63 protein-coding genes (2 of these 63 running past the window's edge) are annotated in these 54,317 nt (G+C 69.3%); 11 read left to right on the top strand and 52 right to left on the bottom strand.

The features are described from left to right. The 7 genes from guaA to KNO15_RS20865 form a co-directional block, all read right to left on the bottom strand. Window positions 1–1,028 carry the 5' portion of a glutamine-hydrolyzing GMP synthase gene (gene guaA / locus KNO15_RS20895; protein ID WP_241705963.1) on the bottom strand. Its footprint begins 574 nt before the window's first position, so only the first 1,028 of its 1,602 coding nucleotides appear in the window; the start codon lies at window positions 1,026–1,028; its stop codon lies beyond the left edge, outside the window. Window positions 1,029–1,050: 22 nt separating this feature from the next. After that, window positions 1,051–1,500 (bottom strand): DUF3817 domain-containing protein, encoded by a 450-nt coding sequence (locus tag KNO15_RS20890; RefSeq protein ID WP_241705811.1) that lies wholly within the window; start codon window positions 1,498–1,500, stop codon window positions 1,051–1,053. A gap of 4 nt (window positions 1,501–1,504) precedes the next feature. Further along, the gene (locus tag KNO15_RS20885) at window positions 1,505–2,341 is read right to left on the bottom strand and encodes an SURF1 family cytochrome oxidase biogenesis protein (protein WP_241705809.1); all 837 of its coding nucleotides are present in this window, start codon (window positions 2,339–2,341) and stop codon (window positions 1,505–1,507) included. A gap of 72 nt (window positions 2,342–2,413) precedes the next feature. Continuing rightward, window positions 2,414–3,781 (bottom strand): cation:proton antiporter, encoded by a 1,368-nt coding sequence (locus tag KNO15_RS20880; RefSeq protein WP_241705807.1) that lies wholly within the window; start codon window positions 3,779–3,781, stop codon window positions 2,414–2,416. A gap of 3 nt (window positions 3,782–3,784) precedes the next feature. Beyond that, complete coding sequence (locus KNO15_RS20875) at window positions 3,785–4,315, bottom strand: cation:proton antiporter regulatory subunit (RefSeq protein WP_208041315.1); 531 nt, start codon at window positions 4,313–4,315, stop codon at window positions 3,785–3,787. A gap of 175 nt (window positions 4,316–4,490) precedes the next feature. After that, a complete protein-coding gene (locus tag KNO15_RS20870) occupies window positions 4,491–6,377 on the bottom strand; it encodes a glycerol-3-phosphate dehydrogenase/oxidase (RefSeq protein WP_241705805.1) in 1,887 nt (628 codons plus the stop codon). Between the two features lie 36 nt (window positions 6,378–6,413). Continuing rightward, on the bottom strand, window positions 6,414–7,532 hold the full coding sequence (locus tag KNO15_RS20865) for a GuaB3 family IMP dehydrogenase-related protein (RefSeq protein ID WP_241705962.1): 1,119 nt from the start codon (window positions 7,530–7,532) through the stop codon (window positions 6,414–6,416). A 45-nt stretch (window positions 7,533–7,577) separates the two neighbouring features. Between KNO15_RS20865 and KNO15_RS20860 the strand changes: the two genes are divergently transcribed. Both KNO15_RS20860 and KNO15_RS20855 read left to right on the top strand, forming a co-directional pair. Continuing rightward, window positions 7,578–8,729 (top strand): MalY/PatB family protein, encoded by a 1,152-nt coding sequence (locus KNO15_RS20860; RefSeq protein WP_241705803.1) that lies wholly within the window; start codon window positions 7,578–7,580, stop codon window positions 8,727–8,729. A gap of 298 nt (window positions 8,730–9,027) precedes the next feature. Next, entirely contained in the window at window positions 9,028–9,615 is a 588-nt protein-coding gene (locus KNO15_RS20855; protein ID WP_241705801.1) for a hypothetical protein, read from the top strand. Window positions 9,616–9,638: 23 nt separating this feature from the next. Here the strand turns inward: KNO15_RS20855 and KNO15_RS20850 are convergent, their stop codons facing one another. The 15 genes from KNO15_RS20850 to groES form a co-directional block, all read right to left on the bottom strand. Next, window positions 9,639–9,965 (bottom strand): hypothetical protein, encoded by a 327-nt coding sequence (locus KNO15_RS20850; protein WP_241705799.1) that lies wholly within the window; start codon window positions 9,963–9,965, stop codon window positions 9,639–9,641. After that, window positions 9,962–11,650 carry an ABC-F family ATP-binding cassette domain-containing protein gene (locus tag KNO15_RS20845; protein ID WP_241705797.1) on the bottom strand — a complete coding sequence of 563 codons (1,689 nt, stop codon included), beginning with the start codon at window positions 11,648–11,650 and terminating at the stop codon, window positions 9,962–9,964. The genes KNO15_RS20850 and KNO15_RS20845 overlap by 4 nt, the downstream gene beginning before the upstream one ends. A gap of 80 nt (window positions 11,651–11,730) precedes the next feature. Next, window positions 11,731–12,168, bottom strand: a complete 438-nt coding sequence (locus tag KNO15_RS20840; protein ID WP_241705795.1) for an SRPBCC family protein — start codon at window positions 12,166–12,168, stop codon at window positions 11,731–11,733. Then, window positions 12,165–12,650, bottom strand: a complete 486-nt coding sequence (locus tag KNO15_RS20835; protein WP_241705793.1) for a MarR family winged helix-turn-helix transcriptional regulator — start codon at window positions 12,648–12,650, stop codon at window positions 12,165–12,167. Before KNO15_RS20835 ends, KNO15_RS20840 begins: the two co-directional genes overlap by 4 nt. Further along, complete coding sequence (locus KNO15_RS20830) at window positions 12,637–13,521, bottom strand: MBL fold metallo-hydrolase (RefSeq protein ID WP_241705791.1); 885 nt, start codon at window positions 13,519–13,521, stop codon at window positions 12,637–12,639. Before KNO15_RS20830 ends, KNO15_RS20835 begins: the two co-directional genes overlap by 14 nt. Window positions 13,522–13,680: 159 nt before the next feature. Then, complete coding sequence (gene guaB, locus KNO15_RS20825; RefSeq protein WP_241705788.1) at window positions 13,681–15,183, bottom strand: IMP dehydrogenase; 1,503 nt, start codon at window positions 15,181–15,183, stop codon at window positions 13,681–13,683. A gap of 98 nt (window positions 15,184–15,281) precedes the next feature. After that, window positions 15,282–16,046 (bottom strand): amino acid ABC transporter ATP-binding protein, encoded by a 765-nt coding sequence (locus KNO15_RS20820; RefSeq protein ID WP_241705787.1) that lies wholly within the window; start codon window positions 16,044–16,046, stop codon window positions 15,282–15,284. Further along, window positions 16,043–17,005: an amino acid ABC transporter permease gene (locus KNO15_RS20815; RefSeq protein ID WP_241705785.1), complete on the bottom strand. Its 963-nt coding sequence runs from the start codon at window positions 17,003–17,005 to the stop codon at window positions 16,043–16,045. The genes KNO15_RS20820 and KNO15_RS20815 overlap by 4 nt, the downstream gene beginning before the upstream one ends. A gap of 10 nt (window positions 17,006–17,015) precedes the next feature. Further along, entirely contained in the window at window positions 17,016–17,915 is a 900-nt protein-coding gene (locus KNO15_RS20810) for a transporter substrate-binding domain-containing protein (RefSeq protein ID WP_241705783.1), read from the bottom strand. Beyond that, window positions 17,912–18,391, bottom strand: a complete 480-nt coding sequence (locus KNO15_RS20805) for a DUF3830 family protein (protein WP_241705781.1) — start codon at window positions 18,389–18,391, stop codon at window positions 17,912–17,914. Before KNO15_RS20805 ends, KNO15_RS20810 begins: the two co-directional genes overlap by 4 nt. Next, window positions 18,388–19,116, bottom strand: coding sequence for a gamma-glutamyl-gamma-aminobutyrate hydrolase family protein (locus tag KNO15_RS20800; protein WP_241705779.1), 729 nt, complete (start codon window positions 19,114–19,116; stop codon window positions 18,388–18,390). The genes KNO15_RS20805 and KNO15_RS20800 overlap by 4 nt, the downstream gene beginning before the upstream one ends. Then, complete coding sequence (locus KNO15_RS20795) at window positions 19,113–20,603, bottom strand: aldehyde dehydrogenase family protein (protein ID WP_241705777.1); 1,491 nt, start codon at window positions 20,601–20,603, stop codon at window positions 19,113–19,115. The genes KNO15_RS20800 and KNO15_RS20795 overlap by 4 nt, the downstream gene beginning before the upstream one ends. Before the next feature lie 97 nt (window positions 20,604–20,700). Next, the gene (locus KNO15_RS20790) at window positions 20,701–21,696 is read right to left on the bottom strand and encodes an Lrp/AsnC family transcriptional regulator (protein WP_241705774.1); all 996 of its coding nucleotides are present in this window, start codon (window positions 21,694–21,696) and stop codon (window positions 20,701–20,703) included. 4 nt (window positions 21,697–21,700) lie between these two features. Continuing rightward, entirely contained in the window at window positions 21,701–22,627 is a 927-nt protein-coding gene (gene rarD, locus KNO15_RS20785) for an EamA family transporter RarD (RefSeq protein ID WP_241705772.1), read from the bottom strand. Between the two features lie 80 nt (window positions 22,628–22,707). After that, window positions 22,708–23,004, bottom strand: coding sequence for a co-chaperone GroES (gene groES / locus KNO15_RS20780; RefSeq protein WP_022889766.1), 297 nt, complete (start codon window positions 23,002–23,004; stop codon window positions 22,708–22,710). Between the two features lie 151 nt (window positions 23,005–23,155). Between groES and KNO15_RS20775 the strand changes: the two genes are divergently transcribed. Beyond that, a complete protein-coding gene (locus KNO15_RS20775) occupies window positions 23,156–24,343 on the top strand; it encodes a class I SAM-dependent methyltransferase (RefSeq protein WP_241705770.1) in 1,188 nt (395 codons plus the stop codon). Window positions 24,344–24,370: 27 nt separating this feature from the next. Here the strand turns inward: KNO15_RS20775 and KNO15_RS20770 are convergent, their stop codons facing one another. The 9 genes from KNO15_RS20770 to glmS form a co-directional block, all read right to left on the bottom strand. Continuing rightward, entirely contained in the window at window positions 24,371–25,030 is a 660-nt protein-coding gene (locus KNO15_RS20770; protein WP_241705768.1) for a DUF4190 domain-containing protein, read from the bottom strand. A gap of 122 nt (window positions 25,031–25,152) precedes the next feature. Next, window positions 25,153–26,268, bottom strand: coding sequence for a tRNA (adenosine(37)-N6)-threonylcarbamoyltransferase complex transferase subunit TsaD (tsaD, locus tag KNO15_RS20765; RefSeq protein ID WP_241705766.1), 1,116 nt, complete (start codon window positions 26,266–26,268; stop codon window positions 25,153–25,155). Then, a complete protein-coding gene (gene rimI, locus KNO15_RS20760; protein WP_241705961.1) occupies window positions 26,265–26,699 on the bottom strand; it encodes a ribosomal protein S18-alanine N-acetyltransferase in 435 nt (144 codons plus the stop codon). The genes tsaD and rimI overlap by 4 nt, the downstream gene beginning before the upstream one ends. Window positions 26,700–26,776: 77 nt before the next feature. Further along, entirely contained in the window at window positions 26,777–27,397 is a 621-nt protein-coding gene (tsaB, locus tag KNO15_RS20755; protein WP_241705764.1) for a tRNA (adenosine(37)-N6)-threonylcarbamoyltransferase complex dimerization subunit type 1 TsaB, read from the bottom strand. A 41-nt stretch (window positions 27,398–27,438) separates the two neighbouring features. After that, entirely contained in the window at window positions 27,439–28,302 is an 864-nt protein-coding gene (locus tag KNO15_RS20750; protein ID WP_241705761.1) for a phosphotransferase family protein, read from the bottom strand. A gap of 58 nt (window positions 28,303–28,360) precedes the next feature. Further along, a complete protein-coding gene (gene tsaE / locus KNO15_RS20745) occupies window positions 28,361–28,813 on the bottom strand; it encodes a tRNA (adenosine(37)-N6)-threonylcarbamoyltransferase complex ATPase subunit type 1 TsaE (RefSeq protein ID WP_241705960.1) in 453 nt (150 codons plus the stop codon). A gap of 44 nt (window positions 28,814–28,857) precedes the next feature. After that, entirely contained in the window at window positions 28,858–29,979 is a 1,122-nt protein-coding gene (alr, locus tag KNO15_RS20740) for an alanine racemase (protein ID WP_241705759.1), read from the bottom strand. Beyond that, the gene (locus KNO15_RS20735; RefSeq protein WP_241705757.1) at window positions 29,976–30,329 is read right to left on the bottom strand and encodes a holo-ACP synthase; all 354 of its coding nucleotides are present in this window, start codon (window positions 30,327–30,329) and stop codon (window positions 29,976–29,978) included. The genes alr and KNO15_RS20735 overlap by 4 nt, the downstream gene beginning before the upstream one ends. A gap of 7 nt (window positions 30,330–30,336) precedes the next feature. Continuing rightward, on the bottom strand, window positions 30,337–32,187 hold the full coding sequence (gene glmS / locus KNO15_RS20730; protein WP_241705756.1) for a glutamine--fructose-6-phosphate transaminase (isomerizing): 1,851 nt from the start codon (window positions 32,185–32,187) through the stop codon (window positions 30,337–30,339). Window positions 32,188–32,228: 41 nt separating this feature from the next. On the opposite strand from glmS, the gene coaA reads away from it, so the two are divergent. The 4 genes from coaA (at window position 32,229) to KNO15_RS20710 (ending at window position 34,409) form a co-directional block, all read left to right on the top strand. Further along, a complete protein-coding gene (coaA, locus tag KNO15_RS20725; RefSeq protein ID WP_241705754.1) occupies window positions 32,229–33,197 on the top strand; it encodes a type I pantothenate kinase in 969 nt (322 codons plus the stop codon). A gap of 97 nt (window positions 33,198–33,294) precedes the next feature. Further along, the gene (locus KNO15_RS20720; protein ID WP_241705752.1) at window positions 33,295–33,600 is read left to right on the top strand and encodes a helix-turn-helix domain-containing protein; all 306 of its coding nucleotides are present in this window, start codon (window positions 33,295–33,297) and stop codon (window positions 33,598–33,600) included. A gap of 167 nt (window positions 33,601–33,767) precedes the next feature. Beyond that, complete coding sequence (locus KNO15_RS20715) at window positions 33,768–34,088, top strand: helix-turn-helix domain-containing protein (RefSeq protein ID WP_241705750.1); 321 nt, start codon at window positions 33,768–33,770, stop codon at window positions 34,086–34,088. A 3-nt stretch (window positions 34,089–34,091) separates the two neighbouring features. Beyond that, complete coding sequence (locus tag KNO15_RS20710; protein ID WP_241705748.1) at window positions 34,092–34,409, top strand: helix-turn-helix domain-containing protein; 318 nt, start codon at window positions 34,092–34,094, stop codon at window positions 34,407–34,409. 79 nt (window positions 34,410–34,488) lie between these two features. On the opposite strand, the gene glmM is transcribed toward KNO15_RS20710, so the two are convergent. From glmM to rplM, 3 genes are read right to left on the bottom strand one after another with little or no spacing between them, the layout of a single operon-like run. Next, window positions 34,489–35,850 carry a phosphoglucosamine mutase gene (glmM, locus tag KNO15_RS20705; RefSeq protein ID WP_241705746.1) on the bottom strand — a complete coding sequence of 454 codons (1,362 nt, stop codon included), beginning with the start codon at window positions 35,848–35,850 and terminating at the stop codon, window positions 34,489–34,491. A gap of 27 nt (window positions 35,851–35,877) precedes the next feature. Then, window positions 35,878–36,375: a 30S ribosomal protein S9 gene (gene rpsI / locus KNO15_RS20700; RefSeq protein WP_241705745.1), complete on the bottom strand. Its 498-nt coding sequence runs from the start codon at window positions 36,373–36,375 to the stop codon at window positions 35,878–35,880. A gap of 49 nt (window positions 36,376–36,424) precedes the next feature. Next, window positions 36,425–36,871 carry a 50S ribosomal protein L13 gene (gene rplM / locus KNO15_RS20695; protein ID WP_055914016.1) on the bottom strand — a complete coding sequence of 149 codons (447 nt, stop codon included), beginning with the start codon at window positions 36,869–36,871 and terminating at the stop codon, window positions 36,425–36,427. Window positions 36,872–37,142: 271 nt separating this feature from the next. Here rplM and KNO15_RS20690 point away from each other — a divergent pair, with 271 nt between their 5' ends. Together KNO15_RS20690 and KNO15_RS20685 are read left to right on the top strand one after the other, a co-directional pair. Beyond that, window positions 37,143–38,324, top strand: coding sequence for a sensor histidine kinase (locus KNO15_RS20690; protein WP_241705743.1), 1,182 nt, complete (start codon window positions 37,143–37,145; stop codon window positions 38,322–38,324). Further along, window positions 38,321–38,965 carry a response regulator transcription factor gene (locus tag KNO15_RS20685; RefSeq protein WP_308220465.1) on the top strand — a complete coding sequence of 215 codons (645 nt, stop codon included), beginning with the start codon at window positions 38,321–38,323 and terminating at the stop codon, window positions 38,963–38,965. The genes KNO15_RS20690 and KNO15_RS20685 overlap by 4 nt, the downstream gene beginning before the upstream one ends. A 28-nt stretch (window positions 38,966–38,993) precedes the next feature. Here the strand turns inward: KNO15_RS20685 and truA are convergent, their stop codons facing one another. The 4 genes from truA to KNO15_RS20665 are packed head-to-tail and all read right to left on the bottom strand — an operon-like array spanning window position 38,994 to window position 42,951. After that, window positions 38,994–39,860: a tRNA pseudouridine(38-40) synthase TruA gene (truA, locus tag KNO15_RS20680; RefSeq protein WP_241705741.1), complete on the bottom strand. Its 867-nt coding sequence runs from the start codon at window positions 39,858–39,860 to the stop codon at window positions 38,994–38,996. A gap of 22 nt (window positions 39,861–39,882) precedes the next feature. Beyond that, window positions 39,883–40,923: a GNAT family N-acetyltransferase gene (locus tag KNO15_RS20675; protein WP_241705738.1), complete on the bottom strand. Its 1,041-nt coding sequence runs from the start codon at window positions 40,921–40,923 to the stop codon at window positions 39,883–39,885. Window positions 40,924–40,932: 9 nt separating this feature from the next. Next, a complete protein-coding gene (locus KNO15_RS20670) occupies window positions 40,933–42,252 on the bottom strand; it encodes an MFS transporter (protein WP_241705736.1) in 1,320 nt (439 codons plus the stop codon). Between the two features lie 57 nt (window positions 42,253–42,309). Beyond that, on the bottom strand, window positions 42,310–42,951 hold the full coding sequence (locus tag KNO15_RS20665; protein ID WP_241705734.1) for a TetR/AcrR family transcriptional regulator: 642 nt from the start codon (window positions 42,949–42,951) through the stop codon (window positions 42,310–42,312). Window positions 42,952–43,044: 93 nt separating this feature from the next. Here KNO15_RS20665 and KNO15_RS20660 point away from each other — a divergent pair, with 93 nt between their 5' ends. Both KNO15_RS20660 and KNO15_RS20655 read left to right on the top strand, forming a co-directional pair. Further along, window positions 43,045–43,941 carry a shikimate dehydrogenase gene (locus KNO15_RS20660; protein ID WP_241705732.1) on the top strand — a complete coding sequence of 299 codons (897 nt, stop codon included), beginning with the start codon at window positions 43,045–43,047 and terminating at the stop codon, window positions 43,939–43,941. Beyond that, complete coding sequence (locus tag KNO15_RS20655; protein WP_241705730.1) at window positions 43,941–45,746, top strand: bifunctional sugar phosphate isomerase/epimerase/4-hydroxyphenylpyruvate dioxygenase family protein; 1,806 nt, start codon at window positions 43,941–43,943, stop codon at window positions 45,744–45,746. Before KNO15_RS20660 ends, KNO15_RS20655 begins: the two co-directional genes overlap by 1 nt. A gap of 79 nt (window positions 45,747–45,825) precedes the next feature. On the opposite strand, the gene rplQ is transcribed toward KNO15_RS20655, so the two are convergent. The 14 genes from rplQ to rplF form a co-directional block, all read right to left on the bottom strand. Further along, window positions 45,826–46,404, bottom strand: a complete 579-nt coding sequence (gene rplQ, locus KNO15_RS20650) for a 50S ribosomal protein L17 (RefSeq protein ID WP_241705728.1) — start codon at window positions 46,402–46,404, stop codon at window positions 45,826–45,828. A 49-nt stretch (window positions 46,405–46,453) separates the two neighbouring features. Then, window positions 46,454–47,449: a DNA-directed RNA polymerase subunit alpha gene (locus tag KNO15_RS20645; protein ID WP_021755754.1), complete on the bottom strand. Its 996-nt coding sequence runs from the start codon at window positions 47,447–47,449 to the stop codon at window positions 46,454–46,456. Window positions 47,450–47,568: 119 nt separating this feature from the next. Continuing rightward, complete coding sequence (rpsK, locus tag KNO15_RS20640; RefSeq protein WP_018191944.1) at window positions 47,569–47,967, bottom strand: 30S ribosomal protein S11; 399 nt, start codon at window positions 47,965–47,967, stop codon at window positions 47,569–47,571. A 29-nt stretch (window positions 47,968–47,996) separates the two neighbouring features. After that, the gene (rpsM, locus tag KNO15_RS20635) at window positions 47,997–48,371 is read right to left on the bottom strand and encodes a 30S ribosomal protein S13 (RefSeq protein WP_179605016.1); all 375 of its coding nucleotides are present in this window, start codon (window positions 48,369–48,371) and stop codon (window positions 47,997–47,999) included. Between the two features lie 140 nt (window positions 48,372–48,511). Continuing rightward, window positions 48,512–48,625, bottom strand: a complete 114-nt coding sequence (rpmJ, locus tag KNO15_RS20630) for a 50S ribosomal protein L36 (RefSeq protein WP_241705724.1) — start codon at window positions 48,623–48,625, stop codon at window positions 48,512–48,514. A gap of 79 nt (window positions 48,626–48,704) precedes the next feature. Then, on the bottom strand, window positions 48,705–48,926 hold the full coding sequence (gene infA / locus KNO15_RS20625) for a translation initiation factor IF-1 (protein ID WP_011186713.1): 222 nt from the start codon (window positions 48,924–48,926) through the stop codon (window positions 48,705–48,707). 184 nt (window positions 48,927–49,110) lie between these two features. Beyond that, window positions 49,111–49,956: a type I methionyl aminopeptidase gene (map, locus tag KNO15_RS20620; protein WP_241705721.1), complete on the bottom strand. Its 846-nt coding sequence runs from the start codon at window positions 49,954–49,956 to the stop codon at window positions 49,111–49,113. Window positions 49,957–49,961: 5 nt separating this feature from the next. After that, entirely contained in the window at window positions 49,962–50,570 is a 609-nt protein-coding gene (locus KNO15_RS20615) for an adenylate kinase (protein WP_241705719.1), read from the bottom strand. Beyond that, window positions 50,567–51,889 carry a preprotein translocase subunit SecY gene (gene secY / locus KNO15_RS20610; RefSeq protein ID WP_241705717.1) on the bottom strand — a complete coding sequence of 441 codons (1,323 nt, stop codon included), beginning with the start codon at window positions 51,887–51,889 and terminating at the stop codon, window positions 50,567–50,569. Before secY ends, KNO15_RS20615 begins: the two co-directional genes overlap by 4 nt. 78 nt (window positions 51,890–51,967) lie before the next feature. Beyond that, the gene (rplO, locus tag KNO15_RS20605) at window positions 51,968–52,657 is read right to left on the bottom strand and encodes a 50S ribosomal protein L15 (protein ID WP_241705715.1); all 690 of its coding nucleotides are present in this window, start codon (window positions 52,655–52,657) and stop codon (window positions 51,968–51,970) included. Then, window positions 52,657–52,842 (bottom strand): 50S ribosomal protein L30, encoded by a 186-nt coding sequence (gene rpmD, locus KNO15_RS20600; RefSeq protein ID WP_055913994.1) that lies wholly within the window; start codon window positions 52,840–52,842, stop codon window positions 52,657–52,659. Before rpmD ends, rplO begins: the two co-directional genes overlap by 1 nt. Beyond that, on the bottom strand, window positions 52,842–53,561 hold the full coding sequence (rpsE, locus tag KNO15_RS20595; protein ID WP_308220464.1) for a 30S ribosomal protein S5: 720 nt from the start codon (window positions 53,559–53,561) through the stop codon (window positions 52,842–52,844). The genes rpmD and rpsE overlap by 1 nt, the downstream gene beginning before the upstream one ends. After that, window positions 53,558–53,929 (bottom strand): 50S ribosomal protein L18, encoded by a 372-nt coding sequence (rplR, locus tag KNO15_RS20590; protein ID WP_208041278.1) that lies wholly within the window; start codon window positions 53,927–53,929, stop codon window positions 53,558–53,560. The genes rpsE and rplR overlap by 4 nt, the downstream gene beginning before the upstream one ends. A gap of 2 nt (window positions 53,930–53,931) precedes the next feature. Then, window positions 53,932–54,317, bottom strand: the 3' portion of a protein-coding gene (gene rplF / locus KNO15_RS20585; RefSeq protein ID WP_241705713.1) for a 50S ribosomal protein L6. The gene runs 151 nt beyond the window's last position; the window shows 386 of its 537 coding nt (coding positions 152–537); the start codon falls outside the window, past its right edge — the gene reads right to left on this strand; its stop codon occupies window positions 53,932–53,934.

The following is a 54,317-nucleotide window of genomic DNA, read 5'->3' as shown; positions in this document are numbered from 1 at the left end:
TGCACCAGGAAGCGGATCGGGTCGCCGTCGTTCGCGGCCTCCGCGATCAGGTCGGCCTGGGCCTTCTCGAACACGCGGATGAACTCGCGGCCGATGATCTTGCGCTTGGTCTCGGGGTCGGAGACGCCCGCGAGCGCGGACAGGAACTGCTCCTGCGCGTTCACGGTGACCAGCCGAACACCGGTGGCCGCGACGTAGTCCTCCTCGACCTGGCGCGCTTCGTCCTTGCGGAGCAGGCCGTGGTCGACGAAGACGCAGACGAGCTGGTCGCCGACCGCCTTGTGCACGAGCGCGGCCGCGACGGCGGAGTCGACGCCGCCGGACAGGGCGCACAGCACGCGTCCGCTGCCGACCTGGGCGCGGATCGCCGCCACCTGATCGGCGATCACGTTGCCGCTGTTCCAGTCGCCCGGGATACCCGCTGCGCGGTGCAGGAAGTTTTCGAGGACCGCCTGCCCGTACTGCGAGTGCTTGACCTCGGGGTGCCACTGCACGCCGTAGAGCTTGCGCTCCTCGTTGGCGAAGGCGGCGACCGGGGTGTCGTCGGTGGTGGCGAGCACCTCGAAGCCCTCCGGTGCGCGCGAGACAGAGTCGCCGTGGCTCATCCATGCGGTCTGCTGCTCGGGCTGACCGTCGAGGAGGCTGCCCGCCCCGCCGATAGCCGCGTCCGAGACGCGCACGGCGGTGGAGCCGTACTCGCGGCGACCGGTCTTGGCGACCTCGCCGCCGAGGGCGGTGGCCATGACCTGGAAGCCGTAGCAGATGCCGAGGACCGGCACGCCGAGCTCGAAGATCGCCTCGTCGAGCTGGGGTGCACCGTCTTCGTACACGCTCGACGGCCCTCCCGAGAGCACGATGCCCGCGGGGTGCTTGGCGGCCACCTCGGCCGCTGTGACCGTGTGCGGCACGATCTCGGAGTACACGTTCGCCTCGCGCACGCGGCGTGCGATCAGCTGGGCGTACTGGGCGCCGAAGTCGACGACGAGGACGGGACCGGACGGTGCGGCCGAGTCGGCCCCTCCGAGGATGTCCGAGAACGCTGCGTCGGTGCTAATTTGTCGCCTCCACGAATGTCGCTGCCTCGGCCTCGCGGCCGGCCAGATAGGTCTTGACCTGCTTGGTGATCCTGGCCTCCACGAAGAACGAGAGGAACGGCACGACGCCACCGAGGGCGATCAGCACGAACTTCGTGAACGGCCAGCGCATCAGACTCCACAGGCGGAAGTCCGAGAAAAGGTACACGACGTAGAGCCAGCCGTGAGCGATCAGGATGCCGGTGCTCAGGTCGACCCCGGTCGGGGCGACCGCGGTCTTGACCGGCACGAGGGTGAGGGCGCCGTAGTTGCTGAACGCGAAGACCTGGTAGCCGAGACCGTACTTCACGACCATCTCCACGCAGAGCAGCAGGAGCATGATGCCGGTGACGTAGGCGAACACCTGGTAGAACTTCAGCGCCCCACGGATCTTCGGGAAGTCTTCGAGCTTGGGAGCGAGGGGCATAGGGCTATTCTACTTTCCCGGCGCGCGCGCCGGCGCCGTCCACGGGACCGCCCGCCGAGCCGCCGTCGGCGGCGGCCGCGGCGGTCGCCTCCAGTTCGCGCTCCTCGTCCTCGCGCTGCTTGGCGTCGCGCACGAGCCGGTACCAGAGGAAGATCGCGAAGCCGGCGAAGATGATCCACTCGGCGGCGTAGAAGACGTTGAGCCAGTTGAGCTCGGTCTGCTGGATCGGCGGGGGCGAGTCGATCTTCACCAGCCCGGCCGGGGGCGTCTGCTCGACGGCATACGCGTTGTACACGTCCATTCCGTCCACGCCCGTCCAGAGGTTGTAGAGCTGGCCGACGCCGAGGCTCTTCATTGCCGTCGGGTTGCTCTTGTCATCGGGCACCTGGGGCTGCTCGTCCGGGAGGATGCGCCCGACCATGCGCTGTGGCGCCTCGGGCTCGGACGCGAGCCGCGCCACCGCGGCCTTGGCCTCCCCCTCGCTCGGCGCCCAGCCCCGGGCGACCGCGAGCGCTATCGTGCGGCCGTCCCCGGCGTCCACGTTCACGTGCGAGACGACCCACCATCCCGTCTTGCCGTCGTTGAGCCGGTCGTAGAGCAGCTGGTCGTCGCCCGCGATCACCGTCCCGGTGAACTCGACAAGCTGGCCGACCGCCTTGTCTGTGAGCGGACCGCCCGGTTGCGCCACCTGCGCGAGCGGCAGCACCGTCTCGGTCGGGGCCTCCACCGCCTTGCCCGACTCGATCGCACGCTCGAGCTGCCACTGGCCGAGGGCCGCGAACCCGGCGGCGAGCGCCAGTGCGAAGATCAGCGCTCCGATCCAGCGCGGGCGCAGCATCATCTGGAGCATCGTGGTGCCGTCCGTCTGCGCCGGGGTACCGGCGCTCGGGCTGCCGGGGGTCGTGTCGATGGGTCAGTCCCGCTTTCGGTCGACGGTCGTGTCCTGCTGCTGCATGGCCTGCTCGACGATCCGGTCCACAGCGTCGCGCGTGTCGCCTGCGCTCCTGTCGTTGCGGCGCGTGTCGGAGTCGAGATCGGCGGTCGCCGCCTCGACGAGTGCGATCTCCTCGTCGAGCATGGGATCGCGCTTCTTCCGCCGGTCGCGCCGTTTGGACGATCCGGACCGGAGAATCATCCCACCGATCTTCTCGGAGTTCGCTGCGAGGATCGGGCCGAGCACGGCCATGATGAGCACGTACAGTCCCGCGAACGGCACGATGCGGGGGTCGAGCCCCGCACTGATCGACAGCGTGGCCAGGATGAGCGCGAACTCACCGCGGTTCTGGAGGATGACCGTGGTGTTGATCCCGGCTTGCGGGCCGAAGCCGTTGATCCACGCGACGAACTGACCGGCGAGGATGTTCAGCACGATCGTCATGGCGACCGCGATCAGCACCGGACCGAGAACGGACGGGAACTTCGCCGGATCGAGCTCGAGGCCGAAGTTGAGGAAGAAGAACGCTGCGAACACGTCGCGCAACGGGATGGCGATGTGCTCGATCTTGTTGCGGTACTTCGTGGCGCCGAGCACCAGCCCGATGAGGAAAGCGCCGATCGCGTCGGTGACCCCGAGGATCTCGCCGATCCCCGCGAACAGCACCGCCAGGCCGAAGAAGAGGATCGTGAAGAGCTCGTCGTCCTTCGTGTGGAACAGCCGGGAGACGTATCTCCCGCCGAACCGCGCGAGGGTGAACATCACCACGAGGAACAGGAACGCCACGGTGAGCTTGCCGACCACCGGCCACAGCTCGGTCTCGCCGCTCAGCACCACCGACACGATGGCGAGGTAGATCGCGATGAAGATGTCCTCCACCACGGTGACGCCGAGGATCATCGGCGTCTCGGTGTTGGGCAGGCGCCGCAGCTCGATGAGCAGCTTCGTCACGATCGCGGACGACGACGTGGCCGTCATCCCGGCGATGATCAACGCCTCCCTGGTGCCCCAGCCGACCCAGAAGCCGAACGCGAGCCCGACGCCCATGTTGATGAGGATGTAGGAGCCGCCGGAGACGACGAGCTTGCCGAAGTTGCCGAAGAACTCGTCCTGGTCGAACTCCAAGCCGAGATTGAACAGCAGCAGGATGAGCCCGAAGATCGCGATGAGCTCGATGTAGTTGCTCTCGAAGCTCAACGGGAACCAGCCGGTGTGCGGGCTGGCCAGCAGGCCGACGAGCATGTAGATGGGGATCGCGGGAAGGCCCACCAGCTTGCCGAGGCGCCCGAGCACGTACGCGACGAGCAGGAGGATGCCGAGAATGATGAGGTCTTCTCCGAGATGCATGGATCAGCCTCCCGGCGGCGCGTCGGCGGTGGCGCGCACGGCGGTCTCGCCCGTGCGGAAGAACGCGAAGGCCTTGGCGACCTTCTCGGGGGTGCCGGCGACCACGAGGGTGTCGCCGGGGAAGACCTTGAAGTCGGGGGCGGGCGCGGGATTCGCGGAGTCCCCGCGCACCACAGCCACCACGGTCAGGCCGACGAATCCGCGGTCGGCGGGGGCGCCCAGCTGCTGGCCGGCGATGTAGTCCTCGTAGTCGACGCTGAACCAGTCGATGCTCAGGCCGGGCATCTGGTCGAGAGCCGTGAGCGACTCGGTGATCTGCGTGCCACCGAGAAGCTCGGCGAGCGTGTGCGCTTCGTCTTCGTTGAGGCGCAGCGAGACCTTCGTCACATCGGCGCCGTCTTCGTGATCCGAGAACGTGACCAGGTCGCTGTGCCCGGAGCGATGCGCGATGACGCCGACTTTGCCCCCGTCGTCCGTGACGAAGGTGTGCAACACCCCGACCCCGGGCAGTTTGACCCGTCGAACGTCAACCATTTATCCGTCTCCATCCGTTGCGGGCACTGGGTTCCAGTCTACCGGAGGGAGATTTCGGACTCTTTTCGATCGTTCAACGACATCTGATAAGCGAGGGTTGATATGTATGACATCCGGTGGTCACGCAGCGGCGAACGCGCAGAGGAGGGTGCGGCCGGCGACCGGCCGCACCTCGTTACTCCTTCGCCGGCTCGGCCCCGTCGTTCTCCGCCGCCTTCGCACGCGAGGACCGCGCCTTGGCCGCGGCCTGGGTCGCGGTGCGGGTGACCTCTGCGGCCTTCGCGGCCGCCGCGTCCACGTCGACGATGTCGGGGGCCTCCAGTCTCACCCGGTCGGCCGAGGCGTCGTCCGGCTGCAGCTGGCTCTCGCGCTCGGCGGCCACGCGCTTCAGATAGGTCTGCACTTCGCGCTCCTCGCGAGCGGTGTCCCAGCCGAGTACGCCGGCCATCAGCGAAGCCGCGACGGGCGCCGCCGAGACGCCGCGGTCCCACGCCTCGATCGAGATCCGCGTGCGGCGGGCGAGCACGTCCTCCAGGTGCAGGGCGCCCTCGTGGCTCGCCGCGTACACGACCTCCGCACCGATGTAGTCGTCGGCGCCCGGAAGCGGGGTCGCCAGCGACGGGTCGTCGCGCAGGAGGGTGAGGATGTCCTCCGTCAGGGTGCCGTAGCGGTTCAGCAGGTGCTCGACGCGTGCAGGGTGGAGTCCGGACTCGCGCGCGATCCTGCCGCGCCGGTTCCAGGCCGCCTGGTAGCCCTCTGCGCCGACCAGCGGGATCTCCATGGTCGTGCTCGCGGGGATCTTGCCGTCGAGAGCGTCGACGGCCGCGTCGATCGCGTCCTTCGCCATGACCCGGTAGGTCGTCCACTTGCCGCCGGCGATCACCACGAGTCCGGGCACGGAATGCGCCACGAGATGCTCGCGCGACAGCTTCGAGGTCTCCTCAGACTCGCCCGCGAGCAGCGGGCGCAACCCCGCGTAGACGCCCTCGACGTCCTCCCGGGTGAGCGGCACATTGAGCACCTGGTTGACGTGAGCGAGCAGGTAGTCGATGTCTGCGGCCGTCGCCGCCGGATGCGCCTTGTCGAGGTGCCAGTCGGTGTCGGTCGTGCCGATGAGCCAATGCCGCCCCCAGGGGATGACGAAGAGCACGCTCTTCTCGGTGCGCAGGATCAGTCCCATCTTCGACTGGAAGCGGTCCCGCGGCACGACCAAGTGGATGCCCTTGGACGCGCGCACCTTGAACTGGCCGCGCTCGCCGACCATCGCCTGGGTGTCGTCCGTCCAGACACCGGTCGCGTTGACGACCTGCTTGGCGCGGATCTCGAAGCGCTCTCCGCTCTCCAGGTCGTGGGCCTGCACGCCGACCACCCGCTCGCCGACCTTGAGGAAGCCCTCCACCCGCACGCGCGTCGCGACATGGGCGCCGTAGTGCGCGGCCGTCCGGGCGAGAGTGGCGGTGTAGCGGGCGTCGTCCACCTGCGCGTCGTAGTAGGTGATGCCGCCGACCAGGGCGTTGGGAGCCATGCTCGGGATCGCCTTCAGCACCTGCCGCCTGCTGAGGTGGCGGTGGTGCGGCACCCCGGGCGGGCGGCCGCCCGTGTAGGAGAAGATGTCGTAGAGCATCATGCCCGCGCCGATGTAGAACCGCTCGAAGACCCGCTTGTGCAGCGGGTAGAGGAAGCGCACGGGTTTGACCAGGTGCGGGGCGATGCGCTGCAGCAGTAGGCCGCGCTCGATGAGCGCCTCCCGCACCAGCCCGAAGTCGAGCTGCTCGAGATAGCGGATGCCGCCGTGGACCAGCTTCGAGGATCTGCTGGAGGTTCCCGACGCGAAGTCGCGGGCCTCCACGAGCCCGACACTGAGCCCGCGGGTGACCGCGTCGACGGCCGAGCCGGTGCCGACGATGCCGCCGCCGACCACGAGGATGTCGAGCTCGGTGTCCTTGAGCGCCTGGATCGCGGCCGCACGCTCGGCAGGGCCGAGCCGTGAGGGGTAGGACACGGCCACGGAGCCTGCCTCCGAAGACAGACCAGTGGAGCCGGACGGGGATGTCGTCGCCATCGTTTCCTCCTCCCCCGGCCGCCTTCGGCCGGGACCTTAGTGCGTCTGGTACGGCGCGACGACCACTTCGACGCGCTGGAACTCCTTCAAGTCCGAGTATCCCGTCGTAGCCATGCTTCGGCGCAAGGCCCCCACGAGATTCGCAGTTCCCTCGGCCACCGGTGCGGGACCGTACAGGATCTCTTCGAGCGGAGCCACCTGGCCGACCTCGACGCGGTTGCCGCGGGGCAGGAGCTGGTGATGCGCCTCGGCGCCCCAGTGCCAGCCGCCTCCGGGGGCGTCGGTCGCGCGCGCGAGCGTCGTGCCCAGCATGACGGCGTCGGCGCCGCAGGCGATCGCCTTGACGATGTCGCCGGAGCTGCCGAGGCCGCCGTCGGCGATGACGTGCACGTACCGGCCGCCCGACTCGTCCATGTAGTCGCGTCGCGCGCCGGCGACGTCGGCCACCGCGGTGGCCATCGGCGCGTGGATGCCGAGGGTGGAACGCGTGGTGGAGGCCGCTCCCCCGCCGAAGCCGACGAGCACGCCGGCCGCACCCGTGCGCATCAGGTGCAGGGCGGCGGTGTAGGTGGCGGCGCCGCCGACGATGACCGGCACGTCGAGCTCGTAGATGAACTTCTTGAGGTTGAGGGGCTCGACGCTCTTGGACACGTGCTCGGCCGAGACCGTCGTGCCGCGGATCACGAAGAGGTCGACACCGGCCTCGACCACCGTCTGGTACAGCTCCTGGGTGCGCTGGGGCGAGAGCGCGCCCGCGACGGTGACCCCGCCCTCCCGGATCTCGGCGAGCCGGCGCGTGACCAGCTCTGGCTTGATCGGCTCGGCGTAGATCTCCTGCATGCGCCGCGTCGCCTTGTCGGCCGGGAGGTCGCGGATCTCGGCGAGCAGCGGCTCCGGGTCTTCGTAGCGGGTCCAGACGCCCTCGAGGTCGAGGACGCCGAGCCCGCCGAGCTGGCCCATCATGATCGCAGTCGTCGGGGAGACGACGGAGTCCATCGGGGCGGCGAGGAACGGGATGGAGAACTGATACGCGTCGATGGTCCACGCGACCGAGACGTCCTCCGGATCACGGGTTCGGCGGCTGGGCACCACCGCGACGTCGTCGAAGGCGTAAACGCGGCGTGCGCGCTTGGCGCGACCGATCTCAATCTCCATACTCACGGGTTCAGTCTATGGCGCGGCACTGGCAGAGTAGGCCGCGTGACCGTCGAAGCAGAGCCTCTCGCCCGCCTCCGCCAGCGCACGAGCGAGAAGTGGAAGGCGTATCCCGACGACGTCCTCCCGCTGTTCGTCGCCGAGATGGACTACCCGCTGGCCCCGCCGATCGCGGCGGCCCTGCACGCGGCGATCGACCGCAGCGACACGGGTTACGTCGGCCCGCAGCGCGGCCTGGAGACGGCGTTCGCCGCCTACGCGCACGACACCTGGGGCTGGGAGGTCGACGAGGCGGGAGTGCGCACCTCGACCGATGTCGGGGTGGTCGTCGTGGAGGCGCTGCGCCGGCTGATCGCGCCGGGCGAGCGCGTGATCATCACACCGCCGGTCTACCCGCCGTTCTTCTCGTACATCCCGGAGGCCGGCGGGGTCGTCGAGGAGGTCCCGCTGCTGTCCGGCACCTCCGGCGAGCCAGGCTGGTCGCTCGACCTGGCCGGGATCGAGGCGGCGTTCGCCTCCGGCGCCAGGGCGATGCTGCTCTGCAACCCGCACAACCCGCTCGGGCTGGTGCATCCACCCGAGCACCTGGCGACTGTCGCCTCCCTCGCCGCACGGTACGGAGCCCACGTCGTCAGCGACGAAGTGCACGCCTCGCTCACTCACCGCGACGCACGCTTCACACCGTTCCTGGCTGTCTCCGACGACGCCCGCCGCGTCGGCGTCGCCGCGCACGCCGCGAGCAAGGCCTGGAACCTCGCCGGCCTCAAGTGCGCGTTCTTCGTCGCGACGGGGACCGAGATGATCGAGCGCGTGCGCGCCCTCCCGATCGAGATCGAGGAGCGCACCAGCCTGTTCGGCCGCATCGCGACCGAGACGGCCTACCGCGAGGGCGCTCCCTGGCTGGAGGGCGCGCTCGACGCGATCGAGGCGAACCGCGCACTGCTCACCGACCTGCTCGCCGAGCACCTTCCGGAGGCCGTCTACCACGAGCCGTGCGCGAGCTACCTGGCGTGGGTCGACCTCCGCGCGTTCGGCTGGGGCGACGACCCGGCCGCGCACATCCTGGACGGGGCCCGCGTCGCCTTCGCGAGCGGCCCTGCCTTCGGCCGTGAGGGCCGCGGCTTCGTGCGCGTCAACCTGGCGTGCTCTCCGGAGGTTCTGACCGAGGCCGTGCAGCGGGTCGCGCGCCTGCGGTGACGCGTTTCTCCGGCCGAGGTGGGCCGCCGGGTCCGCGCCACGGGCGCCGGGTCTCGCATCGGCTCTTTCCGCCTCGTAACCAATGCCGAAGCTGATTGGAGTAAAATACTACAAATCAAGTTCTACATCTTTATGCTGGACTCTTCGTTCAAATCTGAGCGAAGGGATCTTCACAAGGAAGGTAGACACCATGCGAACTCGTTTGCGTCGTTCATCGATTCGGAGAACACTTACGGCAGCCTCGATCTGGATCCTGTGCGCATCTGCGGCTGCCGCGGCGCCCGCGTCCGCTGAGCCGATGGCCGACGTCGGTGTTGGCATGTATGCGAAATACGACGGCCAACTCGTCGACCTCCGCGAGACGTTCCAGGAGCATTCCATCGATCTGGACCAGCCATCGACTCAGACCAACCCACGGGCTCGGCTCATCGACTTCAGCCAGTGGGTCAGCTGTTACACCTTCGGTATCCGCGATGAGGTCTTCACGATGTATACGCACTACTGGGATGGAGTTGCGCACGACGTCAGGCTTAAGTGCGGAGAGCCGGGCGGCGGGGGCTGGGGATACCGTCACATCGAAGAAGGCCATCGAACACACTGGCAGCAGAAGCTGGACGGGGCCCGAGCCAAGGGCTGGGCGGCCGAAGCCTACGGGGTTCATTCATGGGATGACCTCATGGCTGGTGCGGTGGGATCCGCAGTCACATGGCCCGAGCACATTGGAGGCAGCTTCCAGAGTGCGACGAAATGTGGTGTGACGACCCTCTATCTTGTCGACATCAACCGACCCCAGGTCGTCCTCATGTCATTCAACGTGGTTGCAGTGTGGGCCTTGAACAGCGATCGACTGATCACTGCATATCCCGCGACGAAGACTTCCTGCTGAAATGCACGCGGGGCCGCGGCGGATCACGACCGGCCGCGCCCCCGCCGCGCGAGTGCGTGATCGTCCTCCGGAGACCTGAAGCCGCTGACGACAGCAGCAAGACCGTCCAGCTCGGCGCGCAGGCGCTCCAGCAAACCCTCTCCGACGTCCTCCCAATGCACCTGCGCTCGAGGATCAGCCCATCGCACCGAACCAGCCTGGAGCCCTTCCCAGGCCTCGTGCCATTCCTTCAGCTCATCGGCAAGAGCGACGCTGATGCCCAGATCGTCCGGGGCGAGAGGACCATCTGCGCTCCACAGGGGCCACGCGTGCCCCCACTCGTTCCACATCCACACCTCGCGCATCGTCACCGCGCCCGCACCACGCGCGCCTCGTCCCACACCGGCTCGTCGGCCTCGTACACGACCCCGTCGGAGCCGAAGACCAGGTAGCGGTCGAAGCCGCGGGCGAACCAGCGGTCGTGGGTGACGGCGACGACGGTGCCCTCGTAGCCGGCCAGGCCGTCCTCCAGCGCCTCCGCCGAGACGAGGTCGAGGTTGTCGGTCGGCTCGTCGAGGAGGAGCAGGGTCGCGCCCGACAACTCCAGCAGCAGGATCTGGAGGCGCGCCTGCTGGCCGCCCGACAACGACTCGAACGTCTGCTCGGCCGACGCCGCGAGACCGTAGCGGTCCAGCACCCGGCTCGCGGCCTCGCGCGGCATCCCCGCACGACGGTCGTCGCCGCGATGCAGGATGTCGAGCAGGGTCCTCCCGACCAGTTCGGGGTGCTCGTGCGCCTGCGCGAAGAGGCCGGGGGCCACGCGGGCGCCCAGCTTCGCGACGCCCGTGTGCGGCACGGGCGCGCCGGCGACCTCCGCCGACGCCAGGTGGCCCGCGGACGGGTCGGGGTCGGTGCCGCCCGCCGCCAGCAGGCGCAGGAAGTGGGACTTGCCCGAGCCGTTGGAGCCCAGAACGGCGATGCGCTCCCCGAACCACACCTCGAGGTCGAACGGGCGCATCAGACCGGTCAGCTCCAGCGTGTCGCACTCGATCACGCGCCGGCCCGTGCGGGCACCGGTGAGGCGCATGCGCACGTTCTGCTCACGCGGCCGCTCCTGCGGCGGTCCGGCCGCCTCGAACTTCGCCAGCCGGGTCTGCGCCGCCTGGTACGCCGACGCCAGGTCGCTGTTGTACTTGGCCTTCTCTTTGAAGCGCAGCACCAGCGCCTTCAGCTTGGCCTGCTCCTCGTCCCAGCGCCGGCGGAGCTCCTCCAGCCGGGCCATCCGCTCCTCGCGGGCCTCGTGGTACCCGCCGAAGCCGCCGCCGTGCGTCCAGGTGGTGTTCCCCGCCCCGCCGAGCTCGAGTGTGACGATGCGGTCGGCGGCGCGGGCCAGCAGCTCCCGGTCGTGCGAGACCAGCAGGACCGTCTTGGGAGTGGCCCGCAACTGCTCCTCGAGCCAGCGCTTGGCCGGAACGTCGAGGTAGTTGTCGGGCTCGTCGAGGAGGAGCACCTGCTCCGGCCCGCGCAGAAGCGCCTCCAGCACGAGCCGCTTCTGCTCGCCGCCGGACAGCGAGCGCACGCTGCGGTATTGGGCGCGCTCGAACGGGACGCCGAGCGCAGCCATCGTGCAATGGTCCCAGACGACCTCCTGGTCGTAGCCGCCCGCATCGGCGTAATCGCTGAGAGCGGTGGCGTAGCGCATCTGCGTCGCGGTCTCGTCGCGTTCGATGAGCGCTTCCTCCGCTGCCGCGAGCGCCTCCGCGGCCCGCCGGACAGCCGCCGGCGCCACGAGCACGAGCAGGTCGCGCACCGTCCGGTCGTCGCGGACGTGCCCGACGAACTGGTCCATGACCCCCAGGCCGCCGTCGATGACCACCCCGCCGCTGTCGGGCCGGATGTCGCCTCGGATGATCCGCAGCAGCGTCGACTTGCCCGCTCCGTTCGCTCCGATCAGGGCGGAGACACGTCCGTCCCCGACCCGGAACGACACGTCGTCCAGCAGAGGTCGCCCGTCGGCGAGCGCGTACGAGACGCCCGATACGTCGATGTGGCCCATGGTCGGCTTCCTGTCTTCCCTGCGAGCAAAGCCTTCCAGGATAGACGAAGCGGCGCCGGGAGACCAGACGCGTCGGGCGGTCAGCGCCCTTCGACGATGCGCTGGAGCGTACCGAGGTTGTCCCGCATGCCGTTCCTGAACAGCCGCTCGGCCAGCGGTCCGAGAAGCCGAGCCGGACCGGGGAGCCCCTCCGCGCTGATGCTCCCGTCGAGCTGGAGGCGACTGCCCTGGCCGGCAGGGTGGATGCGGTAGCGATAGCGGAACGGAGTGGGACCGTCGACCGAGACGAACTCGATCTCCCGGCCGTCGTCCCTGCTGCTCACCTCGACGGTGTTGACGACGGGGCCGGTCGGCAGCCGCCGGTGCACGGCGTAACGCGTGCCGACTCCCCCGCTGCCGCTGATCCGCTCGACGCGCTGCACCGCCGAGTACCACCGTGGCGTGTTCGCGAAGTCGGCGACGAACGCGAATACCGTGCCGGAGTCGGCCTGGAGGTCGAGGTCGAGGGTGAAGCTCATCGGCTGCTCCCCGAGGCTTCGGCCTGCGGTGCGGCGAGCCGGTTGTCGAGCGCCGTCCCTGCGGGGCTGCCCTGGGTCAGCGCGCGCAGAGTGCTCAGCAGGATCTCGGAGTCGGAGGCGTCGACCGCCGTGTCGATCGCCGCATACATCGCGTCTTCGATCTGCCGGACGGCCTTCGCCGCGTCCGCACCCTCCGGGGTGAGCCGGAGCGAGAGCTGCCGCTGGTCGCGCTCGTCGGCGTCCTTCCGCACGAGGCGAGCGGCGACCAGACGATCGACGATCCGGCTGGGGCTGCTGCCGGTGTCGCAGACGAGCATCTCCCCGAGCTGCTTCAGGGCGAGGGGGCCGTGGTCCTCGAGGATGCGCAGCGCCTCCGACTGAGCCGGCGTCAGGCCGAGCGGCGACAACGCAGCCGTGAGCTGACGGTTGCCCTCGCGCTGGGCGGCGAGCACCAGGTATCTGATCTGTTCAGCCGTTCTCAACGGTTCTGCCTTCCTGCCGCGCGAGCGCCGCCTCCAGGAGCCGGGCTGCGGCCGGGTCGTGTGCGGCGAGCACCGCGGCCCCCGGGGTGCGGGAGACCAGCTGATTCACCCGCCGCGTCGTCTCATGCAAGAGCTTACGTTCGCCGACACCCGGCACCCGGTCGGCCGCCAGCAGTTCGGCGTCGTAGGTGAGGTCGCCGACGAACAGCAGGTTCGGGAGGCCCTCGCTTCTCAACAGCAACGACAGCGACCCCGCCGTGTGACCGGGCGTCGGCAGCAGCAGGAGCGACCCGTCCCCCATCACGTCGTGGGCGTGGGTGAACGGGGCGATCGAGGAGTCCTGTGTCGGTGCGGGCTCGATCGGCACCCAGTCGATTCCGGGTACGTGGACGTGCTCGCGCATCACGCCGTCCAGAACCGCGAACCGCTTGTCGGCCGACGCCAGGTCCGTAGCGCTCACCAGCACCTGTGCCGACCGCGGGAGTTCGCGCAGTCCGCCGATGTGGTCCTGGTGCAGGTGCGAGAGGATCGCGTAGCGCACGTCGGCGATGTCGTACCCCTGCGCGCTCAGCTGGTCGCCGAGCGTGGCGTGCTCGGGGATGTCGAAGTCGGCGAGGCGACGGTAGAGGTGCCCCACCACGCCACCGGGGAAGTACGACGGGTCGGTGACCGAGCGACGGTCCTGCCCGGTGTCGAAGAGGACCAGGCCGCGCTCGTGTTCGATCACGTAGACGTTGATCGGGCGCGGAGCCGTCCATTGCCGGGACGTGTTCAGCCACCACAGTCGCGGCGTCCCGTTCGTCTCGACGTGCTCGGGTCTGATTCGGACGGTTCCGGTGCTGATCACGGACACCTGTGTGATGTGCTTCATGGTTCCTCCAATAGATGTCGCGACATACATGTCGCGACATCTATTGTGACGCCGAACCACTGCGCTGTCAACCCGGCGTGGCGACCAGTCGGCACAGAACGACGGAGGGGACCCGGCCCTCAGGACCGGATCCCCTCCGTGGGTGTCGACGTGCCGCGCTCAGCGACGGTAGTTCGGCGCCTCCACGACCATCTGGATGTCGTGCGGGTGCGACTCCTTGAGCCCGGCCGCGGTGATCCGGACGAACTTGCCGCGCTCCTTGAGCTCGGGGATGGTGCGCGCACCGACGTAGAACATCGACTGGCGGAGCCCGCCGACGAGCTGGTAGGCGACGGCCGCGAGCGGGCCGCGGTACGGGACCTGGCCTTCGATGCCCTCGGCGATCAGCTGCTCATCGCTCGGCACATCCGCCTGGAAGTAGCGGTCGCGCGAGTACGACGTCTTCTTGCCGCGCGTCTGGAGCGCGCCGAGGGAGCCCATGCCGCGGTAGTTCTTGAACTGCTTGCCGTTGACGAACACCAGGTCGCCGGGCGACTCGGCCGTGCCGGCCAGCAGCGAGCCCAGCATGACGCTGTCCGCTCCGGCGACGAGGGCCTTGGCGATGTCGCCCGAGTACTGGAGGCCGCCGTCCGCGATGAGCGGCACGTTCGCCGCGCGAGCGGCCAGCGAGGCCTCGTACACGGCCGTCACCTGCGGCACGCCGACGCCGGCGACGACGCGCGTGGTGCAGATGGAGCCCGGACCGACACCGACCTTGATGGCGTCGGCGCCCGCGTCGATGAGCGCCTGGGCGCCCGCGCGGGTCGCCACGTTGCCGCCGATCACGTCGACGTGCGACGCCCGCGGCTCGCGCTTGAGGCGGTTGATGATGTCGAGCACGCCGGCGGAGTCGCCGTTGGCGGTGTCGACGACGATGACATCCACTCCCGCGTCGACCAGAGTCATCGCGCGGTCCCAGGCGTCGCCGAAGAAGCCGATCGCGGCGCCGACCCGCAGGCGGCCCTCGTCGTCCTTGGTGGCGTCGGGGTACTTCTCGCTCTTGTCGAAGTCCTTGACGGTGATGAGTCCGCGCAGGCGACCGTCCGCGTCGACCAGCGGGAGCTTCTCGATCTTGTGCTCGGCGAAGATGGCGACGGCGGAATCCGGGTCGATTCCGACCGGAGCCGTGATGAGCGGCATGCGCGTCATCACGTCGCGGACGAGGGTCGTCGACCGCTCGAACGGCGAGACGAAGCGCATGTCGCGGTTGGTGATGATGCCGACGAGCTTTCCGTCGCCCTCCACCACGGGGAGTCCCGAGACGCGGAACTGCCCGCACAGGGCGTCGACCTCTTCGACGGTCGCCTCCGCGGTGGTGGTCACCGGGTTGGTGATCATGCCCGACTCGGAGCGCTTGACCTTGTCGACGTTGGTCGCCTGGTCTTCGATGGACAAGTTGCGATGGATGATGCCGATGCCGCCGTGCCGGGCCATGGCGACGGCCATGCGCGACTCGGTCACGGTGTCCATGGCGCTGGACAGGAGCGGTGTCGCCATGGTGATCCGCTTGGTCAGGCGAGTCGAGGTGTCGGCCTCGCTCGGGATGACGTCGGTGTGCCCGGGAAGGAGCATGACGTCGTCGTAGGTCAAACCGATGAATCCGAACGGATCCGCCTGGTCCATTTCACCCCTATCAAGGTCGCGCGAGTGTGGATGTCCAATGGTAACGGCAGAACTTGGTGGTCTATTCCGCGCTGCGGTCGCCAGGCTCCGTCAGCGACTCAGAGCACGCGCGAGAGGAAGTTGCGCGTCCGCGGGCTGGCTGCGCCGTCGACCGTGAGGCGATCGGAGGCGCCCGTCTCGACGATCCGCCCGTTCTCCATGAACACGAAGCGGTCGCACACTTCGCGCGCGAACCCGATCTCGTGGGTCACGATGACCAGGGTCATGCCGGTCGTCGCCAGTCCTTTGATCACATCGAGGACTTCGCTCACGAGCTCCGGGTCGAGCGCGCTGGTCGGCTCGTCGAAGAGCATGAGCTTCGGGTGCATGGCGAGAGCCCGCGCGATGGCGACGCGCTGCTGCTGGCCGCCGGAGAGCTGAGCGGGATAGGCGTCCGCCTTGTGCTCGAGGCCGACCTGGCGCAGAAGCTCGCGCGCCTCGGCGATCGCCTCCGCCTTCGGCCGCTTCAGCACGCCGACGGGCGCCTCGATCACGTTCTGCAGCACGGTGAGGTGGGCGAACAGGTTGAAGCTCTGGAAGACCATCCCGATCTCCTGCCGCTGCCGTGCCTCCGCCCGGCCGGAGAGCTCGCGCATGACACCCCTGTGCGGCCGCCAGCCGAGTTCCTCCCCGTCGAGGACGATGCGGCCGCGGTCGATGCGCTCCAGCATGTTCATGCAGCGCAGCAGAGTGCTCTTGCCCGCTCCCGACGGCCCGAGCAGCACGACGGTCTCGCCGCGCTCGACGTCGAGGCTGACGTCATCGATCACAGTCACGTCGTCGTAGCGCTTGGTGACGTCGGTCACCTGCAGGAAGGGGCTCATGCCCGGTTCTCCTTCGAGGTCGTGTCGGCGGCACCGGTCGCGGCGAAATCGTGATCGGGGGTCGCGGAGTCGGGGAGGTCGGGCTCCACCTCGATCGTGCGGCGACCCACGCGCGACGGCGAGGAGCGCAGCGCGCGCTCGATGAAGAACTGCCCGACCGACAGGATGGAGACGACGATCATGTACCAGAGGGTCGCCACGATCAGCAGCGGGACGATGCGGAAGTTCGACGAGTAGATCTGCTGCACCGAGTACATCAGGTCGGGCACGGCGATAAAGGCGACCAGCGACGTCGACTTCAGCAGGTTGATCGTGTCGTTCGCGATCGGCGGCAGCGCGACGCGGAACGCCTGCGGGAACACGATCTTCATCATCGTGCGGGTGCGGGTCATGCCGAGGGCGACGGCGGCCTCCCTCTGCCCGTCCGGCACGGACTGGATGGAGGCGCGCAGCACCTCCGACGTGTACGCCGCCTGCTGGAGTGAGAACGTCACGATGGCCGCGACCATCGGATTGATGAGCTCCTGCGTGTTGATCGAGAGGAACACCGGCCCGTACGGGATGCCGATGTCGATCGTCGGCCACAGCAGCGACAGGTTGAACGTCAGGACCAGCAGCACCAGGAGCGGCACGGACCGGAAGAACCAGACGTACAGCCAGGCGAGCCCGCGCAGCACCGGGTTGTCCGAGAGCCGCATCGTCGCCAGCAGCCCACCGAGGAGGACGGCGACGACGATCGAGACGGCGGTGATGAGCAGCGTGCGTCCGAGGCCGGCCAGCACGTCGTAGTTCAGGAAGTACTGCCCGATCGTCGGCCAGTCCAGGGCGTGGTTGAACGCCAGACCCTGGAGCCAGCCGAGCAGGAGGAGCACGAGCAGGGCGGCGACCACCCAGCGCGCGATGTGGCGGTTGGGGATGTGCGGCGCGAGGGCCGCCGATCCCTGTTCGTGTTCGGGCATGAGGGTGCTGCTACTTTCCGACGTTGGGGTCCGGGTTGACTTCTGCCTTCGCGATGGCGTCGCCCTCGACCCCGTACTTCTTGAGGATCTTCGTGTACTCGCCGTTGGCGATGAGCTCGTTGATGGAGTCGGCGAGCGCCTGCGCCATCCCGTTGCCCTTCTTGGTGGCGATGCCGATGAGGACGAACTGGTACTTCGGGCCGCCGATGCTGAACTGGCCAGAGGTCTGCTTCGAAATGTACCCGAGGTTGGTCAGCGTCGCGGTCGTCGCGTCGACCTGCTTGCTGGTCACGGCGAGGGTCGCAGCGCCCTGATCGGCGAACGTCTGCACGCTGATCGCCTTCTTGCCCGCTGCCGTGCACTTCGTCGACTGGTCCTGCAGGACCGGGATCGCGCTGTCGGCGGCGACGACCGAGATCTTCAGTCCGCACAGGTCGTCCATGGTCGAGCCGAGCTTGGCGTCCTTCAGTCCCATGAACTGGTAGTGGTCCTCGAGGAAGGAGACCTGGTCGAACGTCTTCTCGCGCTCGGCGGTCACGTCGGCGCCGAACGCACCGAAGTAGGTGCCGCTGTTGACGCCGAGGAGCGCGTTCTCGAAGGAGTCCTGCTTGAGCGTGACCGTCGTGCCCCAGGGGCCGCCGACGGCGGTGGCGAGGTCGGTGCTGATGCCGACGATCTTGCCGCCGTCGAGGTAGGCGTAGGGCGGGTAGCCGGTGACGGCCGGCGCCACGAGGCTCTTCCCGGCGAAGGAAGCGGGCAGCTTCACGGTCGCCGACGAGGAGCTGGAGGTGGTGGAGGGGGCCGAGGAGCCGCTGGTGCTGCTGCAGCCGGTGAGCAGGGCGGCCGCTGCGGCCGCGATGCCGATGCCCGCGGCGAGGGGGCCGCGGCGGAGGGTGCGTGTGATCGTCATTCGATTCTCCCGATGGTGAGTCGCTTCAGTCCGATGGTGCGGGTCTGCTGGCACGCCGCGGCGAACTCCTCGAGTCCGCTGGTGATCGACGCCCAGATGGTGCAGGGGGTCCAGCCGAGCGGCCCGAAGATCCGGCCGCCCTTGCCGTAGAAGATGCCGACCTCCCACAGCTCGAAGTCCAGCCCGGCCATGAGCTCCTTGGGCTGGAAGAACCAGACCAGGTCGCCCGCTGCGGGGATGACCTGCTGGTTCTCCGCCGGGAGGGCGGTCGGGTCGAACGTCTGCGCGCTCTGCGGCAGGCCGAACATGATCTCCGGGCCGGCGTACATCGCGTGCATCACGTCGTCGCTCACGGGCGACTCGAGGGCGCTCCAGATCGCCTCGGCGGTCTTGGGCGCCTCGTCGAGCAGGAGCGTCGCCTCGGCTCGCGGACCCCCCTCGAACTCGAGGAAGATGCGCTTGGGGGTCGTGCTCACACGAACTCCTTTCTGATGGGGGTGGGGGTGGTCGCGACGAGCCGGCGATAGCCGTCGGCCGCTGCGATGAAGGGCGCGAGGAGCCGCGTCGCGTGGGCGCGGCCCTCGATGCCCGGCATCTTCTCCGGGTGCCATTGAACGGCCCGGAGGAAGCGCATGGGGTCGGTCCCGGACACCGCCTCGACGGTGCCGTCCTCGGCGCGGGCGGCGATCGCCAGCCCGGCCCCGAGGCGGTCGATCGCCTGGTGGTGGATGGAGTTCACGATGCCGTCGTCGGGGAGGGTGTCCGCGACCCAGCCGGCTGCGTCCACGATGTGGTGCCGGCTGAGCCGCTCCTCCCCGCTCCCGACGGCGGGGTGGTCCTCGGTGCCTGGGAGGTCGTCGATGAGCGTGCCTCCCCGGTGGACGTTGAGGATCTGGAGCCCTCGGCAGATGCCGAAGACCGGCATGCCCAGGCGCTGGGCCTCCGCGAGCAGAGCGTGCTCGGTGGCGTCCCGTGCACCGTCGGCGATGTCCTGTCCGCCCGAGAGCAACAGGCCGTCGAGCCGTCGGATGAGTGCGGGAACGTCGGGTTCGACGGTGTCGGGCACCAGCAGCGGAACGCCGCCCGCGGCCTGCACCGCGTCGGCGTACTCGCCGCCCAGGGTGTAGAGATCGGTGCGCTCTCCGAGGCCGGTCGGCAGCGGACGGCGCCAGACCGTGACGCCGATGATCGGCCCGGTCATGCGCCCAGCTCGATCCAGGTGCTCTTCACGTCGGTGTACTTGTCCACCGCGTGCGCTCCCTTGTCGCGCCCGAAGCCGCTGTCGCCGACGCCGCCGAACGGCATCGACATGTCGCCCTCTTCGTAGCAGTTGACCCAGACGGTGCCCGCGCGCAGCCGCCGCGAGACGCGGTGCGCGGCCGAGAGGTCGGTGGTCCACAGGCCGGCTCCGAGTCCGAACGGTGTGCCGTTCGCCACGGCGACCGCCTCGTCGACGTCGTCGACGGCGATCACCGAGAGCACGGGACCGAAGACCTCCACCTGTGCGATCTCCATGTCGGGTCGCACGTCGGTGAGGACCACCGGCGCGACGTAACTGCCTCTCCCCGTGCCGATGTCGTGGCGCGTCACCGAACCGGCGGCGAGCGTCGCCCCGTCCGCGACCGCGCGTTCGACGAAGCCGAGGATGCGCTCGAGCTGACGCTCGCTGACGACCGCGCCACTGGCCGCGGCGCCGCTCAGCGGGTCGGACGGGGCCATGGCCGCGGCCTGGGCGACGGCGGCCTCGACCGCGCGGTCGTGAACGTCGCGCATCACGATCATGCGCGAGGAGGCGCTGCACATCTGGCCCTGGTTGTAGAAGGCGCCCCACGCGCTGGTGCGCCCGGCCGCCTCGACGTCGGCATCGCTCAGGACCACCGAGGCCGACTTGCCGCCGAGTTCCGGCCACACCCGCTTGCCGTTCGACTCCGCCGAGTAGGCGAGGAAGCGCCGGCCCACCCCGACCGAGCCCGTGAAGGTCAGCACGTCGACGTCGGGGTGGCGGCCGAGCGCCTCCCCGACGGTGTCGCCTCGGCCCGGCACGACGTTCAGCACGCCGGCCGGGATCCCGGCCTCCAGGGCGAGCTCGCCGAGTCGGAGGGCGGACACGCTGGTCTGCTCGGCGGGCTTGAGGACGACGCTGTTCCCGGCGACGAGCGCTGGTCCGAGCTTCCAGGCGGTCATCGTGAGAGGGAAGTTCCAGGGGACGACCGCACCCACGACCCCGGCCGGCTCACGGGTGACGAGGGCGAGCGCGTCGGGCGTGGCCTGAGGCGACTCGTCGGGGAGCTTGTCGGCGAGCTGACCGTACCAGCGCAGGCACTGGGCGACGGCGCGGAGCTCGACCGCGAGGGCGTCCTGCACGGGCTTGCCCATCTCGAGTGAGATGCGGAGCGCCAGCTCACGGGCGTTGGCCTCGACGAGGTCGCCGAAGCGCATCAGGGCGCGGCCCCGCTCGATGGCCGCGGCTCGCGACCACTCGCCGCGCTCGAAGACGGCACGCGCCGAACGGACGGCGGCGTCGACGTCGGCAGCGGTGCCATCGGCGACGGAGGCGAGCACGGCACCGTCGCGGGGGCTGACGAGGTCGAACCGGCCGGCGGCGCTGGATGGGCGGCGGACGCCGTCCACGAGAGGCTCAGTCGTCCAGCTGAGACGTGCCGCCTCCTGCTGCCAGGTGAGTGCCATGACCGTCCTCTCTTCATTGGGTTGAAGTGAGGTTATGCGTTAACGGCCAGAATCGCAATCTTGAATTTAGGTTTCGGCCACTTTTGCAACAAGATGTTTACAAATCAGCCACGTTGAGCGACTCGGGGATGAGCATGGGTCCTCGCCGCACGGGTGCGAGCACGACCGATGTCTGAGCCGCAGTGACCCCGAGAGCCGCGACATCCTCGGTGAGGAACCGGTACAGCGCCTGCTCGTCGGCCACGACGCAGTCGACCAGCAGCTGGGTCGCGCCGGTGCAGGCCGCGCAGAACCGCACCGATGGATGCCGGCCGAGAGCCTCCCCGACCTTCTCCACCCGGTCGGGCGACACCTGCAGCCACGTCAGAGCCTCCACGCGCAGCCCGTGGAGCGCCGGGCTGATCTCCGTGCGCACGTGCAGGACACCCGCAGCGAGCAGGGCGTCCAGTCGGCGCTTCACGGTCGGCGGCGTCACGCCGATGCGCTCGGCGACCTCGCTGGCGGAGGCGCGACCGTCCTCCGCGAGAACGTCGACGAGCCGCTCGTCGTCCGCCGTCAGCGTCACCCTGCCGGTCGGCCGGGGACCCTCGTCGTCGCTGCTGCGCAGCTGGGCGAGAGTCGCCTCGGGCAGCGGAATGGCGGTCCAGTCGAAGCCGGAGCGGAAGAACTTCAGCACGGTCCCCACTCGCACCGACACCAGATGGTCGAGTTCGGGCAGCTCCTCCACGACCAGCCGCGCGCTCTCCTCCGGCGTGCGCGGCATGAGCTGGCAGATCACGTCGGCGCCGCTCTCGAGCACCGATACGCTCGACGCGTCCGCACGGGTGGCGAGTGCGCGGGCCACCGCCACGGCATGGCCGGGGCGGGTGGAGATCTGGATCACCAGCGGCCGCGCATCCCCGACGCGGGTCGTGTCGAGATAGGTCGACACGCGCACCGCACCCACATCGAGAAGGCGCTGGCCGCGGCGCGCGATCGTACGCACCGGCGCGTCGATCGCCGTGGCGATCAGCCCCCAGCTGGCACGTCCGTTCGCTTGGAGCGCAGCAGCGATGCGGGAGTCGAGTTCGTCGAATTCGGTCGAGATGGCCACGCCCCTACGCTAGCTGCGCCACGCGGCGCCCGGTGCGAGCGGCGGCGACCATGTCGACGCTGAGCACGATCAGGGCGAGCCAGACGATGCCGAAACCGACCCAGCGCTCCGGCGGCATCGCCTCGTGGAGCACGAAGACGCCGACCAGGAACTGGATCAGCGGCGTGACGTACTGGACGAAGCCCATGTAGACCAGCGGGAGGCGGCGGGAGGCCGCGGCGAAGAACAGCAGCGGTACCGCCGTCACCACGCCGGCTCCCGCCAGAGCGATGGTGTGCCAGGCGCCGTACTCGCCCAGAGTGATGCCCGAGGTCAGTGCGACGACGATCAGCTGTACGACGGCGATCGGCGTGAGCCACATCGTCTCGAGCGTCAGCCCGGAGACGGCGTCGACCGAGGGCCCCACCCGCTTCTTGATGAGGCCGTAGAACCCGAACGAGAACGCCAGCAGCAGCGCGATCCAGGGGAAGGCCCCGTACCCCACCGCCAGGACGACGACCGCGACGGCGCTCAGGCCGACGGCCACCCACTGGGCCGGCCGCAGCCGCTCATGCTGCACGATCACCCCGAGCAGCACCGTGACGATCGGATTGATGAAGTACCCGAGCGCCGCCTCGACCACGTGACCGGTCACCGTCGCGAGGACGTACGTCTGCCAGTTGACGTAGATCAGAGCGCCGGCGAGCGCCATCGTGAAGAGGATGCGCGGCGAGCGGAGCAGGAGGGCGAACGGACGCCACGCGCGCGTGACGGTGAGCAGCAGCGCGCAGAACACGAGGGAGAAGATCACGCGCCAGGCCACGATCTCCCACGCCGTCGTCGGAGCGAGCGCGATGAAGTAGAGCGTGAGCACGCCCCACAGCACGTGCGCGGAGATCGCGAAGATCAGTCCGGACGCGCGGTGCTCGGCAGAAGCAGAAGGCGGCGCCACCCGTCGACTCTAGCGGCGCTCACCGACACACGACGAAGGCCCGGGCGCTGCGCACCCGGGCCTCCATGGAGAGAGCTTCGTCAGCGGACGACGACCGCGAGCACGTCGCGGGCCGAGAGGACGAGGAAGTCCTCTCCGCCGAACTTGACCTCGGTGCCCCCGTACTTGGAGTAGATCACCTTGTCGCCGACGGCGACATCGAGCGGCACGCGATTGCCGTTGTCGTCGATGCGGCCCGGTCCGACGGCGACGACCTCGCCCTCCTGGGGCTTCTCCTTCGCGGTGTCGGGGATGACCAGACCGGAAGCAGTGGTCTGCTCAGCCTCGACCTGCTTGATGACGATTCGATCTTCGAGCGGCTTGATGGAGACCGACACGGTTGACCTCTTTCTTTGGTGAACTCAGTCTTTGCGAACTCAGGTGGAGTGCGGTTTGCGTTAGCAAACTCGCACGGAGAGTGCTAACCACGAGTCTAGGGGGTGCGTTAGCAGTCCCGCAACGTGAGTGCCAGAAGGTACCGTGGTGCACATGGACCGGTCCGAACTCGTCGAACTGCTGAGCCCCGAAGGGCTCCGGCTGCTCGACTCACTGCCTCCCTACCGGTCCGAGAAGGACGTGCTTGCCATGGTCACGGCGCTGCGCAAGCAGGGTCACTCCCCCGGCCTGGTGGCCGCCGTGCTCACGCAGGCCAAGCTCCGCAAGAAGGCCGCGGGCAAGTTCGGCGAGTTCGCCTCCCGCATGCTGTTCACCGAGGCCGGGCTCGAGCAGGCGACCCGCCTGGCCGTCGCGGCGCGCCACGCCGGCCGCTTCCGCGCCGCCGGGCTGACGCGCATCGCCGACCTCGGCTGCGGCATCGGCGGCGACGCCCTCGCGATCGCCGCGCTCGACCTGGAGGTCACCGCGGTGGACGCCGACGAGGTGACGGCCGCGATCGCCGCCTTCAACCTGGCCCCCTTCCCGTCCGCCACGGTCGAGCACCGCCGAGCGGAGGACGTGAGCCTGCGCTCCATCGACGGGGTCTTCCTCGACCCGGCGCGACGCACGGCAGGGCACACGGACACCGACCGGCTGACCGATCCCGACGACTACACGCCGTCGCTCGGCTTCGCGTACGAGCTCGCCACCGGTCGATCGGTCGGCCTGAAACTGGGGCCGGGGTTCGACAGAGACCTCATCCCGTCGACCGCCGAAGCCCAGTGGGTGTCGGCGGACGGCCAGGTCGTGGAGCTCGGGCTGTGGTTCGGAGCCCTGGCGCGCTCGGGGGTCCGGCGGTCCGCCCTGGTGCTCCGGGGCGACGACGCGCACGAATTGACGGCGGAGGCCGACAGCGAGGACGCCGAGACGGGTGGGCTCGGCGAGTACCTCTACGAACCGGACGGCGCGGTCATCCGCGCGCGCCTCATCGGTGACCTGGCACGCCGGCTCGACGGCCGGATGCTCGGCGACGGAATCGCCTACATCACTGCCGACGAGGCCAGCGAGTCGCCGTTCGCCGCGGGGTTCCGCATCCTGGAGTCACTGCCGTTCGCCGAGAAGGACCTCAAGAAGGCCCTCCGCGCCCGCGGCATCGGCACACTCGAGATCAAGAAGCGCGGAGTGGACGTCGACCCCGCTGCGCTGCGCACCCGGCTCAAGCTCTCGGGCGACCGGCCCGCGACGCTGATCCTCACTCGGGTCGGCGGCAAGCACACGGCGCTGCTCGCCGAGCGGCTCTGACGGCCGCCCGACGAGCGCGAGCCGGTTTCAGTACCGGTAGTTGGCGTTGAAGTTCGCCAGGATGATGCCCAGCACGATCCAGAAGATGATCGCGATGGCCACGCTGACGAAGCCGAGGATGATGCCGGTCAGCCAGAAGCCCTTGGCCTGCGGCTCCTTGCTGCGCCCGATGAAGCCGAGGACGATGCCGGCGACCCCGAACAGGAAGCCGATCCCCCAGGCGAACGTCAGGACGATGCCGACGATGCCGCCGATGAGCGACAGGATGCTGAGGATCGGCGACTTCGCGGCCGGCTGCGCGTAGGGCTGCGCGTACCCCGGAGCGGGCTGACCGTACGCGGGCTGACCGTAGCCGGGCGCCGGAGTTTGCTGACCGTACGGCTGCTGCGGCGGCTGCTGACCATACGGCTGCTGCGGCTGGCCGTACGGCTGCTGCGGCGGCTGCTGCTGGCCGTAGGGCTGTGGCGGCTGCTGGCCGTACGGCTGCTGGCCGTAGGGCTGCTGCGGGGCGCCGTAGCCGGGCGCGGCCGGCGAGACGGGAGGCGCGGGCGGGGCGACCGGGGGAACCGGCGGGACGCCGTCCGGGGCCGGTGCGGGGATGTCGGACGACGGCGGAACCGGCTGAGCGGGAGTTCCTTCCGTTCCTTCGGGCTCTGTTGCGCCTGACGGGGTGTTCGGATCGGACATTCTGCCCATCTCCCTCTCTGGTGGCTTCCTGAGAAAATGCTGTACCGACTCAATCGTCTCAGCGGGCCACGAGCCTGTCAACGCCCCATGTCAGCCCGGCAGCGCCACGTCGCCCGCAGAGATCAGGCCGCGGCCCCGCCCTCCGCCGCCACCTGGATCTCGGTCACCGGAAGCGTGGAGTCGGCGCCGAAGTCGAGCCGGCTGGGCTCGCGTCCCGCCATGATGAGTTGCGCGCCGAGCGCCGCGATCATCGCCCCGTTGTCGGTGCACAGCGACAGTGCCGGGATGCGCAAGGTCACGCCCGCCTCCGCCGCCCGCTGCACCGCGAGCTGGCGCACGCGCGCGTTGGCGACGACACCGCCGCCGAGCAGCAGGCGCGGCACTCCGTGGTCGAGGCAGGCGGCGATCGCCTTAGTGAGGAGCACGTCGGCGACCGCCTCGCGGAACGAGGCCGCCACGTCGGCGACGGGCACCTCCTCTCCGGCGTCCTGGCGCTGCTCCACCCAGCGGGCCACCGCGGTCTTGAGCCCGGAGAACGAGAAGTCGTAGCGGTGCCGCTCGAGGTCTTTGGGTTTGGTGAGCCCGCGCGGAAAGCGGATGGCGCGCGGGTCGCCGTCGGCGGCGACCCTGTCGATCTGCGGACCGCCCGGGTACGGGAGGCCGAGGACGCGCGCGACCTTGTCGAACGCCTCGCCCGCCGCGTCGTCGATCGTCTCGCCCAGCAGCTCCACGTCGGACACCAGGTGGCGGACGAGCAGCAGCGAGGTGTGGCCTCCGGAGACGAGCAGCGCGACGGTCGGCACCTCGACCGGATGACCCGGGCCGCCCGTGGCGTCGAGGACATCGGCCCCGACGTGGCCGACGAGGTGGTTGACCGCGTAGAGCGGTTTGCCGAGCGACAGCGCGAGCGCCTTGGCCGCGCCGACGCCGACCATCAGGGCGCCGGAGAGCCCGGGGCCGCTGGTGACCGCGATCGCGTCAAGGTCGGCCAGCTCGATGCCCGCGTCGGCGACCGCGGTGCGCAGAGTCGGGGTCAGCGCTTCCAGGTGGGCGCGGGCCGCGACCTCGGGAACGACACCGCCGTAGCGCGCGTGCTCCTCCATCGACGAGGCGATCGTGTTGGAGAGCAGGGTGGTGCCGCGCACGATGCCGACGCCGGTCTCGTCACACGACGTCTCGATACCGAGGACGAGCGGGCCATCGCCGGACGCGTCGGAGTGGTGAGGAATGCCGTTCATGCGATCGTGGTCTCCGGTGTCGGGACGGTCAGGCGCATGACGATCGCATCCACCCCGTCGGGCTGGTAGTAGCGGGGGCGCACGCCGATCTCCTCGAAGCCGAGCGATCGATAGAGCGTCTGGGCGCCGGGGTTGTCGGCGCGCACCTCGAGGAACACCTCGGTGACGCCGCGATGGCGGGCCTCGCCGATCAGGGCGAGCATGAGCGCGCGTCCGAGGCCGTGCCTGCGTGCGTCCGGCACGACGGCGATGGTCTGGATGTCGCCCTCGCCGGCTCCCCGCGGCGCCAGCAGGCCGCCGTAGCCGTCGACACGGTCGGTGCCGTCGACGGGAACGGCCACCAGGTAGTACCCGTGCCGGCTGCGCAGCTCGGCACGCATGGTCTCGTCCGACCAGGCGTCGGTGACGAAAGTGGAGCGCTCGATCTCCATGATCGCGTCGAGGTCGCGCTCGGTCGCCCGGCGCAGCTGCCACGACGCGGCGCCCGCGGAAGCGGGGACCCGGTCCGTCACGCGCTCACCCGCTTCGGGCCGGCGGACAGGGTGACATCGGGCGACCGCAGGTACAGCGGCTCGTCGCGGTCGAACGGGAGGCCGGCGGCGAACCGCAGTTCCGCGATCATCCCGAGCAGTCCGGCCGACACCTCCACCGCGTCCTCGCGGACGATGTCGGCGTGCGGGAGGTCGTCCGGCTTGCTGAGCCCCGGCCCGTCGAGCCGCACGGGGAGGCCGTGCTCGTCGACGCCCGAGTACGCCGTCCAATAGCGCTCGCGACGCCGGGCGTCGGTGACGACGAGCAGCGGGCCGGTGTGCCCGGCGAGGTAACGCCCGTACGCGACGGCGTCGTGGCTGACCACCGGGACGAGCGGCCGGCCGGCGCCGAAGGCGAACGCCGTGGCCGCGGCGATGCCGACGCGCAGGCCGGTGAACGGACCGGGACCCATGCCGGCCACGACGCCGGAGAGCGCGGAGACGCTCGTGCCGGAGGCGTCGAGCGCCGCCCGGATGAGGTCGCCGACGACCTCGGCGTGCCGCATGGTGTCGGCCTCGCCTGCTTCGGCCAGGATCCCGCCGTCGCGGTCGACGACCGCGACGCTCGTTCCGGCGGACGTGTCGATGGCGAGGAGCATGACACCAGCCTAAGCGTGAAGGCGGGATCGGCGGTCTCGGGCTAGACCGTCCGCGCCGCCAGCGCACGGTTCGCGCGCTCGACGGCGCGATCGATCTCGGCAGACGGCCGACCGTGCACGATCCCGAAACACACGAGCTGGAGCGGATAGGTCGCGGCGATGACCCGCGCGCGGTGCTCGGTGCCAGGAGAGACGACGCCGGTGATCGCGTCCCACCCGTGCCACGTGGCCAACGCGGCCACATCCTCGGCGGGGTCACCGGCGCTCGCGAGGTCCCAGTCGAGCAGGCCGCACACCCGCCCGTCCGCCCAGAGCACGTTGGCTCCCGCGAGGTCGCCGTGCACGAGCGAGGGCTCCGACGGCTCCTCCAGCGCAGCCAACTCCTCGACCGCTCGTCCGCCTCGTGTCCTCGCCCGGAGATCGAGGAGCGGGAGCACCCTCTCGGTCATGAGCTCGCGCCACGCGTCGCCTCCCATGAACGCCCGCGGGTGCGCGAGGTCCGCGCGGACCGTGTCGAGCGGCACGCGGTGAAGGGCGTCGAGCAGCGACGCGAGCTCTCGCGGGTCGCCGCTGCCGCTGGGATAGGGCTCGCCCGGCAGGCGGCGTTGGGCGATCGCGATCAGCCCCTCGGCACGCACCGGTTCCGCACGAGAGCGCGGCACGGCGAACGGAAGCGGAGGGAGGCCGTCGATCACGCGCTGTGCTCGTTCGACCTCCGCCGCGGCCTGCTCGGTGCGGCTCACACGAACAGCTGTCGCGCCCACGAGCACGACCAGGTTCGCGGATCCGTGATCGACCAGTACGCGTCGATCGGGATCGGTCGATTCACCGGCCGCCCGCAGCGCCGCAGTGACCAGCTCGTCGAACAGTCGGGGGCCGGGCGCCACGAAATCGGTCTCGACCACTCTCCAACGATAGCCGCGACGGGAAGGCAATCGCCCCTGAAACGCTCGCCTCCGGGCGCTAGGCGGTCGGCCCCGCACCCCAGCGCGGGCCGAAGGCGGTGACGGTCACCGTGCGCGGCTCGTCGGCGTCGGACGCCGGATCGGTGCCCGCCTCGGACGCGCCGGTCGGCCGCACGATCTCGACCTCCAGCCACGACTCCGCGACGCCGTCGAGCATTCCCCCGCCCCACTCGACCACCACGACCGAGCGGGCGAAGTCGATGTCGAGGTCGTCGAGTTCGAGAGCACTCGAGAGGCGATAGGCGTCGACGTGGACGAGTGGCACGCCGTCGACGAGGCTGGGGTGGGTTCGCGCCAGAACGAACGTGGGGCTCGTCACCGGTCCGCGCACCCGGAGGCCATCGCCGATGCCGCGGGTGAGGGTGGTCTTGCCCGCGCCCAGCGGGCCGGTCAGCACCAGCAGGTCTCCCGCCCGCAGGAGCTGGGCGAGCTCGATCCCCAGCTCGTGCATCTCGTCGCCGGTCGCGACCGTGCGATCGACCAGCACGCGCCCGCTCACGCCGCTCCCCCGCGGAAGCTGCGCCGCAACCGACCGCCAAGGCGTGTGACGATCTCGTAGCTGATCGTGTCGGCGGCCGCCGCCCAGTCGTCTGCTCCCGGCACCCCGGTGGCGGGGTCGCCGAACAGCACGACCTCATCGCCGACGGCCACCTCCGCGTCTCCCACGTCGACCACGAACTGGTCCATCGCGACCCGGCCGGCGATGCGATATCGCTCCCCGCCGATCCACACGGGGCCGCGCCCCGAGGCGTGCCGCGGGATCCCCTCGGCGTAGCCGATCGGCACGAGCACGAGCGTCGTCTCGGCCGAGGTGCGGTAGGTGTAGTCGTACGAGACCCCGGTGCCGGCCGGCACCCTCCGCACGGCCGCGACCTGCCCCCGCAGGGTCATCGCCGGCCGCAGTCCGAGCTCGGAGGCCGACTCCGGCCCGAACGGGCTCAGGCCGTAGATCGCGAGGCCGAGACGCACCAGGTCGAAGCGCGACTCCGGCAGGCTCAGGGCGGCGGCGCTGGCCGCGATGTGGCGCACCTGGGGACGGAGGCCGGCCTCCTCGGCCTGCTCCACCCCGCGCGTGAAGACCGCGATCGCCGCACGGTCGTCCTCCGGGGACGCGTTGGAGAGATGGCTGAAGAGCCCGCGCACGACCAACGCGCCCGTCTCTTCGAGCTCGCGAGCGCGGGCGACGGCGATCTCCCACACGGAGGCGGGGATGCCGTTGCGGCTGAGTCCCGTCTCGAGCTTCAGCTGCACGAAGGCGGGGCGCTCCGGCGTGCCGGCGGCGGCCGCGGCCTCCAGCTGGGCTAGCGACGAGATGCCCAGGTCGATCCCTGACTCGACAGCCTCGGCGAAGTCTGCGTCGGGGTCGTGCAGCCACGCCAGCACCGGTGCGTCGATCCCGGACGCCCGCAGTTGGAGGGCCTCGGCGATCTCGGCGACACCGAGCCAGTCCGCGCCTCCGGCGAGCGCCGCCCTGGCGCACTCGAGCGCGCCGTGACCGTACGCGTTCGCTTTGACGACGGCCATCGCGTGCGGAGTCCCGACGAGTTGCCGCAGTCGGCGGACGTTGGCGGTCACGGCGTCGAGGTCGATGACCGCCTCGCGGAAGGCGTCGCTCATGCGCGCTCCAGCACCACGAACGCGGTCGCGATCCCGGCGTCGTGCGACATCGAGACGTGGATGTGCTCGATGCCGCGCTCAGCGACCTGACGGCCCACCACGTTGTGCAGCACGAACCCCGGATTCCTCTCTTCGTCCGGCACGATCTCCATGTCGTGCCAGCGCACTCCTTCAGAGCCGCCGAGCGCCTTGATCAGCGCCTCCTTCGCTGCGAACCGCGCAGCGAGGGAGTGCACGGGCAAGCCGCGCTCCGCCTCCGTGAACAGGCGTTCGCGGAGCTTCGGCGTGCGGTCCAGCGATCGGGCGAAGCGCGCCAGGTCGACGACGTCGACCCCGATGCCGGCGATCACGACGCTCCTACTCCACGGTGACGGACTTGGCCAGGTTGCGCGGTTGGTCGACGTCGAGACCCTTGGCCGCCGACAGCTCCATCGCGAAGATCTGGAGCGGCACGACCGACAGCAGCGGCTCGAACAGCGGAGCGGCCAGCGGGATGCGGATGACCTCGTCGGCGAACGGCAGGACGGCCGCATCGCCGGCCTCGGCGATCGCGATGACGCGAGCGCCACGGGCGCGGATCTCCTGGATGTTGGAGACGACCTTCTTGTGCAGCTCGTCGGACCAGCGCGGGCTGGGCACGACCACGAAGACGGGCTGGCCCGGCTCGATCAGCGCGATCGGGCCGTGCTTGAGCTCTCCGGCGGCGAAGCCCTCCGCGTGGATGTACGCCAGCTCCTTCAGCTTGAGGGCGCCCTCCAGCGCGATCGGGTAGCCGACGTGACGACCGAGGAACAACACGGACCGGGTGTCGGACATCCAGTGCGCGAGCTGGGCGATGGTGGCGTGGGACTCCAGCACGGCGGCGATCTTCTCGGGAACCGCGAGCAGCTCCTCGACGGCGTCGCGCTGCTGCGCCGCAGGCAGGGTGCCACGCACGCGGGCCAGGTGGAGGCCGAACAGATACAGGGCCGTGATCTGGGCCACGAACGCCTTGGTCGAGGCGACCGCGACCTCCGGGCCGGCGTGCGTGTACAGTGCCGCGTCCGACTCGCGCGGGATGGTCGCGCCCTGCGTGTTGCAGACCGAGATCGCCTTCGCACCGGCCTCGCGGGCGTACTTGACCGCCATGAGCGTGTCCATCGTCTCGCCGGACTGGCTGATCGAGATGACGAGCGTGCCGTCGGTGATCACAGGCTCGCGGTAGCGGAACTCGTGCGAGAGCTCGACCGTCACAGGCACCCTGGCCCACTTCTCGATCGCGTAGCTGCCGACCAGACCGGCGTAGGCGGCGGTGCCGCACGCCACGATCGTGATGCGGTCGATGCCCGCGAGGAAGCCGTCGCCGAGCGCGTCGAGCTCCGGGATGTGCACCGTGCCGTCGACGATGCGCTGGCGGAGGGTGTTCGCCACGGCGTCGGGCTCTTCCGCGATCTCCTTCGCCATGAACGACGACCAGCCGCCCTTCTCGGCGGCGGAGGCGTCCCACGCCACCTCGAACGGCTCCACCTCGACGGGCGCGCCGGCGAAATCGGTCACGGTGACCGAGTCAGGGGTGATCGTCACGATCTGGTCCTGGCCGATCGCGAGCGCGCGGCGCGTGTGCTCGACGAACGCGGCCACGTCGGAGCCGAGGAAGTTCTCGCCCTCACCGAGCCCGATCACGAGCGGCGAGTTGCGGCGGGCGCCGACGACGACATGCGGCTGGTCCTGGTGGAGCGCCAGAAGGGTGAAGGCGCCTTCGAGACGCGACACGACGCGCTGGAACGCCTGGCTCAGGTCTCCGGTGGCGCGGTACTCGCGGCCGAGGAGGATGGCGGCGACCTCCGTGTCGGTCTCCGACTCGAACGTGAAGCCGTCGGCGAGGAGCTCGTCCTTCAGCGTGGCGAAGTTCTCGATGATCCCGTTGTGGATGACGGCCAGTCGCCCCTCGTCGCCGAGATGCGGATGGGCGTTGCTGTCGGTCGGGCCGCCATGGGTCGCCCAGCGGGTGTGGCCGATACCGGTGCCGCCGTTCGGGATGGGGTGCGCGCCCAGGTCGTCGGAGAGCACGGCGAGCTTGCCCGCCTTCTTGGCGGTGCCGAGGTGTCCGTCGGGGTCGATGACCGCGATGCCCGCGGAGTCGTATCCGCGGTACTCCAGACGCTTCAGGCCGCCGAGCAGCACCTCCAGACTCCGGTCGCTACCGACGTACCCAACGATTCCACACATGCGCCCGAGTCTATCGTGGGTGCACCTTAGACTTGTCGCCTATGGCTGAGAACGGCGCCGCTCGCGGCGGATCCACGGCGAACGGCGAGTCCAGCACCCCCTATGTCGAGCTGAGCCGTGCCGACTGGGCCGAGCTGGCGCAGAACACCCCGCTGCCGCTCCACGAGACCGAGATCGTCCAGCTCCGGGGCCTGGGCGACCCGCTCGACCTCCGCGAGGTGGAGGAGGTCTATCTGCCGCTCAGCCGCCTGCTCAACCTGTATGTGGGAGGCACCAAGCAGCTGCACCGGGTCACCAGCGACTTCCTGGGCGAGCGGGCCCAGCCGACGCCGTTCGTGATCGGGGTCGCCGGCTCCGTCGCCGTCGGTAAGTCGAGCATCGCCCGCCTGATGCGCGAACTGCTCTCGCGGTGGGACGACACCCCCCGCGTCGAGCTCGTCACCACCGACGGCTTCCTGCTGCCGAACGCCGAGCTCGAGCGGCGCGGGCTGATGGAGCGCAAAGGCTTCCCGGAGTCGTACGACCGCCGCGCGCTCCTCCGTTTCGTCACCGCGGTGAAGAGCGGGGCGCCAGAAGTCCGCGCTCCCTTCTACTCGCACCTGAGCTACGACATCGTGCCGGACGCCGAGATCGTCGTGCGGAGGCCGGACGTCCTCATCGTCGAAGGCCTCAACGTCCTCCAGCCGGCCGGGGGCGGCAACCGGCTGGCGGTGAGCGACCTGTTCGACTTCAGCGTCTACGTCGACGCCCGCACCCGCGACATCGCGCACTGGTACGAGGAGCGCTTCCTCAAGCTGCAGCGCGGGGCGTTCGCGAACCCCAAGTCGTACTTCCACCGGTTCGCACAGCTCACCGAGAGTCAGGCCAGGGAACGCGCTGCCTCGATCTGGTCGGCGATCAACGAGCCCAACCTCGTGCAGAACATCCGGCCCACGCGCTCGCGAGCGAAACTCGTGCTGCGCAAGGACGCCGACCACACGGTGAGCTCGGTCCTGCTGCGCAAGCTCTGAGCGGCCGTGACTGCGTCGGGTGCGCAGGCCCGGCGTCGTCACGATCCGTGCTCCAAGACTCTGGCCTGCCGCCGCCGGTTCCCGTAGTCATGGAGGTATGGCTACACCACGATCGCGCGCTGCCCAATTGTTCGGACACCGTGTCCGTCAGGCCCGGGTCGCGCGCGGTGTGAGTCAGGAGGAGATCGCCAACCTCGCCGACATGCACGTGACCAATTACGGGCGCATCGAGCGCGGCGAGGCCAACTCCGAACTGCACACGATCGTCCGCCTCGCCACCGCGCTCGACACCGACCCGGCGGAGCTGCTGGCAGGGCTGTACGGGCCGAAGATGGTGCCCGACCGTGAGCGGGCGTACTCGGTGGCCGACTTCATCGCGGCCTCGCGTCAGCAGGCGGGGTGACCGATGTCGGTGGATCTGCGGATGATGGATCGCACGCAGGAGGGCTGCGGCGCGGTCAGCGCTTCAATGCCTGACGCGTTGCAGCCGATTGCTTTCCGCCCCGGGGCGTTCTCGCATGTCGCTTCGGGCCTCTGGGTAGAGACTCTGCCCGGAAACAGAGTGGACGCATGCCCTCGCCACGTTTTGAAGCCTCACGCATCCTGGGCGAGCGGCTCCGCCGGCGACGGATCGAGCTGCAGATCTCGCAGGTCGACGTCGCGAACCTCAGCCAGGTGGACCTGGCCAACTACGGCCGAGTCGAGAGAGGCATCGGCAACCCGACCCTCATGACGATCCTGCAGCTCGCCGTGACTCTCGAGATCGAGCCGAGCGCGTTGCTGGATGGGCTGGCCGACCTCGAGCTCCTCCCCGAGCCGGAGCACCTGTTCTCGTCGTCCGACTTCGTGCGCGAAGAACTGTCGCGCGACCGCAGGCACGAGAAGGACTGAACCATGGACGCCAGGACTCCCACTTCCGAAGCCACCCGCATCCTCGGTGAACGACTGCGCGAGAGCCGCACCGGCCTCGGCCTCACCCAGTACGAGGTCGCCCACTCCAGCGCAGCAGACCTCGCGAACTACGGCAAGCTCGAGCGCGGGATAGGCAACCCCACACTGGTGACGCTCCTCCGGCTCTTCGTGACGCTGGATCTCCCCGTCCACGACGCCCTCGACGGCCTGGCCGACCGGGATCTCCTGCCGGCGGACGTTCACCCGTTCACGGTCTCCGAGTTCCGCCGCGCGCAGGAACGACGCAAGCGGCGCGACTGATCACGACGTGACGTATGCCGTCGCGGGCTTCGTGCGAGCCCGACGACGGTCGGAGTGAGGACCACCCCACTTGCGGGGCCTAGACCCCCAGCCGCTCCCGCACCACGTCGGCGAGCTCGTTCGCCAGGCGCTCGGCCGTGTGCTGGTCGGCCGCCTCCACCATGACCCGAACCAGCGGTTCGGTGCCGGACGGACGCAGAAGCACGCGGCCGCTGTCACCGAGCGCGGCCTCCGCGGTCTGAACAGCCAGCTGGAGCGGCTCGTCCGTGTGCACCGCGTGGTGGTCGACGCCCTTCACGTTCACCATGACCTGCGGGTAGACCGTCATCACCTTCGCCAGCTCCGAGAGTGGCTTGCGCTGACGTGCCATCTCGCTCAGGAGGTGGAGACCGGTGAGGATGCCGTCGCCGGTGGTCGCGAACTCGCGCATGATGACGTGGCCCGACTGCTCGCCGCCCAGGGCGTAGTCGTTCTGGTTCATCTCCTCGAGGACGTAGCGGTCGCCGACGGCTGTCTCGACGATGCGGATGCCGTGCTCGCGCATCGCGATCTTCAGGCCGAGGTTGCTCATCACGGTCGCCACGAGCGTGTCGTCCGTGAGCTTGCCGCGTTCCTTCATGCCCACGGCAAGGATCGCCATGATCTGGTCGCCGTCGATGACCTTGCCGTCGGCGTCGATCGCCAGGCAACGATCCGCGTCGCCGTCGTGGGCGATGCCGACGTCTGCACCGGCGGCCAGGACGGCCTTGGCGAGATTGTCGAGGTGTGTCGAGCCCACCCCGTCGTTGATGTTCATGCCGTCGGGCGAGTCGCCGATGACGGTCACGCGCGCACCGGCGTCGGTGAACACCTCGGGCGAGATGCCGGCGGCGGCGCCGTGGGCGCAGTCGAGCACCACGTGGATGCCGTCGAGGCGGTGCGGGAGGCTCGCGAGCAGGTGCACGACGTAACGGTCCTCCGCGTCCGCGAAACGGCGGATGCGGCCGACGTCGGCACCGGTCGGCGTGAGCTTCTCCAGGTCGAGGTGCTGCTCGATGCGGTCCTCGACGACGTCAGGGAGCTTGGTGCCACCACGGGCGAAGATCTTGATCCCGTTGTCGGGAGCGGGATTGTGCGAGGCCGAGACCATCACGCCGAAGTCCGCGTCGAAGTCGGCGATGAGGAAGGCCGTTGCCGGCGTCGGGATGACACCGGCGTCGTAGACGTCGATGCCGGAGCTGGCCAACCCGGCCGCAACCGCGGCCGAGAGGAACTCGCCGGAGACCCGGGGGTCACGGGCGACGATCGCCAGCGGGCGCTTGCCCGCGGCGCGCCGAGCCTCCGCGCTGCGGCCTCGCGTCAGGACAGCCGCAGCTGCCTGAGCGAGACCGAGCGCGAGGTCGGCGGTGAGCGTACCGTTCGCGAGTCCGCGGACTCCGTCGGTTCCGAAAAGGCGGGGCATGAACCGAAGCCTAAGCGCTGAACCGGATCAGCGCTTGGAGAACTGCGAAGCCTTGCGCGCCTTCTTGAGACCGGCCTTCTTGCGCTCGGTGACGCGGGCGTCACGAGTGAGGAAGCCGGCCTTCTTGAGGGTCGGACGGTTGTTCTCGCGGTCGATCTCGTTGAGCGCACGGGCGATGGCGAGGCGCAGGGCGCCGGCCTGGCCCGACGGGCCGCCGCCGGTGATGCGGGCGACGACGTCGTAGGAGCCGATGAGGTCGAGGACCTTGAACGGGTCGGTGATGAGCTGCTGGTGCAGCTTGTTCGGGAAGTAGTCCGCGAACTCACGGCCGTTGACCGTGATGGTGCCCGCACCGGGGACCAGGCGCACGCGCGCGATGGCCTCCTTGCGACGGCCGACGGCCGCGCCAGGAACGGAGAGGACGGGACGCGGGGCCGCGGGGGCCGCGCTCTCGGGGGTCTCGGTCGAGTAGGACTCGACGTTCTCGACCTGAGCCGAGTCGATGCTGTCTGCGATCTTCGCCACGGTGGTGATAATCCTTTGTCTTAAGTCAGTCGTGAAGGTCGTGGATCGCTTACTGGGCGACCTGGCCGAGCGTGTACTGCTTCGGCTGCTGGGCGGCGTGCGGGTGCTCGCTTCCGGTGTAGACCTTCAGCTTGCGGAGCTGGGCGCGGCCGAGGGAGTTCTTCGGCAGCATGCCGCGGACGGCCTTCTCGACGGCGCGAACCGGGTTCTTCTCGAGCAGCTCGGAGTAGGTGGTGGCCTTGAGGCCGCCCGGGTAGCCCGAGTGGCGGTAGGCCTTCTTCTGAGCCGCCTTCTGACCGGTGAGGGCCACCTTGTCGGCATTGACGATGATCACGAAGTCGCCGCTGTCCATGTGCGGAGCGAACGTCGGCTTGTGCTTGCCGCGGAGGAGGGCGGCGGTGTGGCTGGCGAGACGGCCGAGCACGACATCGGTCGCGTCGATGACGACCCAGTCGCGCTGGATCTCGTCTGCCTTCGGGGTGTAAGTGCGCGTCACAGTAGTGGCTGCTTTCTGTATCGAACGGAGGAGTTCGTGAATCCCGCTCCGATGGGGGTTGCCTTCCCGAAGGGAGGGGAACCGGGGCCGGTGGAGGGCTCACGTTCGCGTGTCGCACCGCAGGAGGCGCAGACACCAAGGGTCAATACTACGCGACACGCCCGGAAACGGTCAAACCGGGCAGCCCGATGGTGGGTCCGCCTCCGCCCTGGGGCTGAATTCGGGGTCCGCCTGACCCTCCACTGCGCGCGTTCGCCCTAGCGTGAGCTGCATGAGAGAGCTCGTGCACCGCGGTCGTTGGCTGGCGGAACCCGTCGTGGCGATCGCGTACTTCATCCTGTGGGCGCTCGGGGAGGCCGGCCATTACCCGATCATTGCGGGCATGCTGCGCGCGTCGCTGCCGTTCTGGGCCTTCCTGGTGCTGATCACCGTAGCGATCGGCGTGTCGAGGCTCCAGCCGGTCGTCGCGATGTCGGCCGCCACTGCGGCCCTGCTCCTCCAGCTCGTCTTTCCGAGCGGCCCCGACCCGTCGATCTACATCGGATTCGGAATCGTGGTGGCCGTCGTCTCGGCGACGGTGCGGGGCCGCTGGTCGGTGGTCGCGCTCGCGTTCGCGGTGGGCGTCGGCCTCTCGATCGCCGGGCTGCTCTGCTACCTCTACGGGGCCGACCGAGGTGAGCCCGCGGTCCGTACGACACTGTTCATCGCGCTGCCGTTCGTCGGCGCGTTCCTGTGGCTCACCGGCACCTACATCGGGCTGCGCCTCCGTGCCGGTCGGGATCGCCTGGCCCTGGCGCGCACGACGGCTGAACTCGAGCGCGCGGAGGTGGACGCGACGGTGACGGAGGAGCGCGAGCGCATCGCCCAAGACGTGCACGACATCATGGCGCACTCGCTCTCCGTCATCCTCGCGCAGGCCGACGGCGCTCGTTTCCTGGCCGACGAGCGCCCAGACGCAGTGCCGGCGTCGCTCGCCACCATCGCCGAGACCGCGCGGACCTCGCTCACCGAAGTCAGAGTGCTCATCGAGACGCTCGTGTCCGACCCGCAGGGCCACTCCACGCCGGCTCTCGCCGATCTGGACGAACTCGTACAGCGCCTCCGCGACGCGGGGCTCGCCGTCGAGCTGGAACGGTTCGGCGACGTCGACGCCCTCACTCCGGCGCAGGAGCTGGCCGCGTATCGCATCGTGCAGGAGGGCCTCACGAACGCACTGAAGCACGGCGGAAGGGGCGCGGCGGCCCGGGTCGTGCTCGACGCCCGCGGGCCGGGACTGACGCTCGGCATCTCCTCCACCGGTCGGGCCGAGGTCGCCGCGCCGCCCGGGGGACGAGGCCTGCACGGCATGCGCGAGCGCGCCAGGCTGGCCGGTGGCTGGCTCGAGGCCGGCGAGGACGACGTTCCCGGCGGATACCGCGTGACCGGTTACATACCATCGGGGGTGCCCGCGTGAGCGCGATCCGCGTCGCCGTCGTCGACGATCAGCCGCTGTTCTGCTCGGGGATGGCGATGCTGATCGAGTCTCAGCCGGACCTGGAGTTCGCCGGGTCCGCGGCGGACGGCATCGCCGGCCTCGAGCTCGCTCGCGACGCGGCGCCGGACGTGATGCTCATGGACGTGCGGATGCCCCGCCTCGACGGCATCGCCGCGACCAAGCGCATCCGCTCCGAGCTGCCGGCCGGAGGTCCGAAGATCGTCGTCCTCACCACGTTCGAGCGCGATCACGCCGTCGCCGCGGCCCTGCGCGCGGGCGCAGACGGTTACATCATGAAGGACACGACGCCCGAGTTCGTCCTCGCCGCCATCCGCACCGTGCACGCCGGCCACGCCGTGGTCGCGCCGAAGGACACCGCAGCGCTGCTGCGCGACGGGATGAGCCCCGCACGGACGGAGGCGATCGCGGCGCTCTCCGCCCGCGAGAAGGAGGTCTTCCTGCTGGCGGCGCGCGGGCTCAGCAACGCCGAGGCCGGTCAGGCGGCCTTCATCTCGGAGGCGACGGTGAAGAGCCACATGCGCAGCATCCTGCAGAAGCTGGGGCTCACCTCCCGCGTCCAGCTCGTCGGGTTCGCGCACGAGAACGGTCTGGTGCGCTGACGCGGTCGCGTCTCGGCGCGCAGCGGCCTCAGAGCGTCCGGAGCCCGCGGGTCTGCTCCGCTCGCAGCGCGAGCTCGGCGTCGCCCGGGTAGCCGACCTCCATCAGCGTCAGCCCGCGGGCCGGCATCACCTTGAAGGCGCTGGTCCGCTCGCGCGCATCGCGCAGCTCCACCAGATCGCCCGGGGTCAGCGACCCCTCCCCGACTTCGACGCACGCCCCGACGAGCGCGCGCACCATGCTGTGGCAGAACGCGTCGGCCACCACCTCTCCGATCAGCACGCCGTCGTCGTCGCGCCGCCAGGTGAAGTCGAGAAGGGTGCGGATCGTCGTGGCACCCTCCCGGGCCTTGCAGTAGCTGGCGAAGTCGTGGAGGCCGAGTAGTCCGTGCGCCCCGACATCCATAGCGTGCGCGTCCAGGTCGGCCGAGACCCACGCCGTGCGGTGCCGCTGCAGCGGGTCGCGCAGCGAGGCGCGGTCGGCCACGCGGTACTCGTAGCGGCGCCACACGGCGGAGAACCGGGCATCGAACCCGGTCGGCGCTGCACCGGCCCGCAGCACGACGACATCGGACACCGGGCCGAGGACGCCGTTGAGCCGCCGTGCGAGGGCGTCCTGCGGCTCCAACGGCGGACGTTTGCCGTGCGGCTTGCGCAGCACGGCCGTCTGCTCCGCCGAGAGGTCGACGTGCGCCACCTGACCGCGCGCGTGGACGCCGGCGTCCGTCCGCCCCGCGACGGTCAGCTGGGGAGGCTCCCCCGCGCGGCGGAAGATCGTCGCCAGTGCCGCTTCCAGCTCGCCCTGCACCGTGCGGAGGGCGGGCTGCCGCCCCCAGCCGTTGAAATCGGTGCCCTGGTAGGCGATGTCGAGCCGGAATCGCGTCGCCTCGTCGGTCATCCCTCGATTCTAGGGAAGGGTGTCAGTACGCCCGCACCAGCCCGGTCTCCGAGAACGTCGACACGAACCCCATGCCCGTGTAGAGGCCGAGCGCACCGGTCGGATTGTCCGCGTCGACGTCGAGCACCGCCTTCTGCCAGCCGCGCCGTGCGCTCTCGCTCAACACGGCGCCGAGCAGGGCGGGGGCGATGCGTCGGCCCCGGTGTGCGCGGGTGACCGCGACGGTCGAGATGTACGGGCCGGAGAAGCCCTGCGCGACCCAGTCGTCCTCGTTGACGTCGCTGAGCACGACGCCGGCGACCTCCTCACCCGCGAGAGCGACGAACGACACCTCGGGCGCGAAGGTGCCGCCGATGAGCGTGGCCCACTGCTCGTCGCTCAACGGCTGGCTGCCCCAGTGGTCGAGGAAGGCCTCGTCCCGTGCCGCGTGCACGGCGTCCGCCAGCTCGGGTGCATACGGGACGATCCTCACCGTCTCCGTCGGGACGACCTCGGGGATCGGCTGCCCGAGGTCGCGCTCCATCGTGTGGAACCAGCGCACCGCCTCGAAGCCGGCCGCCGTCAGCAGCCGCTCGCGGTCGGGAGCGCGCCGGTCCGCGTAGCCGACCAGCCAGCCGGGCAGCCGCTTGTCCACGGCGGCGAGCTTCTGCTCCCCGCGCGCCCGCTGCCAGGCGACCAGTTCACGGCCGATGCCCCGACCGCGGTGATCGGGATGGACCGTCCCGTTCAGGAACTCGCGCACCAGGGTGATCTGCCGCGGCGGCTCCAGGATCGAGCCGACCGCCAGCGCGGCGCCGTCGTGCCCGATGGCGAGCAGGGTGTCGCGCTCGAGATCGAGGAAGCTGAACCCGAGCTCGTCCTCCACCTCCTCCCGCGTGGTGAGGTAGTTGGGGTGGTCGACGGCGTCGCTCGCGCGCAGCACGGCGAGAACCGTGTCGACGTCGTCCGTCGTGATCGGCCGCCACTCCGCGACGAAGGGATGCTGCGGCCGATAGGTCGGCGGCGCCACCACGCGCTCGCTCAGCGGTGGACGGGTCGACTCGATGGATTCTGGCCCCGGCATCCCGTCAGCCTAGCGGCGCCGTGCGGCGTCCCGCTTCCCCAGCTCCGTCGTCGGCGTCCGTGCGGTCTCGCGCGCGGTCAGCGCCGCGAGCGTGACGACCACCGCGATCACCGCGGTGAAGACCGAGATGACGATCCAGCCGTCCTGACCGGTGCCGCCCATCGCGGTGACGATGCTCGGAGCGAAGCCCGCCATGAGGAAGCCGAGCTGCGTGCCGATCGCGACGCCGGAGAAGCGCACCTCGCGCGGGAACATCTCGTTGTAGAACGACGGCCACACGGCATTCGCCGCGGCGTACCCGCACGAGAAGACCGCGACGGCGAGGAGGAAGGTGACCCAGGCTTCGGATCCCGACATCGACCTCAGGTAGAACGGCATGAGCGCAGCGCTCGACAGCGCGCCGTAGATGAACACCGGCTTGCGTCCGATCCGGTCGGCCAGCATCCCGAACAGCGGCTGTGTGCCGAGCGCCACGATGTTCGCGACGACCACGAGCCAGAGCGTCACGGTGGCGCTCAGCCCCGCGTCAGTGCCGTACGCGATCGCCAGATTGCCGAACACCGTCGAGACCGCGGCGATCATCGCGAGCACCACCACGCGCAGCACGTCGCGCCAGTGGGAGCGCAGGAGGCCGATGAGCGGGAGCTTCTCGATCTCACCGCCCTCGGCGGCGCTGACGAACTCCGGCGACTCGGGCAAGGAGCGGCGCACGACGAACGCGACGACGACGACCACGGCCGAGAGCCAGAACGGGATGCGCCAGCCGACGGAGTACAGCAGGTCGTCCGGCAGCGCCATCACGGGGATGAACGCGATGGCGGCGAGCACCTGGCCGCCCTGCGTGCCCGTCAGCGTCCACGATGTGAAGAAGGCGCGCCGCCGGTCGGGAGCATGCTCGAGCGTCATCGAGCTCGCACCCGCCTGCTCGCCCGCTGCGGACAGGCCCTGCAGCAGACGGCAGAACACCAGCAGGATCGGTGCCAGCCACCCGATCGCCTCGTAGGTCGGAAGGCAGCCGATCACGAACGTGGAGAAGCCCATCAGCGCGAGGGTGAAGACCAGGACCTTCCTCCGGCCGACCCTGTCGCCGAAGTGGCCGAGGATCACCGCGCCGATGGGCCGGGCGACGTACGCGAAGCCGAAGGTCGCAAACGACATCACGCGCGCAGTGGTATCGGCGTCGGGAAAGAACACGTGCGGGAAGATCAGCGCGGCCGCCGATCCGAAGATGAAGAAGTCGTAGTACTCCACGGCTGAGCCGAGGAATCCGGCGAAGGCTGCGCGGACCGGTGTGCGGGTGCGCGCGGAGGCAGGGGCGAGGGCGGTCATCGTCGACTCTCGTTTCTTTCGTGTAGCTTCGATCCGTCCCGGCAGGCCGGGCGCGGATCACTGTTCCCGGGTGAGGAGCGCGACGATCATGTCGCCGAGCATCCGCCGGTAGTGACCGGCGCGCGACTGGTTCAGCAGATCGCGGCCGAAGAGGTATCCGAACGTGTGGCGGTTGGCCACCGGGAAGACGCAGAACGAGCTGATCGCCATGTGGACATCGGTCGCATCGATGTCATCGCGGAAGTCGCCGGCGGCTCTGCCGCGTCGCAGCACCTCGTCGATCAGTTCCAGCGCCGGGAGCGCGAGACTCTCCGGCTCGCCGACCTCGCGGAGGAAGGCGGCGCGATGGATGTTCTCGATGGCGACGAGACGCACGAAGTCTTGCCTGCTCGTGTGATGGTCGTACGTGCGCTCGGCGATGGCTCTGATGGCCGCCACCGGCTCGAGGTCCGACACATCGAGCTCTTGCTCGTAGCCCCGCATCTCGGCGTAAGCGGCCTCGAGCACACTCACGTAGAGCTGCTCCTTACCGCCGAAGTAGTAGTAGATCATCCGCTTGGTGGTGCTCATCCGGCGGGCGATCTCGTCGACCCGCGCACCGGAGTAGCCGCGGTCGGCGAACTCCTGCGTCGCCACGGAGAGGATCTCGGCCCGCGTGCGCTCGGCGTCGCGGATCCGTTCGTGATCCCGTAGCGGCATACCGCCTCCTCGCGTTAATGAACTATCTGGTACGTTAAGAAACCCGCCGGCTCTTGTCAAGCCGCGCCGGCGGACGGTGGTCGAGGAGGACGCATGAGCGTGGTCGGAGAGTCGTACCTGGTCGGTCTGGTGGGCGAGGGTGTCCGCCCTTCGCTCACCCCTCCTCTGCACGAGCGGGAGGCGGACCGGAACGGCCTGCGGTACCTCTACCGCCCGCTCGATCTGCTCGCGCTCGGCCGGCCGGCGGCCGACCTCGACACCACGATCGGCCGTCTGCTCGGCGCAGCGGTCGACCTGGGGTTCAGCGCGCTCAACATCACGCACCCGTGCAAGCAGCTGGTCCTCTCCCACCTCGACGAGGTGTCGCCGTCCGCTGCGGCCATCGGCTCCGTGAACACGGTCCTCTTCGCGGACGGACGACGCATCGGTCACAACACCGACGTCACCGGCTTCGCCTCCGCACTGCGCGATGGGCTGCCGGGCGCCGGCCTCGACGACGTCGTCGTCATCGGGGCGGGCGGTGCCGGCGCCGCGGTGACGTGCGCGCTGTTGGAGGCCGGGGCCTCGCGGCTGACGGTCGCCGACCTCGATGAGGAGCGCGCAGGAGCGCTCGCGGACTCTCTCGCTGCTCGGTTCCCGGAGGCCGCGGTCGCCGGCGCTTCCTCCGATGCCCTCGCTGCGCGGCTGAAGGATCGGGAGCGCACCGTCACGGGGCTCGTGAACGCGAGCTTCGTCGGGATGCACACACATCCCGGCATCCCGTTGGAGCCGACGCTGCTGCGACCGGAGGTGTGGGTGGCCGACATCGTCTACCGGCCGATCGGCACCGAGCTCGTCCGCGCGGCGCGCGCGACCGGCTGCCGCACGCTCGACGGCGGCGGCATGGCTGTCGGCCAGGCCGCGGACGCCTTCCAGCTCATCACCGGCGTCGAACCCGACCGCGAACGGATGCGCGATCACTTCTTCGAGATGGTCGAGGAGGGCCGCTGATGCGCACGTCGATCGCGACCGTCTGCCTCTCCGGCACTCTCGTTGACAAGCTGCACGCGATCACCGACGCCGGGTTCGACGATGTGGAGATCTTCGAGCCCGACCTGATCGCGGCGCCGCAGTCGCCAGAGGAGATCCGGGCGCTCTGTGAGCGTCTCGGACTCGGGATCGCTCTCTATCAGCCCTTCCGCGATGCCGAGGGAGTCGTCGAACACGAATTCGCACGGGTGCTTCAGCGCGCCGAGGCCAAGTTCCAGCTCATGGACCGACTCGGCGTCGACACGATGCTGGTGTGCAGCAACGTCGCGACGGCAACGATCGACGACGACGACGTCTCGGCGGACCAGCTCGCGCGTCTGGCCGAGCGCGCAGACGCCCACGGAAAGCGGATCGCGTTCGAAGCGCTGGCATGGGGACGGTACATCGACGACTACCGTCGCGCCTGGAGCATCGTCGAGCGCGCGGACCACCCCGCGCTCGGCGTCTGCCTGGACAGCTTCCACATCCTCTCGCTCGGCCACGACCCCGCGGCGATCGAGCGCATCCCGGGCGACAAGATCTTCTTCGTCCAACTCGCCGATGCGCCGATCCTGTCGATGGACGTGCTCTCCTGGAGCCGCCATCACCGGTTGTTCCCCGGCGAGGGAGGTTTCGACCTGCCCGCGTTCGTTGCACACGCGCTTCGCGCCGGTTACGCCGGACCGCTCTCGCTCGAGGTCTTCAACGATGTCTTCCGTCAGACCGATCCGGCGCGAACCGCGTTGCATGCCGCGCGTTCGCTGACGGTGCTCCAGGACGCCCTCGACGTCGGCCGGCTCGCCTCCGACTCCGATCGCCACTCCGACTCCTCCTCCGAACCGCTCGAGCTCGACCAGGTCGAACTCAAAGCCCCGGACACCGACGAGGTCGCCGCCCTTCTCGAACGGATCGGCTTCGCTCCCCGCGGTCGGCACGTGTCGAAGTCGGCCTGGCTCTATGCAGCCGGCGAGGCACGTCTCGTGCTCAACGAGCACAACGTCTCCATCGCAGAACCGCGCATCGCCGGCTTCGGGCTCCGCTACGCAGAACCGCACGGCGCGGCCTCGCGCGCCGAGCGGCTCGGAGCACGGCGCGCACACCGACGCGTGCTCAGCGGGGAGGCCGACCTCCCCGCGATCCTCTCGCCCGACGGGACCGAGATCCTCCTCAGCGGTCCAGACAGCGGCATCCGTTGGCCGGAGGAGTTCACGGGAGGCCGAGGCGCGCCCGATCCCGGGATCCTCGGAATCGACCACATCAACCTCACCGAGCCTGTCGCCGACATCGAGGAGGCCGTACTCTTCTACAGCACAGCGCTCGGGCTCACCCGTGAATCGGCGGCCGAGCTGGCCGGCCCGACCGGACTGGTGCGCAGCCAGGTGCTGCGCTCACGCGCCGGTGGTGTACGCCTGGCATTGAACGTCGTGCCTCCGTTGTCCGAACAGCGTCCGGCTGCCCGACGTCACGCGCAACACGTCGCCATCGCGTGCGTCGACCTGCCCTCGCTCCTGACGCGAGCACGCGCACGAGGGCTGCGCACCGTTCCCGTCTCGGAGAACTACTACGATGACCTCGCCGCCCGACTCGACCTCCCTGACGAGGAGCTGGTGCGGCTGCGGTCCGCGGGACTGCTGTACGACCGAGACGAGGCGGGCGAGTACCTGCACTGCTACACCGAGACCGTCGGCACGGTGTTCTTCGAGCTCGTGGAGCGCCGCGACGGATACGACGGCTTCGGCGCCGCCAACACCCCGGTGCGGCTGACGGCACAACACGCCGCCGCTTGAGTTGAGTGGCCCGAACGGCAAGACGCCCCGCATCCGAGTGAATGCGGGGCGTCTGACGATGCAGCGAGTAGCGGAAGGCTCAGGCCTTCTCCGCCTCGTCCTCGGCCGTGGTCTCGCCGGCGGCCTCGGCGTCGCCGGTGGCCTCCTCGACGACCTCTGCCTCGGCAGCGGTGGTCTCCTCGGTGGCGGCGTCCTCGGTCGCGGCCTCCTCAGCGGCGGCCTCCTCCTCGACGACCGGCTCCTCGACGGGAGCGGCCTTCGGGGCCTCCGCCTTCTTGGCCGGCTTGGCCTTCGGGGCGACGGGCTCGAGCACGAGCTCGATCTGCGCCATCGGCGCGTTGTCGCCCTTGCGGAAGCCGAGCTTCGTGATGCGGGTGTAGCCGCCCTCACGCTCGGCGACCAGCGGCGCGATCTCGGTGAAGAGCTCGTGCACGACGGTCTTGTCGCCGATGACGGCGAGCACGCGGCGGCGGGCGTGCAGGTCGCCACGCTTCGCGAACGTGATCAGACGCTCGGCGTAGGGACGCAGACGCTTGGCCTTGGTCTCGGTCGTCTTGATGCTCTTGTGCGTGAACAGCGCGGCGGCCAGATTGGCGAGCATCAGACGCTCGTGCGCGGGACCGCCTCCGAGGCGGGGGCCCTTCGTGGGCTTAGGCATGATCGGTTATCTCCAGTAGTGAAAAGTCGAAGGCTTCGCTGACGCGGCCTCAGATGGTGGACTCGTCTTCTTCGTACCCGCTGTAGAAGTGGGCACCGTCGAACCCGGGGACCGAGTCCTTGAGCGACAGACCCATCTCGGTCAGCTTGTCCTTGACCTCATCCACCGACTTCTGACCGAAGTTGCGGATGTTCATGAGCTGCGTCTCGGACAGCGAGACCAGCTCGCTGACCGTGTTGATGCCCTCACGCTTGAGGCAGTTGTACGAGCGCACCGACAGGTCGAGGTCCTCGATCGGCATCGACAGCTCGGAGCTGAGCACCTGGTCGACCGGCGCGGGGCCGATCTCGATGCCCTCGGCCGCGCTGTTGAGCTCGCGGGCGAGACCGAACAGCTCGACCAGGGTGCGGCCGGCCGACGCGATCGCGTCGCGCGGGCTGATCGCCGGCTTGGTCTCGACGTCGACCACGAGGCGGTCGAAGTCCGTGCGCTCACCGGCACGGGTGGCCTCGACGCGGTAGGTGACCTTGAGGACCGGGGAGTAGATCGAGTCGATCGGGATCTGGCCCGCCTCGCTGTACTCGTTGCGGTTCTGCTGGGCCGACACGTAGCCGCGGCCACGCTCGATGGTCAGCTCGACCTCGAACTTCGCCTTGTCGTTGAGGGTGGCGATGACGAGCTCGGGGTTGTGGATCTCCACACCCGCCGGAGCCGAGATGTCGGCGGCGGTGACCTGGCCGGCACCCGTCTTGCGCAGGTAGGCGGTGATCGGCTCGTCGTGCTCGCTCGAGACGACCAGGCCCTTGATGTTCAGGATGATCTCGGTGACATCCTCCTTGACACCGGGAACCGTGCTGAACTCGTGCAGCACACCGTCGATGCGGATGCTGGTGACGGCCGCGCCCGGGATGGACGAGAGCAGGGTGCGGCGCAGCGAGTTTCCGAGGGTGTAGCCGAAGCCCGGCTCGAGCGGCTCGATGACGAACCGCGAACGGAACTCGGAGATGTTCTCTTCGGTGAGCGTAGGACGCTGTGCAATGAGCACTGTTGATTCCTTTCGGCTGAGTGTCCGCTATATGACACTCGCGTGAGTGAGGTGGGGTTCGTCACGCCGTCAGGCGGCGGCCCGGTGAGGACCGCCGCCTGGGCGGACGTGGAAGAGAACTAGACGCGGCGACGCTTCGGCGGGCGGCAACCGTTGTGCGCCTGCGGGGTGACGTCGTTGATCGAGCCCACCTCGAGGCCTGCGGCCTGCAGCGAGCGGATCGCGGTCTCGCGGCCCGAACCCGGGCCCTTGACGAACACGTCGACCTTCTTCATCCCGTGCTCCTGCGCCTGGCGGGCGGCCGACTCGGCGGCCAGCTGAGCGGCGAACGGGGTGGACTTGCGCGAGCCCTTGAAGCCAACTCCACCGGAGGACGCCCACGAGATGACCGCACCAGTGGTGTCGGTGATCGAGACGATGGTGTTGTTGAAGGTGCTCTTGATGTGGGCCTGGCCCACAGCGATGTTCTTCTTTTCCTTCTTGCGCGGCTTGCGAGCGGCCGACTTGGGTGCTGCCATTTTGTTTCTCCTTCAGTCCTGGTGTCGGCCTAGCGAGCCTTCTTCTTACCGGCGACGGTGCGCTTCGGGCCCTTGCGGGTGCGCGCATTCGTCTTGGTTCGCTGGCCGCGGACCGGGAGGCCCTTGCGGTGGCGGATGCCCTCGTAGCTACCGATCTCGACCTTGCGGCGGATGTCGGCGGCGACCTCGCGGCGGAGGTCACCCTCGACCTTGAAGTTGCCTTCGATGAAGTCGCGAAGTGCGACGAGCTGGTCGTCGGTCAGGTCCTTGACGCGGATGTCGCCGGAGATCCCGGTCTCGCGAAGGGTCTGGAGCGCACGAGTGCGCCCGACGCCGTAGATGTAGGTGAGTGCGACCTCCACGCGCTTCTCGCGCGGGATGTCGACGCCTGCTAGACGTGCCATGGTGTGGCTTCTCCTGTGATGAGTGGAGGTCTTCAGCGGTCCCGGTGCCCCGGCCTCCTCCGAGGGTGTCCCCCGCGTCCATCCTGGATGGACGCGGGTTCTGGGATCGCTTCTTTATTGAGTTGAGTCGTGCGCTGCGATCAGCCCTGGCGCTGCTTGTGGCGCGGGTTCTCGCAGATGACCATGACCAGGCCGTTGCGACGGATGACCTTGCACTTGTCGCAGATCTTCTTGACGGAGGGGTTGACCTTCATTGTGTTGTTACCTTTGTTCGCTGTCCTCGTACCTCGCCAGGGGCTACCCGGTGGCGTGGCCGTTACTTACAGCAACCCGTTACTTGTAGCGGTAGACGATCCGGCCGCGGGTCAGATCGTAGGGGCTCAGCTCCACGATCACGCGGTCCTCAGGGAGGATGCGGATGTAGTGCTGGCGCATCTTGCCGGAGATATGGGCAAGAACCTTGTGACCGTTGGTGAGCTCGACGCGGAACATCGCGTTGGGGAGCGCCTCGATCACAGATCCTTCGATCTCGATGACACCGTCTTTTTTGGCCATAGCCTCACTGTCGCTAGTCGTTGTGGTTTGCTGGTCGTGCGTTTACACCGGCGAAAGGCATGCAGCAAGCACGCCTAAGACACCAAGGATCAATCTTATGGGATGCCGGCGCATTTCGCCAATTCTGGGTTATCATCTGCGCCCGCTGTGAGCGAACAGAGCCCGAGGACGTCTCGGTGGGCGGTCACGCGATCGGCGCCGGTGTGATCCCGAACGGCGCCAGCCCGGCCGCACCGCCGTCGACCGCGGTCAGCACCCAGATGCCGTCAGCGTGCACGGCGACGCTGTGCTCCCAGTGCGCCGCTGCCGACCCGTCCTCCGTCGCGACCGTCCAACCGTCGTCCTTCACGTAGGTGTCCTGGTCGCCCAGCACCACCATCGGTTCGATCGCGACCACCAGCCCGGGACGGACCTCCGGACCCTTCGATCGAACACGGTAGTTGAAGACCGGCGGCTCCTCGTGCATCCGCCGGCCGATGCCGTGGCCGATGTAGTCGGTCAGGATGTCATAGTCGCCCTGCGAGAGGATGTGGTCCTCGATCGCCTCGCCGACCTCGTTGAGGTGACGTGCGCTGGCAAGCCGCGCGATGCCGTGCCACAGCGACTGCTCCGTCACCTCGGAGAGCTTCTGCCGCTCCGCCACCCGCTCCGGGTGCGCCGGGTCCGGCAGCACGAACGTGCGGGCCGCGTCGCCGTTCCAGCCGGCGCCGTCTGCACCGGTGACGATGGCTCCGCTGTCGATCGACACGATGTCGCCGGGCAGCAGGATGCGGGATCCCGGGATGCCGTGGACGACCTCGTCGTTCACGGACGCGCAGATCGTGTGGTGATAGCCCGCCTCGAGCTTGAAGTTCGAGCGGCCGCCGGCGCGCTCGATCGCCGCCTCCGCGATCTCATCGAGCTGCAGAGTCGACATACCGACGGCGACGGCCTCCGCCACGGCATCCAGCGACGCCGCGGTCGCCCGCCCCGGCGCGACCATCTGGCGCAGCTGGGCGGGCGTCTTGTAGATCGTCCGCTTGAAAGCCACCGTCGTCAGGCGACAGGCTCGTCGGCCCCGGCCAGCGGGTGGATGCCGCGCTCGGCGAGAGCCGTGCGGATGCGCGCCGCGACGTCGTCCACGCCGCCGAGACCGTCGACCTCGACGAGCAGGCCGCGCTCGCGGTACACGTCGATGAGCGGCGACGTCTCGCGCACGTACACCTCCTGGCGGTGACGGATCGCCTCCTCGGAGTCGTCGGCACGGCCCTGCTCCTGAGCGCGCTTGGTCAGGCGGGCCACGATCTCGTCCTGGTCGGCGACCAGCTGGATCACCGCGGCGAGCTCCTGGCCCTTCGACGCGAGCAGCTCGTCGAGGTACGTGACCTGGTCGAGCGTGCGCGGGTAGCCGTCGAGCAGGAAACCACCCGCGGCGTCATCCTCGGCCAGCCGGTCGGTGACCAGTGCGTTGGTGAGGCTGTCCGGCACGTAATCGCCTGCGTCGACGATCGCCTTGACCTCTTTGCCCAGCGGGGTCTCGTTCTTGATGTTCGCCCGGAAGATGTCGCCCGTGGAGATGTCGGGGATCCCGTACGCGGTGGTGATGCGCGAGGCCTGAGTGCCCTTGCCCGCTCCGGGAGGTCCGACGATCAACATACGGGTCAACGCAGAAGCCCTTCGTAGTGCCGCTGCTGGAGCTGCGAGTCGATCTGCTTGACCGTCTCGAGTCCGACACCGACGATGATGAGGATGGACGTGCCGCCGAACATGAAGTTCTGACTCGCGCCGAGCAACGCGAAGGCGACCAAGGGGATCAGCGCGATGATACCGAGGTAGATCGAGCCGGGCAGGGTCACGCGGGTCAGGACGTAGTCGAGGTACTCCGCGGTCGGGCGACCGGCGCGGATGCCGGGGATGAAGCCGCCGTACTTCTTCATGTTGTCCGCGACCTCCTCCGGGTTGAACGTGATGGCGACGTAGAAGTACGTGAAGCCCACGATCAGCAGGAAGTACAGGAGCATGTACAGCGGGTGGTCGCCCTTGGTCAGGTAGTTCGTGATCCAGGTCACCCAGGGCGCGGGGGCCTTGCCCGCCGCGGGCTGGTTGAACTGGGCGATCAGGGCCGGCAGGTACAGCAGCGACGACGCGAAGATGACCGGCACGACACCCGCCATGTTCACCTTGATCGGGATGTACGTGTTGTTGCCGCCGTACGTGCGGCGACCGACCATGCGTTTGGCGTACTGCACCGGGATGCGGCGTTGCGACTGCTCGACGAAGACGACGGCCGCGACGATCAGCAATCCGATCGCGATCACGATCAGCATGATCTCGATGCTCTGCGACTGGCCGATGGCCCAGAGCGAGCTCGGGAACTGCGCGGCGATCGACGTGAAGATCAGGAGGGACATGCCGTTGCCGATGCCGCGCTCGGTGACGAGCTCGCCCATCCACATGATGAGGCCGGTGCCGGCGGTCATCGTGATGACCATGAGCATGATGGCGTACCAGGAGTCGTCCGTGATCAGCTGCGTGCACTGGGAGACGGCCGTGGTGCCGAAGAGGGCGCCGGAGCGGGCGACGGTGATGAGGGTCGTCGACTGGAGGACGCCCAGCGCGATCGTGAGATAGCGCGTGTACTGCGTGAGCTTCGCCTGGCCGGCCTGGCCCTCCTTGTAGAGGGTCTCGAAGCGCGGGATGACCACACGGAGAAGCTGCACGATGATCGACGCGGTGATGTACGGCATGATGCCGAGCGCGAAGATCGAGAGCTTGAGGAGTGCGCCGCCCGAGAACAGGTTGACCAGCGAGTAGAGGCCGGACGTGTCCTGGTTGGCGTTGAGACAGGTCTGCACGTTGCCGAAGTCGACGAACGGCGCGGGGATGAAGGAGCCCAGCCGGAACAGGGCGATGATCCCCAGCGTGAAGAAGATCTTCCGGCGGAGGTCCGGGGTGCGGAAGATCCGCGCGACGGCGCTAAACAAAAGTGCGTCCTGCTTTCCTGTAAGAGTCAGTCGGGTGACCGGTTGCCCGGCCACCCGACTGCGCTGCTTTACGGGCGGCTACTTGACGGAGCCACCAGCGGCGACGATCTTCTGCTCGGCAGAGCCGGAGACCTTGTCGACCGCAACGTTCAGCTTAACCGCAATGTCGCCGTTACCGAGAACCTTGACCTTCTCGTTCTTGCGAACGGCGCCCTTGGCGACGAGGTCGGCGATGGTGACATCGCCACCGGCCGGGTACAGCTCGGCCAGCTTCTCGAGGTTGACCACCTGGTACTCGACGCGGAACGGGTTCTTGAACCCGCGCAGCTTCGGGGACCGCATGTGGAACGGCAGCTGGCCACCCTGGAAGCCCGGGCGGACCTGGTAGCGGGCCTTGGTGCCCTTCGTGCCACGGCCCGCGGTCTTGCCCTTGGAACCCTCACCGCGTCCGACGCGGGTCTTGTCCTTCTTGGCGCCCGCGGCGGGACGGAGGTGGTGCACCTTCAGGACCTGCTCGCGGGGCTCCGCGACGTCCTTCTTGGCCGAGGACTTCTTCGCCGGGGCGGCGACCGTCTCGTCCTTCGTGGAGGCTGCAGCCTTGTCGGCAGCGGCCTTCGCCGGAGCCTTCTTCGCGGCCGGAGCCTTCTCCGCCTTCTCGGCGGCCGGCTTGGCGGCAGCCTTGGTGGCGGGCTTCTTCGCGGCGGCCGGCTTCTCGGCGGGCGCCTCAGTGTTCTGCTTGTCCGCCGTGTTTTCAGTTTCGGTGGGCATTAGTCGATCTCCTCAACCTTCACCAGGTGAGCGACGGTCTTGACGTACCCGCGGTTCTGCGAGTTGTCGTCGCGGACGACGACGTCACCGATTCGCTTCAGTCCCAGACTGCGCAGCGTGTCGCGCTGGTACTGCTTCTCGCTCACTTTCGACTTGATCTGCGTGATCTTCAGGCGCGCGGCCATCAGGCACCTACCTTCTCTGCCTTCTTGGCGGCAGCAGCGGCCTCGGCCGCCTCGGCCTCGGCACGCAGCAGGCGCGCAGGCGCGACCTGGTCGTAGTCGAGTCCGCGGCGAGCTGCGACGGCACGGGGCTCCTCGAGCTGCTTCAGCGCCTCGACGGTCGCGTGCACGATGTTGATCGTGTTGGACGAACCGAGCGACTTGCTCAGGACGTCGTGGATACCGGCGCACTCGAGCACGGCGCGCACCGGACCACCGGCGATGACACCGGTACCGGCGGCGGCCGGACGCAGGAGGACGACGCCGGCGGCGGCCTCACCCTGCACCGGGTGCGGGATGGTGTTGCCGACGCGCGGGACGCGGAAGAAGTTCTTCTTCGCCTCCTCGACGCCCTTCGAGATCGCCAGCGGCACCTCGCGGGCCTTGCCGTAGCCGACGCCCACCAGGCCGTTGCCGTCGCCGACGACCACGAGAGCGGTGAAGCTGAAGCGACGACCACCCTTGACGACCTTGGAGACGCGGTTGATGGTGACGACGCGCTCCAGGAACTGGCTCTTGTCGGCGTCACGGCTGCCGCGATCGCGGTTGGGGTTGCGCTCCCGGCCACCGCGGCGCGGCTCGCGCTCACGGTTGTTGTCGGTCGACGCAGCGGTCTCGACCGGCTGCGCGGTCTCCGTTACCTCAGCGGCCACGGTCTGCTCCTTGTTGTTCTCGTCGCTCACAGGTTCAGCCCACCTTCACGAGCGCCTTCGGCGACGGCCGCAACGCGACCGGCGTACTTGCTGCCGCCACGGTCGAAGACCACGGCCTCGACGCCGGCGCTCTTCGCACGCTCGGCGACCAGCTCACCGACCTTGCGGGCCTTGGCGGTCTTGTCGCCGTCGAAGCTGCGGAGGTCGGCCTCCATGGTCGACGCGGAGGCCACGGTGTGGCCCTTGGCGTCGTCGACGACCTGCACGAAGACGTGACGGGCCGAGCGGGTGACGACCAGGCGCGGACGAAGCGCGGTGCCCTCGATCTTCTTGCGAAGACGGGTGTGACGACGGTCGCGAGCGGCCGCCTTGCTCTTTCCTCTGGTACCCAGAGCCATGATTACTTACCAGCCTTTCCGGCCTTGCGACGAACGACCTCGCCGGCGTACCGCACGCCCTTGCCCTTGTACGGCTCGGGCTTGCGGATCTTGCGGATGTTCGCGGCGACCTCGCCCACGGCCTGCTTGTCGATCCCGCTCACGGTGAGCTTGTTGTTGCCCTCGACCGTGAAGGTGATGCCGGCCGGCGGCTCCACGTTGACCGGGTGGGAGAAACCGAGCGCGAACTCGACGCCCGCACCCTTCTGCGCCACACGGTAACCGGTGCCGACGATCTCCAGGCCCTTGGAGTAGCCCTGGGTGACGCCGATGATGTTGTTGTTGATGAGCGTGCGGGTGAGGCCGTGGAGCGAACGCGATGCGCGCTCGTCGTCCGGACGGGTGACCA

Source organism: Leifsonia shinshuensis (genome assembly GCF_022606355.1).
GTDB lineage: Bacteria > Actinomycetota > Actinomycetes > Actinomycetales > Microbacteriaceae > Leifsonia > Leifsonia shinshuensis_B.
This window is presented reverse-complemented; position numbering and strand designations above follow the sequence as displayed.

Bases quoted from the DNA above. Each gene is read 5' to 3' on its own strand.
- infA (WP_011186713.1), bottom strand. From the start codon at position 48,926: ATGGCCAAAAAAGACGGTGTCATCGAGATCGAAGGATCTGTGATCGAG.
- rimI (WP_241705961.1), bottom strand. From the start codon at position 26,699: ATGGAGATCGAGCGCTCCACTTTCGTCACCGACGCCTGGTCGGACGAG.
- glmM (WP_241705746.1), bottom strand. From the start codon at position 35,850: ATGCCCCGCCTTTTCGGAACCGACGGAGTCCGCGGACTCGCGAACGGT.
- KNO15_RS20830 (WP_241705791.1), bottom strand. From the start codon at position 13,521: ATGAAGCACATCACACAGGTGTCCGTGATCAGCACCGGAACCGTCCGA.
- KNO15_RS20655 (WP_241705730.1), top strand. From the start codon at position 43,941: ATGCGCACGTCGATCGCGACCGTCTGCCTCTCCGGCACTCTCGTTGAC.
- KNO15_RS20690 (WP_241705743.1), top strand. From the start codon at position 37,143: ATGAGAGAGCTCGTGCACCGCGGTCGTTGGCTGGCGGAACCCGTCGTG.
- coaA (WP_241705754.1), top strand. From the start codon at position 32,229: ATGGCTGAGAACGGCGCCGCTCGCGGCGGATCCACGGCGAACGGCGAG.
- KNO15_RS20800 (WP_241705779.1), bottom strand. From the start codon at position 19,116: ATGACCGGGCCGATCATCGGCGTCACGGTCTGGCGCCGTCCGCTGCCG.
- KNO15_RS20890 (WP_241705811.1), bottom strand. From the start codon at position 1,500: ATGCCCCTCGCTCCCAAGCTCGAAGACTTCCCGAAGATCCGTGGGGCG.
- KNO15_RS20660 (WP_241705732.1), top strand. From the start codon at position 43,045: ATGAGCGTGGTCGGAGAGTCGTACCTGGTCGGTCTGGTGGGCGAGGGT.
- KNO15_RS20875 (WP_208041315.1), bottom strand. From the start codon at position 4,315: ATGGTTGACGTTCGACGGGTCAAACTGCCCGGGGTCGGGGTGTTGCAC.
- rpsK (WP_018191944.1), bottom strand. From the start codon at position 47,967: ATGGCAGCACCCAAGTCGGCCGCTCGCAAGCCGCGCAAGAAGGAAAAG.
- tsaD (WP_241705766.1), bottom strand. From the start codon at position 26,268: ATGAACGGCATTCCTCACCACTCCGACGCGTCCGGCGATGGCCCGCTC.
- KNO15_RS20770 (WP_241705768.1), bottom strand. From the start codon at position 25,030: ATGTCCGATCCGAACACCCCGTCAGGCGCAACAGAGCCCGAAGGAACG.
- KNO15_RS20880 (WP_241705807.1), bottom strand. From the start codon at position 3,781: ATGCATCTCGGAGAAGACCTCATCATTCTCGGCATCCTCCTGCTCGTC.
- tsaE (WP_241705960.1), bottom strand. From the start codon at position 28,813: ATGCACGAGCTGGGGATCGAGCTCGCCCAGCTCCTGCGGGCGGGAGAC.
- rpmD (WP_055913994.1), bottom strand. From the start codon at position 52,842: ATGGCCGCGCGCCTGAAGATCACGCAGATCAAGTCGAAAGTGAGCGAG.
- rpsM (WP_179605016.1), bottom strand. From the start codon at position 48,371: ATGGCACGTCTAGCAGGCGTCGACATCCCGCGCGAGAAGCGCGTGGAG.
- KNO15_RS20815 (WP_241705785.1), bottom strand. From the start codon at position 17,005: ATGCCCGAACACGAACAGGGATCGGCGGCCCTCGCGCCGCACATCCCC.
- KNO15_RS20775 (WP_241705770.1), top strand. From the start codon at position 23,156: ATGGACCGGTCCGAACTCGTCGAACTGCTGAGCCCCGAAGGGCTCCGG.
- KNO15_RS20820 (WP_241705787.1), bottom strand. From the start codon at position 16,046: ATGAGCCCCTTCCTGCAGGTGACCGACGTCACCAAGCGCTACGACGAC.
- KNO15_RS20710 (WP_241705748.1), top strand. From the start codon at position 34,092: ATGGACGCCAGGACTCCCACTTCCGAAGCCACCCGCATCCTCGGTGAA.
- glmS (WP_241705756.1), bottom strand. From the start codon at position 32,187: ATGTGTGGAATCGTTGGGTACGTCGGTAGCGACCGGAGTCTGGAGGTG.
- KNO15_RS20795 (WP_241705777.1), bottom strand. From the start codon at position 20,603: ATGGCACTCACCTGGCAGCAGGAGGCGGCACGTCTCAGCTGGACGACT.
- KNO15_RS20885 (WP_241705809.1), bottom strand. From the start codon at position 2,341: ATGATGCTGCGCCCGCGCTGGATCGGAGCGCTGATCTTCGCACTGGCG.
- KNO15_RS20665 (WP_241705734.1), bottom strand. From the start codon at position 42,951: ATGCCGCTACGGGATCACGAACGGATCCGCGACGCCGAGCGCACGCGG.
- alr (WP_241705759.1), bottom strand. From the start codon at position 29,979: ATGAGCGACGCCTTCCGCGAGGCGGTCATCGACCTCGACGCCGTGACC.
- rplQ (WP_241705728.1), bottom strand. From the start codon at position 46,404: ATGCCTAAGCCCACGAAGGGCCCCCGCCTCGGAGGCGGTCCCGCGCAC.
- KNO15_RS20720 (WP_241705752.1), top strand. From the start codon at position 33,295: ATGGCTACACCACGATCGCGCGCTGCCCAATTGTTCGGACACCGTGTC.
- KNO15_RS20870 (WP_241705805.1), bottom strand. From the start codon at position 6,377: ATGGCGACGACATCCCCGTCCGGCTCCACTGGTCTGTCTTCGGAGGCA.
- tsaB (WP_241705764.1), bottom strand. From the start codon at position 27,397: ATGCTCCTCGCCATCGACACGTCCGCCGGAACGAGCGTCGCGGTCGTC.
- rplR (WP_208041278.1), bottom strand. From the start codon at position 53,929: ATGGCTCTGGGTACCAGAGGAAAGAGCAAGGCGGCCGCTCGCGACCGT.
- rpmJ (WP_241705724.1), bottom strand. From the start codon at position 48,625: ATGAAGGTCAACCCCTCCGTCAAGAAGATCTGCGACAAGTGCAAGGTC.
- KNO15_RS20810 (WP_241705783.1), bottom strand. From the start codon at position 17,915: ATGACGATCACACGCACCCTCCGCCGCGGCCCCCTCGCCGCGGGCATC.
- KNO15_RS20840 (WP_241705795.1), bottom strand. From the start codon at position 12,168: ATGAGCTTCACCCTCGACCTCGACCTCCAGGCCGACTCCGGCACGGTA.
- KNO15_RS20675 (WP_241705738.1), bottom strand. From the start codon at position 40,923: ATGCCGGGGCCAGAATCCATCGAGTCGACCCGTCCACCGCTGAGCGAG.
- KNO15_RS20845 (WP_241705797.1), bottom strand. From the start codon at position 11,650: ATGGGCCACATCGACGTATCGGGCGTCTCGTACGCGCTCGCCGACGGG.
- truA (WP_241705741.1), bottom strand. From the start codon at position 39,860: ATGACCGACGAGGCGACGCGATTCCGGCTCGACATCGCCTACCAGGGC.
- guaB (WP_241705788.1), bottom strand. From the start codon at position 15,183: ATGGACCAGGCGGATCCGTTCGGATTCATCGGTTTGACCTACGACGAC.
- rplO (WP_241705715.1), bottom strand. From the start codon at position 52,657: ATGCCCACCGAAACTGAAAACACGGCGGACAAGCAGAACACTGAGGCG.
- KNO15_RS20670 (WP_241705736.1), bottom strand. From the start codon at position 42,252: ATGACCGCCCTCGCCCCTGCCTCCGCGCGCACCCGCACACCGGTCCGC.
- KNO15_RS20865 (WP_241705962.1), bottom strand. From the start codon at position 7,532: ATGGAGATTGAGATCGGTCGCGCCAAGCGCGCACGCCGCGTTTACGCC.
- KNO15_RS20715 (WP_241705750.1), top strand. From the start codon at position 33,768: ATGCCCTCGCCACGTTTTGAAGCCTCACGCATCCTGGGCGAGCGGCTC.
- KNO15_RS20855 (WP_241705801.1), top strand. From the start codon at position 9,028: ATGGCCGACGTCGGTGTTGGCATGTATGCGAAATACGACGGCCAACTC.